This is a genomic window from Vibrio sp. 14G-20, from assembly GCF_026241515.1.
Classification (GTDB): domain Bacteria; phylum Pseudomonadota; class Gammaproteobacteria; order Enterobacterales; family Vibrionaceae; genus Vibrio.
Genome location: NZ_JAPHPW010000015.1, coordinates 1 through 57,671, shown reverse-complemented (window position 1 = coordinate 57,671; position 57,671 = coordinate 1). Strand labels below are relative to the sequence as shown.

The 57,671-nt window shown below is 45.5% G+C and carries 47 protein-coding genes (1 of these 47 running past the window's edge); 33 read left to right on the top strand and 14 right to left on the bottom strand.

All coding sequences use genetic code 11. The features are described from left to right. Nucleotides 1-1,650: the 3' portion of a bifunctional aspartate kinase/homoserine dehydrogenase II gene (locus OQJ75_RS14495; protein ID WP_017632081.1), read on the top strand. It extends 762 nt beyond the left edge of the window; 1,650 of the gene's 2,412 nt are visible here — the last part of the coding sequence; its start codon lies off the left edge, out of view; its stop codon occupies nucleotides 1,648-1,650. Nucleotides 1,651-1,926: 276 nt separating this feature from the next. Next, nucleotides 1,927-2,826 (top strand): methylenetetrahydrofolate reductase, encoded by a 900-nt coding sequence (metF, locus tag OQJ75_RS14490; protein WP_004729683.1) that lies wholly within the window; start codon nucleotides 1,927-1,929, stop codon nucleotides 2,824-2,826. 123 nt (nucleotides 2,827-2,949) lie between these two features. On the opposite strand, the gene OQJ75_RS14485 is transcribed toward metF, so the two are convergent. From OQJ75_RS14485 to argE, 3 genes are all read right to left on the bottom strand, one after another. Continuing rightward, complete coding sequence (locus OQJ75_RS14485; RefSeq protein WP_017061141.1) at nucleotides 2,950-3,489, bottom strand: PadR family transcriptional regulator; 540 nt, start codon at nucleotides 3,487-3,489, stop codon at nucleotides 2,950-2,952. Nucleotides 3,490-3,838: 349 nt separating this feature from the next. Continuing rightward, nucleotides 3,839-6,475 (bottom strand): phosphoenolpyruvate carboxylase, encoded by a 2,637-nt coding sequence (gene ppc, locus OQJ75_RS14480; RefSeq protein ID WP_265973888.1) that lies wholly within the window; start codon nucleotides 6,473-6,475, stop codon nucleotides 3,839-3,841. Between the two features lie 239 nt (nucleotides 6,476-6,714). Further along, nucleotides 6,715-7,851: an acetylornithine deacetylase gene (gene argE, locus OQJ75_RS14475; RefSeq protein WP_265973889.1), complete on the bottom strand. Its 1,137-nt coding sequence runs from the start codon at nucleotides 7,849-7,851 to the stop codon at nucleotides 6,715-6,717. Between the two features lie 153 nt (nucleotides 7,852-8,004). On the opposite strand from argE, the gene argC reads away from it, so the two are divergent. From argC to argH, 4 genes are all read left to right on the top strand, one after another. After that, nucleotides 8,005-9,009, top strand: coding sequence for an N-acetyl-gamma-glutamyl-phosphate reductase (gene argC, locus OQJ75_RS14470; protein ID WP_017063685.1), 1,005 nt, complete (start codon nucleotides 8,005-8,007; stop codon nucleotides 9,007-9,009). Between the two features lie 12 nt (nucleotides 9,010-9,021). After that, complete coding sequence (gene argB, locus OQJ75_RS14465) at nucleotides 9,022-9,810, top strand: acetylglutamate kinase (protein WP_248388976.1); 789 nt, start codon at nucleotides 9,022-9,024, stop codon at nucleotides 9,808-9,810. Nucleotides 9,811-9,923: 113 nt separating this feature from the next. Beyond that, nucleotides 9,924-11,135 (top strand): argininosuccinate synthase, encoded by a 1,212-nt coding sequence (locus OQJ75_RS14460; RefSeq protein ID WP_192889519.1) that lies wholly within the window; start codon nucleotides 9,924-9,926, stop codon nucleotides 11,133-11,135. Between the two features lie 347 nt (nucleotides 11,136-11,482). Continuing rightward, nucleotides 11,483-13,357, top strand: a complete 1,875-nt coding sequence (gene argH, locus OQJ75_RS14455; RefSeq protein ID WP_248397964.1) for an argininosuccinate lyase — start codon at nucleotides 11,483-11,485, stop codon at nucleotides 13,355-13,357. A 254-nt stretch (nucleotides 13,358-13,611) separates the two neighbouring features. On the opposite strand, the gene OQJ75_RS14450 is transcribed toward argH, so the two are convergent. After that, nucleotides 13,612-13,860, bottom strand: a complete 249-nt coding sequence (locus OQJ75_RS14450; protein ID WP_265973890.1) for a DUF3624 domain-containing protein — start codon at nucleotides 13,858-13,860, stop codon at nucleotides 13,612-13,614. A gap of 87 nt (nucleotides 13,861-13,947) precedes the next feature. Between OQJ75_RS14450 and OQJ75_RS14445 the strand changes: the two genes are divergently transcribed. Beyond that, nucleotides 13,948-14,295 carry a RidA family protein gene (locus OQJ75_RS14445; RefSeq protein ID WP_102370802.1) on the top strand — a complete coding sequence of 116 codons (348 nt, stop codon included), beginning with the start codon at nucleotides 13,948-13,950 and terminating at the stop codon, nucleotides 14,293-14,295. Nucleotides 14,296-14,531: 236 nt separating this feature from the next. Here OQJ75_RS14445 and OQJ75_RS14440 read toward each other — a convergent pair whose 3' ends face one another. The 3 genes from OQJ75_RS14440 to OQJ75_RS14430 all read right to left on the bottom strand — a co-directional run bounded on the left by OQJ75_RS14440 (nucleotide 14,532) and on the right by OQJ75_RS14430 (nucleotide 17,240). Further along, nucleotides 14,532-15,998: a dihydrolipoyl dehydrogenase gene (locus OQJ75_RS14440; RefSeq protein ID WP_265973891.1), complete on the bottom strand. Its 1,467-nt coding sequence runs from the start codon at nucleotides 15,996-15,998 to the stop codon at nucleotides 14,532-14,534. 289 nt (nucleotides 15,999-16,287) lie between these two features. Further along, entirely contained in the window at nucleotides 16,288-17,016 is a 729-nt protein-coding gene (locus tag OQJ75_RS14435) for a glutathione peroxidase (RefSeq protein WP_048659171.1), read from the bottom strand. Between the two features lie 44 nt (nucleotides 17,017-17,060). Beyond that, on the bottom strand, nucleotides 17,061-17,240 hold the full coding sequence (locus tag OQJ75_RS14430; protein WP_265973892.1) for a hypothetical protein: 180 nt from the start codon (nucleotides 17,238-17,240) through the stop codon (nucleotides 17,061-17,063). On the opposite strand from OQJ75_RS14430, the gene oxyR reads away from it, so the two are divergent. Continuing rightward, the gene (gene oxyR / locus OQJ75_RS14425; RefSeq protein ID WP_248373123.1) at nucleotides 17,239-18,132 is read left to right on the top strand and encodes a DNA-binding transcriptional regulator OxyR; all 894 of its coding nucleotides are present in this window, start codon (nucleotides 17,239-17,241) and stop codon (nucleotides 18,130-18,132) included. The two genes, OQJ75_RS14430 and oxyR, sit on opposite strands and share 2 nt — an antisense overlap. Nucleotides 18,133-18,242: 110 nt before the next feature. Here oxyR and OQJ75_RS14420 read toward each other — a convergent pair whose 3' ends face one another. Then, nucleotides 18,243-20,804 carry a penicillin-binding protein 1A gene (locus tag OQJ75_RS14420; protein ID WP_265973893.1) on the bottom strand — a complete coding sequence of 854 codons (2,562 nt, stop codon included), beginning with the start codon at nucleotides 20,802-20,804 and terminating at the stop codon, nucleotides 18,243-18,245. Between the two features lie 151 nt (nucleotides 20,805-20,955). Here OQJ75_RS14420 and pilM point away from each other — a divergent pair, with 151 nt between their 5' ends. The 21 genes from pilM to OQJ75_RS14315 all read left to right on the top strand — a co-directional run bounded on the left by pilM (nucleotide 20,956) and on the right by OQJ75_RS14315 (nucleotide 48,018). Continuing rightward, a complete protein-coding gene (pilM, locus tag OQJ75_RS14415; RefSeq protein ID WP_265973894.1) occupies nucleotides 20,956-21,981 on the top strand; it encodes a type IV pilus assembly protein PilM in 1,026 nt (341 codons plus the stop codon). After that, a complete protein-coding gene (locus OQJ75_RS14410) occupies nucleotides 21,965-22,579 on the top strand; it encodes a PilN domain-containing protein (RefSeq protein WP_265973895.1) in 615 nt (204 codons plus the stop codon). Before pilM ends, OQJ75_RS14410 begins: the two co-directional genes overlap by 17 nt. Beyond that, a complete protein-coding gene (locus tag OQJ75_RS14405) occupies nucleotides 22,572-23,201 on the top strand; it encodes a type 4a pilus biogenesis protein PilO (RefSeq protein ID WP_248388986.1) in 630 nt (209 codons plus the stop codon). The genes OQJ75_RS14410 and OQJ75_RS14405 overlap by 8 nt, the downstream gene beginning before the upstream one ends. Further along, nucleotides 23,188-23,706: a pilus assembly protein PilP gene (locus tag OQJ75_RS14400; protein WP_265973911.1), complete on the top strand. Its 519-nt coding sequence runs from the start codon at nucleotides 23,188-23,190 to the stop codon at nucleotides 23,704-23,706. The genes OQJ75_RS14405 and OQJ75_RS14400 overlap by 14 nt, the downstream gene beginning before the upstream one ends. Before the next feature lie 59 nt (nucleotides 23,707-23,765). Continuing rightward, nucleotides 23,766-25,460 carry a type IV pilus secretin PilQ gene (locus OQJ75_RS14395; protein ID WP_416340679.1) on the top strand — a complete coding sequence of 565 codons (1,695 nt, stop codon included), beginning with the start codon at nucleotides 23,766-23,768 and terminating at the stop codon, nucleotides 25,458-25,460. 176 nt (nucleotides 25,461-25,636) lie between these two features. After that, entirely contained in the window at nucleotides 25,637-26,155 is a 519-nt protein-coding gene (gene aroK, locus OQJ75_RS14390; protein ID WP_009848907.1) for a shikimate kinase AroK, read from the top strand. 24 nt (nucleotides 26,156-26,179) lie between these two features. Beyond that, nucleotides 26,180-27,268 (top strand): 3-dehydroquinate synthase, encoded by a 1,089-nt coding sequence (gene aroB, locus OQJ75_RS14385; protein WP_248373112.1) that lies wholly within the window; start codon nucleotides 26,180-26,182, stop codon nucleotides 27,266-27,268. A 79-nt stretch (nucleotides 27,269-27,347) separates the two neighbouring features. After that, a complete protein-coding gene (locus OQJ75_RS14380; protein WP_265973897.1) occupies nucleotides 27,348-28,865 on the top strand; it encodes an SPOR domain-containing protein in 1,518 nt (505 codons plus the stop codon). A 69-nt stretch (nucleotides 28,866-28,934) separates the two neighbouring features. Continuing rightward, a complete protein-coding gene (locus tag OQJ75_RS14375; RefSeq protein ID WP_265973898.1) occupies nucleotides 28,935-29,783 on the top strand; it encodes a Dam family site-specific DNA-(adenine-N6)-methyltransferase in 849 nt (282 codons plus the stop codon). Nucleotides 29,784-29,983: 200 nt separating this feature from the next. Continuing rightward, nucleotides 29,984-30,658: a ribulose-phosphate 3-epimerase gene (gene rpe / locus OQJ75_RS14370; protein WP_010435263.1), complete on the top strand. Its 675-nt coding sequence runs from the start codon at nucleotides 29,984-29,986 to the stop codon at nucleotides 30,656-30,658. Nucleotides 30,659-30,776: 118 nt separating this feature from the next. After that, complete coding sequence (locus OQJ75_RS14365; protein ID WP_061033626.1) at nucleotides 30,777-31,463, top strand: phosphoglycolate phosphatase; 687 nt, start codon at nucleotides 30,777-30,779, stop codon at nucleotides 31,461-31,463. A 151-nt stretch (nucleotides 31,464-31,614) separates the two neighbouring features. Next, nucleotides 31,615-32,631, top strand: a complete 1,017-nt coding sequence (gene trpS / locus OQJ75_RS14360; RefSeq protein ID WP_017103608.1) for a tryptophan--tRNA ligase — start codon at nucleotides 31,615-31,617, stop codon at nucleotides 32,629-32,631. Nucleotides 32,632-33,231: 600 nt separating this feature from the next. Beyond that, nucleotides 33,232-34,335, top strand: a complete 1,104-nt coding sequence (locus tag OQJ75_RS14355) for a porin (protein ID WP_265973899.1) — start codon at nucleotides 33,232-33,234, stop codon at nucleotides 34,333-34,335. 22 nt (nucleotides 34,336-34,357) lie between these two features. Further along, nucleotides 34,358-37,555: an ExeM/NucH family extracellular endonuclease gene (locus OQJ75_RS14350; protein ID WP_265973900.1), complete on the top strand. Its 3,198-nt coding sequence runs from the start codon at nucleotides 34,358-34,360 to the stop codon at nucleotides 37,553-37,555. A gap of 114 nt (nucleotides 37,556-37,669) precedes the next feature. Further along, nucleotides 37,670-41,047: an ExeM/NucH family extracellular endonuclease gene (locus OQJ75_RS14345; RefSeq protein WP_265973901.1), complete on the top strand. Its 3,378-nt coding sequence runs from the start codon at nucleotides 37,670-37,672 to the stop codon at nucleotides 41,045-41,047. Nucleotides 41,048-41,094: 47 nt separating this feature from the next. Next, nucleotides 41,095-41,988 (top strand): endonuclease I family protein, encoded by an 894-nt coding sequence (locus OQJ75_RS14340; protein WP_265973902.1) that lies wholly within the window; start codon nucleotides 41,095-41,097, stop codon nucleotides 41,986-41,988. 146 nt (nucleotides 41,989-42,134) lie between these two features. Further along, the gene (locus OQJ75_RS14335) at nucleotides 42,135-42,713 is read left to right on the top strand and encodes an aminodeoxychorismate/anthranilate synthase component II (protein ID WP_265973903.1); all 579 of its coding nucleotides are present in this window, start codon (nucleotides 42,135-42,137) and stop codon (nucleotides 42,711-42,713) included. A 464-nt stretch (nucleotides 42,714-43,177) separates the two neighbouring features. After that, complete coding sequence (locus tag OQJ75_RS14330; protein ID WP_265973904.1) at nucleotides 43,178-44,389, top strand: aspartate aminotransferase family protein; 1,212 nt, start codon at nucleotides 43,178-43,180, stop codon at nucleotides 44,387-44,389. Between the two features lie 107 nt (nucleotides 44,390-44,496). After that, the gene (gene astA / locus OQJ75_RS14325) at nucleotides 44,497-45,516 is read left to right on the top strand and encodes an arginine N-succinyltransferase (protein ID WP_265973905.1); all 1,020 of its coding nucleotides are present in this window, start codon (nucleotides 44,497-44,499) and stop codon (nucleotides 45,514-45,516) included. 39 nt (nucleotides 45,517-45,555) lie between these two features. Then, nucleotides 45,556-47,013 (top strand): succinylglutamate-semialdehyde dehydrogenase, encoded by a 1,458-nt coding sequence (gene astD, locus OQJ75_RS14320; RefSeq protein WP_265973906.1) that lies wholly within the window; start codon nucleotides 45,556-45,558, stop codon nucleotides 47,011-47,013. A gap of 213 nt (nucleotides 47,014-47,226) precedes the next feature. Continuing rightward, nucleotides 47,227-48,018 (top strand): DUF1338 domain-containing protein, encoded by a 792-nt coding sequence (locus OQJ75_RS14315; protein WP_248389000.1) that lies wholly within the window; start codon nucleotides 47,227-47,229, stop codon nucleotides 48,016-48,018. 184 nt (nucleotides 48,019-48,202) lie between these two features. Here OQJ75_RS14315 and crp read toward each other — a convergent pair whose 3' ends face one another. The 6 genes from crp to OQJ75_RS14285 all read right to left on the bottom strand — a co-directional run bounded on the left by crp (nucleotide 48,203) and on the right by OQJ75_RS14285 (nucleotide 53,984). After that, entirely contained in the window at nucleotides 48,203-48,835 is a 633-nt protein-coding gene (gene crp, locus OQJ75_RS14310) for a cAMP-activated global transcriptional regulator CRP (RefSeq protein WP_004729651.1), read from the bottom strand. A gap of 239 nt (nucleotides 48,836-49,074) precedes the next feature. Further along, entirely contained in the window at nucleotides 49,075-49,944 is an 870-nt protein-coding gene (locus OQJ75_RS14305) for a phosphoribulokinase (protein ID WP_010435210.1), read from the bottom strand. A gap of 77 nt (nucleotides 49,945-50,021) precedes the next feature. Then, entirely contained in the window at nucleotides 50,022-50,234 is a 213-nt protein-coding gene (locus OQJ75_RS14300) for a YheU family protein (protein WP_010435208.1), read from the bottom strand. A gap of 95 nt (nucleotides 50,235-50,329) precedes the next feature. Then, nucleotides 50,330-51,322 carry a hydrolase gene (locus tag OQJ75_RS14295; RefSeq protein ID WP_265973908.1) on the bottom strand — a complete coding sequence of 331 codons (993 nt, stop codon included), beginning with the start codon at nucleotides 51,320-51,322 and terminating at the stop codon, nucleotides 50,330-50,332. 272 nt (nucleotides 51,323-51,594) lie between these two features. Beyond that, entirely contained in the window at nucleotides 51,595-52,065 is a 471-nt protein-coding gene (locus OQJ75_RS14290) for a TIGR02444 family protein (RefSeq protein ID WP_248373079.1), read from the bottom strand. Next, complete coding sequence (locus OQJ75_RS14285; RefSeq protein ID WP_265973909.1) at nucleotides 52,062-53,984, bottom strand: ABC transporter ATP-binding protein; 1,923 nt, start codon at nucleotides 53,982-53,984, stop codon at nucleotides 52,062-52,064. Before OQJ75_RS14285 ends, OQJ75_RS14290 begins: the two co-directional genes overlap by 4 nt. A gap of 174 nt (nucleotides 53,985-54,158) precedes the next feature. On the opposite strand from OQJ75_RS14285, the gene kefG reads away from it, so the two are divergent. The 4 genes from kefG to slyD all read left to right on the top strand — a co-directional run bounded on the left by kefG (nucleotide 54,159) and on the right by slyD (nucleotide 57,567). Further along, a complete protein-coding gene (gene kefG, locus OQJ75_RS14280) occupies nucleotides 54,159-54,743 on the top strand; it encodes a glutathione-regulated potassium-efflux system ancillary protein KefG (RefSeq protein WP_248389004.1) in 585 nt (194 codons plus the stop codon). Next, nucleotides 54,730-56,526, top strand: a complete 1,797-nt coding sequence (kefB, locus tag OQJ75_RS14275) for a glutathione-regulated potassium-efflux system protein KefB (protein WP_248373068.1) — start codon at nucleotides 54,730-54,732, stop codon at nucleotides 56,524-56,526. Before kefG ends, kefB begins: the two co-directional genes overlap by 14 nt. A gap of 155 nt (nucleotides 56,527-56,681) precedes the next feature. Further along, entirely contained in the window at nucleotides 56,682-56,882 is a 201-nt protein-coding gene (locus OQJ75_RS14270) for a YheV family putative zinc ribbon protein (RefSeq protein ID WP_010435190.1), read from the top strand. 94 nt (nucleotides 56,883-56,976) lie between these two features. Beyond that, nucleotides 56,977-57,567: a peptidylprolyl isomerase gene (gene slyD / locus OQJ75_RS14265; protein ID WP_265973910.1), complete on the top strand. Its 591-nt coding sequence runs from the start codon at nucleotides 56,977-56,979 to the stop codon at nucleotides 57,565-57,567. Nucleotides 57,568-57,671 lie beyond the last annotated feature (104 nt).

Sequence of the window (57,671 nt, the reverse complement as noted above, 5' to 3'; positions counted from 1 at the left end):
CTAGCGGCTCCAGTGCTTCATAGCCGAACGCTACAGCCTGTGGCTCAAAGTGCTATGGACTTAAGCTTACGCTGTAGCTATCAGCCAGAGGCGGGCTCTACACAGATAGAACGTGTACTGGCATCGGGTCGCGGCGCAAAAATCATTACTTCTTTAGATGAAGTGCTTATCGTGCAGCTTACATTTGGTCACGGACATGATTTCGACCGTCTAGAGAGCGAAGTGCTTGAAGGGCTTAAGCGCGCTCAACTTGAGCCTCTGGCTTATGAGCTTGAACCGGATCAGCACTGTTTGCGTCTTGCTTACACAGAAGAGATCGCTGGTGGCGCTTTAGAATATCTACAAGATCATGCGATTGAAGCTGAAATTAAGCTTAAAGAGGGTTTCTCTTTGATTGCTGCCGTGGGTGCTGGCGTAACTAAGAACCCGAACCATTGTTACGGTTTCTACCAGCAGCTTAAGAGCTCGCCAGTTGAGTTCATCTCAGAAGCCAACTCTGGCTTGAGCTTAGTGGCAGTGATTCGTAAGAGTGAAACCTCAAGCCTAGTGAAAGGTATTCACTCCCAACTATTCCAAGCGCAGAAGCGTGTTGCGATTGCTTTATGTGGTAAGGGCAACATTGGCTCAAGCTGGTTAAGCCTGTTTGCTGAGCAAAAGGCGGAGCTTGAAAAGCGTCGTGGAATGAACTTTGAATTGGTTGCGGTGGTTGATAGCCAAACTTATTGGTTCGATGACCAAGGCATTGATGCGACTTCGGTAGGTAAGCGCTTTGACGACGAAGCGATTGCTAACAACGGAAACGACTGGTTAGAGCGTTTGGGTTCTATTCAAGGTTATGACGAAGCAGTGGTTCTGGATGTGACTGCGAGCCCAGTGCTTGCAGCAAAATACCTGCAAATCGCACAACAAGGTATTCACCTTATCTCGGCGAACAAGGTGGCCGGTTCTGCATCAAGCGAGTACTACCATCAGGTACAAGATGCCTTCGCGAAGATCAGCCGTCATTGGTTGTACAACGCGACAGTGGGTGCAGGTCTGCCGATTAACCACACGGTACGTGACTTGCGTGAAAGTGGCGATGACATCATTGCGTTGTCTGGTATTTTTTCGGGCACATTATCTTGGTTGTTCCAACAGTTCGATGGCACGGTGCCGTTCAGCGAGTTGGTTGATCTAGCATGGCAACAAGGCCTGACTGAACCAGACCCACGTGCTGACCTCGATGGTTCAGACGTAATGCGTAAGCTGGTGATTCTGGCTCGTGAATCGGGCTTAGACATCGAGCCTGAAAACGTAAAAGTGGAATCACTGGTACCTGAAGAGCTACAAGATCTATCAGTGGATGACTTCTTCGACAAAGCTTCTGTTCTAAGCGAAGAGCTGGCTGAGCGTTTAGAGAAAGCGCACTCTCAACAAAAGGTTCTGCGTTACGTAGCGCGTTTAGAGAAGAATGGTAAGGCAACCGTAGGCGTTGAAGCCCTATCTAAAGAACACGCCCTAGCGAACTTGCTGCCTTGCGATAATATCTTTGCGATTGAGAGCAAATGGTACAAAGATAATCCATTGGTTATTCGTGGCCCGGGTGCCGGTCGTGAAGTAACGGCAGGTGCAATTCAGTCGGACCTAAACAGAATGTCTAGTCTGTTCTGATACTCAGATCAATTGTTTTAGTACGTAAATAGCATACTATTCACTAAGATAAATAAGGCTGAAAGCACGATGTGTTTTTCAGCCTTTTTTCTACATTATTTCTGCTTTGCGAGCCATCTAACTACTTGAGTTTTACTCACGATCTACTTGAGAAAAATTCATAATGGATCTGTTGACATTAAATCGTATTCAATACATTCTACAGACATATAGACGTCTAAACGTCGTTTAAGGATTTGAGATTTTAGTGGTCGCTTTTGCCACAGGGAGAGTAAGATGGGATACACACACGCTAGTCATATCGACGCTTTAAATCAGAATATCGCTGAGCTTTCTGACAACATCAATGTGTCATTTGAGTTTTTTCCACCAAGCAGTGAGAAGATGGAAGAGACCCTGTGGAATTCTGTTCACCGTCTTAAAACACTTCAGCCAAAATTTGTATCAGTAACCTACGGTGCAAACTCGGGTGAACGTGATCGTACCCACTCAATCATTAAAGAAATCAAAAACCAAACAGGTCTAGTAGCAGCGCCACACCTAACGTGTATTGATGCTAGCCGCGAGGAGCTGATTCAAATCGCCGACGATTACTGGGCTAATGGTATTGAAAGTATTGTGGCGCTGCGTGGTGATATTCCTGCTGGCGGTGGAGCTCCAGAGATGTATGCCTCTGACCTAGTTGAACTGCTTAAATCGCGCCATGATTTTGATATCTCGGTTGCTGCATTCCCTGAGGTTCACCCTGAAGCGAAGAGCGCTCAATCTGACCTTATCAACCTAAAACGCAAAGTGGATGCGGGCGCAAACCGTGCTATTACGCAATTCTTCTTCGATGTTGAAAGCTACCTACGTTTCCGTGACCGTTGTGTAGCGGCTGGCGTTGATGTTGAGATTGTACCGGGTATCTTGCCAGTTTCTAACTTCAAGCAAGCGTCTCGCTTTGCAGCAATGAACAACGTAAAAGTACCAGGCTGGATGGCGAAGCAGTTTGAAGGTTTGGATGATGATCCAACAACTCGTCAGTTAGTAGGTGCTAGCCAAGCCATTGATATGGTTCGTACGCTGAGCCGTGAAGGTGTGAAAGATTTCCACTTCTACACGCTAAACCGTGCAGAAATGACTTATGCACTTTGTCATACGCTAGGTGTTCGTCCACAAGTCGCTGCGCTTTAAGCAAAGTCTAAGAAGTAAAGCCTAAGCGCTTGTGAAAAGCCTTTGGCTGTAAATTTCAAATCCTATAGATACAAAAAAGGCTTGGACTCTAAGAGTTCAAGCCTTTTGCTTTTCTAGCTTAACTTAAGCAAGAGCACCAAGTTCAAGCAGTACTTCTTCAGCCCATACAATCCATGCTTCACGGATAAGTAGGTTACGACGAAGAGTAAGACGCTCAAGGCGTGCTTGCTTGTCTAGTGTTGATGGCGTTGCGTAGTAAGCCGCTTCGATTTCACGGTAGTGAGAAACCAGTTTGCGAGACTCTTCTACTAGCTCTGCAAGTTGTACACGGTAAGCGTCAGAAGGCTGTACAGCACAAGCCATTAGTTTAGCTGAGAACTCGTCACGAACGGTTGGGTGTGCAGTCGGTTGTTCAAACCATTCACCTAGCGCGCCACGGCCAGCATCAGTGATAGAGTAAACTTTACGATCAGGTTTGCCTTCTTGAGGCTCAAGCACGCAAGTTACCTGGTCGTTCTGAGCCATTTTATTTAGCTCGCGGTAAACTTGTTGATGGCTAGCTTTCCAGAAGTAACCAATGCTTGCGGAGAATTCTTTTGTGATATCGTAACCAGTAGCATCGCGTGTACTTAAAACGGTTAGAATTACGTGTGGTAATGACATGTCTGAAATCCAAATGGTAAACAGTAAACAAATACTTAAACAACAAGTGTGCTTCTAATGGCACGTTATATTGGTTATGTCTAAGTAGCACCAACTCATCGGTTGGTTATGTCACCTTACAAAGCCGTTTATCACCTAGGTTGACCAGTTTATTGGTCAAATTGCTGCAGATTATTTTTTTGGAGTGTTTCCGCAGCGGAGCAGTAGTATATCTAAATAATAAGCATAAAGTAGAATACATGGACAAAATAACCCAAAAAACTGACAAAATACTCACTAGTGGTTATTATGCAAAATAAAAAGGTCGCACGTGGCGACCTTTTGTTCTTTTTGTAGTAGGAATCACTAATTAACCAGTGTTTCGCATACCTGCTGCAATGCCTGCAATCGTCACCATTAGCGCTTCTTCTAGCTCTGCTGGTGGTGTTTCACACTTACGAGTACGGTAAAGCAGCTCTGCTTGAAGCATGTTTAGTGGCTCAACGTAGATGTTACGTAGGCGAATTGACTCAAGCCCCCAAGGGTCGCTCTGCATCAAGTTCTCGTTATTTTCTACATTCAGTACTGCTTTGATGTCTTTTTGTAGCTGTTCACGCAGTAACTCACCCAGAGGTAATAGCTCTTCATCAACAAGACGTTGGTCGTAGTACTTGGCGATTTCCATGTTGCACTTTGAGTACACCATTTCCAACATACCCAGGCGAGTTGAGAAGAATGGCCATTCACGACACATTTCTTCAAGTAGCGCTTGATGGCCTTGGTCTACTGAGTATTGAATGGCTTCACCAGCACCTAACCATGCAGGAAGAACTAAACGGTTTTGGCTCCAAGAGAAGATCCATGGAATCGCACGTAGGCTTTCTACGCCGCCGTTCGGGTTACGTTTTGCAGGGCGAGAACCAAGAGGTAGTTTGCCTAGCTCCAGTTCAGGTGTCGCTTGACGGAAGTAAGGAACAAACTTCTCTTCACCACGAACCACGTTACGGTAGGCCTCACAAGACACTTGAGACAGCACTTCCATTAGGTCGCGCCACTCTTGTTTTGGCTCAGGTGGCGGCAGAAGGTTCGCTTCTAGAATCGCACTTGCGTAAAGGTTGAAGCTGTTTACAGCAACATCTGGTAAGCCAAGCTTAAAGCGGATCATCTCGCCTTGTTCTGTTACACGTAAGCCGCCTTTCAAGCTCTTAGGTGGCTGAGAAAGTAGGGCTGCGTGCGCTGGTGCACCACCACGACCAACCGTACCGCCACGGCCGTGGAATAGAGTCAGCTCAATGCCTTCTTCTTCACAAACCTTAACCAGCTTGTCCATCGCGTCGTATTGAGCCCAACCTGCAGACATTACGCCAGCATCTTTCGCTGAGTCAGAATATCCAATCATCACCATTTGGTGGTTCTGGATAAAGCCACGGTACAAGTCGATGCTCATTAGCTGTTTCATTACCGCTTCTGAGTTGTTCAAGTCGTCTAGCGTTTCGAACAGAGGACATACGTCCATGCGGTACGGGCAACCACATTCTTGTAGCAGCAAGTGAACAGCCAGTACATCTGATGCAGTACGAGCCATAGAAATCACGTAAGCACCGAAGGCTTCACGAGGTTGAGCAGCAACTACTTTACAGGTGTCTAAAACCTCTTTGACCTGTTCAGATGGCTCCCAGTCGCGTGGTAGTAGCGGGCGTTTTGAGCTTAATTCATTGGTTAAGAAAGCGACCTTGTCTTGCTCGCTCCACTGGTCGTAATCACCAATGCCTAGGTAGCGAGTCAGTTCAGACAGCACATCTGAGTGACGTGTACTTTCTTGACGAACATCGAGACGAACCAAGTGCACACCGAATGCTTTGAGGCGACGCAGGGTATCAAGTAGAGAACCGTCTGCGATTACGCCCATGCCACATTCGTGCAGCGATTGGTAACACGCGTAAAGCGGAGTCCAAAGTTGGTCGATGTTCTGTAGTGTTTCTTTCTTCGGTACTTCAGCGTCGTGCAGTTTCGCATCAAGCACTTCTAGCGTGTTGTTCAGCAGAGTACGTAGGCTCTTTAGGATTGCACGGTAAGCTTCGTGCTCGTCACCCGCTAGCTCACGAACGGCATCATTACACTTAGTCATCGACAGTTCGGTAATCAGCTCGTTTACGTCACCTAGGTACAGGTCAGCGGCTTTCCAGCGAGATAGGCGCAGCACTTCTTTGGTGATGGTATGCGTTACGAATGGGTTACCATCGCGGTCACCGCCCATCCAAGATGAGAAGTGTACCGGGCGCGCATCAATTGGCAGGCCTTCACCAAGGTAGCCTTTTAGTCGGTCGTCCATTTCACGTAGGAAATCTGGCACAGCCTCCCAAAGCGAGTTCTCAACAACTGCAAAGCCCCATTTAGCTTCATCAAGTGGCGTAGGGCGTTGCTGACGAATCACATCTGAGTGCCAACCTTGAGCGATAAGTTGCTCCAGGCGACGTTCGGTTTTCACACGCTCTTTGTGTGATAGGTCGCTTAATTCTAATTTAGACAGACACTCGTTGATCTTAACCAGCTTGTTGATCATGGTACGACGAGTGATTTCTGTTGGGTGTGCAGTCAGAACGAGTTCAATGTTCAGGTCGCGAACGGCTTGAGCCGCGTCTAGCTTGCTGATGTCATTCTGGTTTAATTTGGAAAATAGAGATTGCAGCACGTCTGGTTCGCAAACATGCTCCTCACAGTGGCGAGAGATGGTGTGGTACTGCTCTGCCATATTGGTGAGGTTGAGAAATTGGTTAAATGCACGAGCAACAGGAGTGAGTTGTTCGTTCGGCAGGTTTTTGATTTCTTCAACTAGGCTGTCACGGTCAGCTTTGTTGCCTGCGCGGGCGGATTTGGAAAGTTTACGGATAGTCTCCACTTTCTCTAAGATAACGTCACCATGTGCATCTTGGATTGTGTTACCTAGCAAGCGTCCCAGCATGCTTACGTTACTCTTGAGAGCGGCGTATTTCTCGTTCATTGTCATCCTGCCTCGTAAAAAAATTACATCCATTGTTCCTTGTTAAGTACACAATCTAGCGAAAACTGCTGTATCTAGTCAAATAAAGCATTCTAAGTTTGCAATTATTAGGTTTAAAAATGCGGGAGAAGTAAATTTTTCAAAACTTAGAGAAAAAGTGAAATTTAATTACAAGATTGAGGCTATATCAGGGATAGCAGAATAAAAGCCACTTTTTAGGGTGGCTTTTATGTGAATGTTCGGATTTAGAAACAATATTTACGGATAGATTTACTCAGAACATCAATTGTTGGATCAATAAAATCGAAGCTTAAGAACTCATCCGGTTGGTGAGCTTGGTCGATTGAGCCCGGACCCAGAACTAAGGTTGGGCAAAGTTCTTGAAGGAAAGGAGCTTCCGTACAATAGTTCACGGTTTGTGATTCAGTTTCGCAAACGGATTCCATGCCACCGATAAATGGATGGTCGTGTTGGCACTCGTAACCCGGGATAGGTTCGTGTAGTGGTGTAATCTCAATTCTGCCCGGCCATTTTGCTTCTACTTCTTTCAGTGAGCTACGCAGCATGTTATCCAAGCCATCTAAGCTGATGCCTGGTAAAGGACGAACATCATAGTGCAGTTCACAACAGCCACAGATACGGTTAGCGCTGTCGCCACCATGAATATGGCCAAGGTTTAGAGTCGGGCTAGGAATTGCAAACCCCGGGTGATGGTACTCTTTGACTAACTTGTCACGCAGCTGCATTAATGCAAACAACACTTCATGCATGATCTCGATAGCGTTGACGCCTAATGCAGGATCAGAAGAGTGACCTGATTTACCGGTTACTCGCACTACATTTGCCACGTGACCTTTGTGTCCGCGAATCGGCACTAGGCTAGTCGGCTCTCCAATGATGCAGTAGTCCGGTTTAAACGGTGCATTTTCAGTGAAATGACGAGCACCCAGCATAGTGGTTTCTTCGTCACAGGTTGCTAATACATAAAGCGGCTTGGTTTGCTTGCTCCAATCCATCTTCTTCGCGGCTTCATAAACGAAAGCGAAAAAGCCTTTCATATCGGCGGTGCCCAATCCGTAGAAGCGGTTATTGTGTTCTGTCAGTGCGTGAGGGTCGAAGTTCCAACGTCCTTCATCGAATGGCACGGTATCACTGTGTCCTGCAAGCAATAAGCCCCCTTCACCAGAACCCATCTTTGCGACCATATTATGCTTGCCGGGTTCGACCTCTACCACCTCAACGCTAAAGCCCAAGTCTTTAAACCATTGAGCCATTTTTTCGATCACTTTTTCGTTGCCATGATCCCAGCTTGGATCAGTAGAACTAATAGAGTCGGTGGAAATTAGGCCTTTATAGACCTCAAGAAAACTCGGTAATTGCATAATAACTTCACTTCTACTATTGACAGGAAAACCATAAGTCGGTAAAACACATATTAAATCATATTTAATGCATAAGAAATCAAATAAAGCTAAAAATTAAGTATGAATAGTCAAATTTGAAATGTAACTTACCTCAAGAATGGATGTGTTGAGATGTTGAAAACCACGATTATTGGCGCAAGCGGCTACACCGGAGCAGAACTGGCTCTAATGATAAACAGACACCCTGAGCTCACGCTATCAGGTTTATATGTCTCAGCCAATAGTGTAGACGCAGGTAAACCTATTGCGGCACTGCACGGTAAGTTAGCTGGCTTGATTGATATGCCAGTACAGCCATTAACGAATCCAGAAGAAGTGGCAAAGCAGTCTGATGTGATTTTCTTAGCCACTGCACACGAGGTAAGTCACGACCTGGCGCCAATCTTTCTAGAGAACGATTGCCAAGTGTTCGACCTATCAGGTGCATTCAGAGTTAAAGGCGAAAACTTCTATCAAGAGTTTTACGGTTTTGAACATCAACACGAACAATGGCTAGACAAAGCGGCTTACGGTTTAGCTGAATGGAACGAACAAGAAATTAAAGAAGCTCAGCTTGTTGCAGTCGCGGGTTGTTATCCAACGGCATCACAATTGGCGATTAAGCCTTTAGTTGAAGCAAAGTTACTGGATGAGAATCAATGGCCAGTGATTAACGCAACCAGTGGTGTTACTGGAGCTGGTCGTAAGGCGACTATGGTCAACAGCTTCTGTGAAGTGAGTTTACAAGCTTATGGTGTATTCAATCACCGTCATCAACCTGAAATGGCTGCACATTTAGGATGTGATGTAATTTTTACTCCGCACCTCGGCAACTTTAAGCGCGGTATTTTAGCGACCATCACCATGAAATTGGCTGAAGGCGTGACAGAACAACAGATACAAGATGCCTTTGAGCAAGCTTATCAAGGTAAGCCTGCGGTGAGATTACTCGAAGAGACATTGCCAAGAATTCAAGATGTAGAACAGACACCTTTCTGCGACTTAGGTTGGAAGGTTCAAGGTCAGCACATCATCGTTGTTTCAGCGATTGATAACTTATTAAAGGGTGCATCTAGCCAAGCGATGCAGTGTTTAAATTTACGTTATGGTTTTGCACCATTAACTGCGTTAGTGTAAAGGAATCTAGATATGAGCCTTAATAATCAACCATTAATCATAAAGTTAGGTGGCGCTGCGCTATCTTGTGGTGAAACACTTAGCAAGTTATTTGGTGCTATTTCTGCTTACCAACAACAGGCACAACGACCAATCGTGATTGTGCACGGTGGCGGCTACCTTGTTGATGACTTGATGAAGAATTTAAACCTCGAAACCGTTAAGAAAGAAGGGCTACGTGTTACTCCTTATGATCAGATCCCTGTGATTGCTGGCGCGCTAGCGGGTACAGCCAACAAGTTACTTCAAGGTCAGGCGATTAAAGACGGTATCAATGCCGTTGGTTTGAGCCTAGCAGACGGTGGTTTATGTAAAGTCAGCGAGCTGAACCCTGAATTGGGTGCAGTAGGTAAAGCTGAGCCGGGCGACTCAACCGTCCTGCAAGCGATTCTTAATGCTGGCGCACTGCCAATCATCAGCTCAATTGGTCTAACTGAGCAAGGCCAACTGATGAACGTCAATGCAGACCAAGCGGCTGTTGCTGTTGCTGGCGCACTTGATGCTGAGCTGGTACTACTTTCTGATGTAAGTGGAGTGTTGGATGGCAAAGGCCACCTCATTTCAAGCCTTAATCAACAACAAGCCGATGACCTTATTGCAGGAAAAGTCATTACTGACGGTATGATCGTTAAGGTTCAAGCCGCGCTAGAAGCCGCTAACGACCTCGGACGACCAATCGAAGTTGCTACTTGGCGATACCCAGAAAAGCTAACACAACTGTTTTCAGGTAAAAGCATAGGAACACAGTTTTTACCTCAGTAGTTCTCACAACGAGTCACTACTTAAAGAATTTAGACAAACTAAATAAACATATAATTATGAAGTCATTTCCAACGCTGACCGCCATGTGCAGTATGGAAACTAGGAGAAAGAAAATGAGCAAAGTTAACGTAAAGAAAGTTGTAGTAGCCTACTCTGGCGGTCTAGACACATCAGTAATCATTCCATGGTTGAAAGAGAACTATGACTGCGAAGTTATCGCATTTGTTGCTGATGTAGGCCAAGGTGATGAAGAGCTGATTGGCATTGAAGAGAAAGCAAAAGCTTCTGGTGCTTCTGAGTGTTACATCGCTGACCTTAAAGAAGAGATGGTTGCTGACTACATCTACCCCACGCTGAAAACAGGCGCTTACTACGAAGGTAAATACCTGTTAGGTACTTCAATGGCTCGTCCAATCATTGCGAAAGCTCAGGTTGAAGTTGCACGTAAAGTCGGTGCTGACGCGCTATGCCACGGCTGTACCGGTAAGGGTAATGACCAAGTTCGTTTTGAAGGCGCATTCGCAGCACTAGCACCAGACCTACACGTAATTGCACCATGGCGTGAGTGGGATCTAGTGAGCCGTGAAGAGTGTCTAGATTACCTAGCAGAGCGTAACATCCCTTGTACCGCTTCTCTTACTAAGATTTACTCGCGTGATGCAAACGCATGGCACATCTCTACAGAAGGTGGCGTTCTAGAAAATACATGGAACGCACCAGATGAAGATTGCTGGGCTTGGACTGTAGACCCAGAGCAAGCGCCAAACGAATCTGAAACTGTGACGCTTAAAGTTGAAAAAGGCGAAGTGGTTGCGGTTGATGGCGAAACAATGACGCCATACAACGCACTGGTTTACCTAAACGAGAAGGGTGCTAAGCACGGTGTTGGTCGTATCGATATCGTAGAAAACCGTCTTGTTGGCATGAAGTCTCGTGGTTGTTACGAAACTCCGGGTGGCACGATCATGATGGAAGCACTGCGTGCAGTAGAGCAACTGGTTCTTGATAAAGCGGCATTCGAATTCCGTGAAGAACTAGGTGTTAAGGCTTCTCACCTTGTATACGATGGTCGTTGGTTCACTCCGTTATGTAAGTCAATCCTTGCCGCGACAGAAGAGCTAGCACAAGACGTGAATGGTGAAGTGGTTATCAAACTTTACAAAGGCCATGCAACGGTGACTCAGAAGCGTTCTGACAACAGCCTATACTCAGAAGAGTTTGCTACTTTTGGTGAAGATGAAGTTTACGACCAAAGCCACGCTGAAGGCTTCATCCGCCTTTACTCGCTATCAAGCCGTATCCGTGCTTTGAATAGCCAAAAGTAATCCTAACAATGAGTTAGCGGGCTAGCCTTTAGCGAAAGGTTAAAGGCCAGTAAACCGACATTATTATGCAAAGCCCATTTACTACTAAACAGTGAATGGGCTTTTTGTTTTCTATTCGCTTAATAAATCAGCTTCAGCTTTTACCATTGAATGGCATATAATTCGCGCTCCACGCTGAAAATAATCAATGGAATGATCTTTTGGTGAATAAATATGTGAAAATAATGAATTAATACTTTATTTTCATTTTGAATTGCCGTAAGTTTAAACCATCAGAAAAATACTGAATCTTAATCAGAATTATCATTTGCAAAAACAGTGAGCACTGTGCAATTAGGAGATACACAATGGCATTATGGGGCGGTAGATTTACCCAAGCAGCAGACACGCGGTTCAAAGATTTTAACGATTCTCTTCGTTTTGATTACCGATTGGCTGAGCAAGACATTGTGGGCTCTATTGCCTGGTCAAAAGCTCTACAGTCGGTCAATGTTCTAACAGAAGAAGAGCAGCAAAGACTAGAGCTTGCACTGAACGAGCTAAAACTCGAAGTGATGGAAGATCCTGAACAGATCTTACGTTCTGATGCAGAAGATATTCACAGCTGGGTTGAGCAACAACTTATCGGCAAAGTCGGTGATTTGGGCAAAAAACTTCACACTGGTCGTTCTCGTAACGACCAAGTAGCGACTGACCTGAAACTATGGTGTCGTCAGCAAGGCAACCAACTGCTATTGGCATTGGATCGCCTACAGAGCCAAATGGTGAATGTTGCTGCTCAGCATCAAGAAACCGTGCTTCCTGGCTACACTCACTTACAACGTGCTCAGCCGGTAACTTTTGCTCACTGGTGCTTGGCTTACGTTGAAATGCTTGAACGTGATTATTCTCGTTTGAATGATGCGATTAAGCGTCTAGATACATGTCCGCTGGGTTCTGGTGCCCTTGCAGGAACAGCTTACCCGATGGACCGTGAAGAGTTAGCTCACAACTTAGGTTTCCGTCGTGCAACGCGCAACTCTCTAGATTCAGTCTCTGACCGTGACCATGTGATGGAGCTGATGTCGATCGCTTCTATTTCTATGCTTCACCTTTCGCGTCTTGCAGAAGATATGATTTTCTACAACTCAGGTGAATCAAACTTCATCGAGTTAGCAGATACCGTGACATCAGGTTCATCTCTGATGCCACAAAAGAAAAACCCTGATGCGCTAGAACTTATCCGTGGCAAAACGGGCCGTGTATACGGTTCATTAGCAGCAATGATGATGACAGTAAAAGCTCTGCCTTTGGCGTACAACAAAGACATGCAAGAAGATAAAGAAGGTCTATTCGACGCTTTAGATACTTGGAATGATTGTATGGAAATGGCAGCGCTCTGTTTTGACGGCATTAAAGTGAACGGCGAACGTACACTTGAAGCCGCGAAGCAAGGTTATGCGAACTCAACTGAATTGGCTGATTACCTAGTAGCGAAAGGCATTCCTTTCCGTGAAGCTCACCACATTGTGGGTGTAACAGTAGTGGCGGCGATTGCTAAAGGCTGTGCACTGGAAGAATTAACCATCGCAGAGATGAAAGAGTTCTCTGAGGTGATTGAAGAGGATGTGTATGACATCCTGACCATTGAATCGTGTCTTGAAAAACGTAGCGCGCTGGGTGGTGTATCACCACAACAAGTGGCTTACGCAGTAGACCAAGCTGAGAAACGTTTGGCGCAGCGTGATACTTCTATCGTTAAGGTTCGTCCTGCTCGTTTGACTGACATCGAAGCATTGGAAGGCATGGTAGCTTACTGGGCGAACATGGGTGAAAACCTACCTCGTTCTCGTAATGAACTGGTGCGTGATATTGGTTCGTTTGCGGTCGCAGAACATCATGGTGAGGTGACAGGTTGTGCATCGCTCTATGTGTATGACTCTGGCTTAGCGGAAATACGTTCACTGGGTGTTGAAGCCGGTTGGCAAGGTCAAGGGCAGGGAACCGCGATTGTTCAGCACTTGGTTGAGAAAGCACGCCAAATGGCCATCAAGAAGGTGTTTGTACTGACTCGTACGCCTGAGTTCTTTATGAAGCATGACTTCTTACCAACATCGAAATCTCTGTTACCTGAGAAGGTACTGAAAGATTGCGACCAGTGTCCTCGTCAACATGCGTGTGATGAAGTGGCGTTGGAAGTGAACTTGGTCGAACAGATTATCGCTAAGGTGAATGTTGCATAAGGCATTGATTTTATAGTCCCTAAAAAAAAGATCAAAAATCTGATCTTTTTTGGGAACAAATTAAGAAAAGCCCGGTCTATTAAAGTACCACTGCTTTTTCTTAGAATTTTCTAAGAAAGCCCTAGAATCGATTGGTTCTGGGGCTTTTTTCTATCTGCTATTTGGGAAATGAGGATGGGAAGCTAAATCAAGGCACTATCGGGTCATTGAATCGGACATCTAACCATTATCGTTTATCTGACAAAGCCTCTTTACTAACGCTTCTTTTGCCTTAGAGGCAGCACCAAAAACTTCATTATCCAATGCAGTGACAGCAAACTACTGAATGCCAACGCGGCCATCATCAAGGCGATCGCATTGATGGTTTTCGGGTCTTCTCTGAAAAATAACCACCACGCCCCCCAACTTACTAACGACAACACCATCAGTTGGTTCATACAACGTTGGCAGCGACCGAGTTTGTTACGGATTTTTTCACTTTTATTGCAATGAATGCATGTCATCTTGGGTTTGATTCGCGTTATGCTTGTTGCTCTGATAATAACACGTCACAAGATATTGGATCACGGTGACACAGAGAGAGAAAGTCGATGATTGAGCGCCAAGACACCAAACAACGCATGAGCCGTATTGTGAAACACAACGGCACTATCTACCTATGTGGCCAAGTGTGTGCTGATGCAACCAAAGACATCACTGAGCAAACACAAACGATGCTGGATAAAGTAGAAGCCCTACTTGAGCAAGCAGGCAGCGACAAAGAGCACATGCTGTCAGCAACGATTTACTTGAAAGACATGAAAGACTTCCAAGAAATGAACGCAGTTTGGGATGCATGGGTACCAGAAGGTCACGCTCCAGCTCGCGCATGTGTGACTGGCGATATGGCTCGCGAAGCGCTACTTGTTGAAATCTCTGTGATTGCTGCTGAGAAGTAACTGCTAAGTATTTAGCGACAGGCAATGGCTTCAAGAGATTCCAGATACCTCGTCCCTCGGTTCTGGAATGACGTAGAGGATTTTGTTCCTACCATATTGTGAAAATTATCGTCATTTCTGATAGTGACGAAGGAGCGTAATCGGGAGTCTGTTATTTGCTCGTTGCAAAAAAAGGAAAGCCAGTGGCTTTCCTTTTTAGTATCTAGTGTTTGCTAACTGCTAACGATAGTCTGAGATTAACAGCCCGGTCCGCAATCTAGACAGTGTTTCACCGTCTCTGGACCTAGGTGCAGTTTCGCATTCAAGTCACGTAGTGCTGTCCGTACACCTTCTTCAATCACTGGGTGGTAGAAAGGCATGTCTAGCATTTCCGAAATCGTCATCTTATTCTGATGTGCCCAAGCTAATAGGTGCGCCAAGTGTTCCGCATTTGGTCCCATCATTTCAGCACCAAGGAAACGACCTGTACCTTGTTCGCCGTAAACGTGTAGGATACCTTTGTTGCGTAACATCACTCGTGAACGACCTTGGTTCTCGAAAGACACTTCACCGGTTGCGAAGCAGCCACATGTTCCTAAGCGAGTGGTGATCTCTTTGTACGTTTCACCAACCATCGCGATTTGCGGATCAGAGAATACCGCTGAGATTTTAGAGCGGCGTAGGCCTGCTCGAATCTCAGGGAAGCGACCTGCGTTGTCACCTGCAATGCGTGCTTGGTCAGCTGCTTCATGTAGCAGAGGTAGCTGGTTGCTTGCATCACCTGCAATGAATACTGATGGTAGCGATGTTTGTAGCGTGTAGTGGTCTGCGATTGGAACACCACGTTCATCAAGTTCTAGAGAGGTACTCTCTAAGCCAAGCTTGTCAGTGTTAGGGCGACGACCTGTTGCTGCCAGTACGTATTCAACGACGTTAGTTTCTAGCTCACCTTGCTTATTGATGAACTGGATTTCGACACGTGGTTCACCGGATTCAATGGTAATACGCTTCATGCTTTCAATTTTCACATCGGCATCTAGGTAGAACTCTTCATTGAAGGCTTTGTCTGCGTAAGCCATGATCTCTGGGTCGGTTACTGGGCCAACTTGACCACCCAAACCGAACAGTTTGGTCTTCACACCTAAGCGGTGTAGTGACTGACCAAGCTCAAGGCCAATAACGCCCGGGCCAAATACGGCAACCGATTCTGGTAAATCATCCCAGCTGAACACGTCATCGTTAATGATTAGGCGATCGCCAAGTTCATTCCAAACGGCAGGGTATGCAGGGCGAGAACCAGTTGCGATAACAATTCGTTTAGCGGTGACAACCGTGTGGTCATCAATTTGCAGTGTGTTGTCGTCTAAGAATTTTGCATAGCCAGAGATCTTGTCTTGCTCTGGGATTTCATCAACACCTTCTAAAACAAAACCAACAAAACGGTCACGCTCAAACTTCACTCGGTCCATCACTTCACGGCCGTTAATCACGATATTACCTTGTGGGTGAACGCCAAAAGCCGGAGCTTTCTCGATTTGGTGTACGCTTTCCGCAGCTGCAATAAGCAGTTTCGATGGCATACAACCAACACGAGCACAGGTTGTACCGTAAGGGCCGCCTTCAATCATCACGACACTGTCAGTGTGTGCTTTTGCAGCGCGGTAAGAACCTAGACCTGCCGTACCGCCCCCGATAACTGCTACATCTACATTGACTTGTTTCATAATAATTTTCTCGCAATGGCTGAATTTAGTTTGAACGAACCCCTCCAACTCTGGTGATTTTTTGAGAGTCAGGATAATGGGTCAGTTTTGTGATTCTGTTTTATTAGGTTTAGCTTGTGGTTCTGCTTTTTGTTACTAACTGCTTCTTGTTACTAAATATAGGTTAGTTCAAAGTGGGCGAGCCACAGGCTATATTCTTTTTCCAAAGCTCAGATAAGAGTGGTTTGGAATAGCTAACCCACAAGAGGGTGGGTTAGCTGGTATTACTCAGTTATTAGCAACTAAGTGATTAACCAAGGAAAGCTTCTAGTTCTTCGCTGCCACCGATGTGTTTGCCACCGATGAAGACTTGAGGAACAGTAGTGCGACCAGAGATTGCACGTAGGCTTACTGTTGTTGCATCTTTACCTAGAACCACTTCTTCGTAGTTTAGACCTTTGTCGATTAGGTTCTGTTTCGCTTTCATACAGAAAGGACAGCCTGGCTTAGTGAATACTGTGATTGACTCTTGCTCTTTATGCTCAGGAGCAAGGTAGTTAAGCATAGTATCTGCATCAGAAACCTTGAACGGGTCGCCTGGTACGTCTTCTTCGATGAACATTTTTTCTACCACGCCGTTTTTAACCAGCATGCTGTAGCGCCATGAACGTTTGCCGAAGCCGATGTCGTTTTTCTCAACTAGCATACCCATGCCGTCTGTGAAATCACCGTTACCATCTGGGATGAATGTGATGTTTTCCGCTTCTTGGTCTGCTTTCCATGCGTTCATTACGAACGTGTCGTTTACAGAAACACAAAGGATGTCATCAACACCGTTTTCTTTGAACACTGAATGTAGTTCGTTGTAACGAGGAAGGTGGCTTGAAGAACATGTTGGTGTAAACGCACCTGGTAGGCTGAATACGATAACTGTCTTGTCTTTAAATAGCTCTTCTGTCGTTACGTTAACCCATGCATCGCCTTGGCGAGTTGGGAATGTTACTTGAGGGATTGATTGACCTTCTTTAGATGCAAACATATTGATTTCCTTAAATAGTATTTTTAATTTTGTTCTATTAGAGCTTAACGTTTTTCGTTGCTCTGTTTCGTTTTGTTGAGCCCATTATTAGATAAATTCTTTGATAGCTCTAATCGTTTGATGTTATGGTTTTGATAGGTAAATTCTATCAAGAACATTTTTCTTTTAAATGTTTCGATTAGAACCCTTGTTCTTATTAAAACCTGAGGTAAGAGACTGATCATGAACATTCGTGACTTTGAATACTTGGTGGCGCTCGCAGAGCATAAACACTTCCGAAAAGCGGCAGAAGCGTGCTTTGTCAGTCAGCCGACACTAAGCGGTCAAATACGCAAACTAGAAGATGAAATTGGACTTCAATTAACCGAGCGTAGTCCAAGGAAGGTCATATTTACAGAATCAGGGTTACAACTTGTTGAACAAGCCAAGCGTATCCTCAACGAAGTGAAAACTTTTAAAGATATGGCGAGTGGACATGGTGAAGCGATGACGGGGCCGATGCACATTGGTTTTATTCCGACTGTTGGTCCTTACATCTTGCCTAAAATCATTCCTCACCTGAAAGAGAGCTTCCCAGATCTTGAGCTTTACTTGCATGAAGCCCAGACCCATCAATTAGTGAGCCAACTTGAAGATGGCAAGCTTGATTGCTTGGTACTGGCTGCGGTTGATGAAACGGCGGTGTTTAAAGAAATTGATGTGTATGACGAGCCGTTAAGTGTTGCCGTTCCATGTGACCACGAGTGGGCTCAGCAAGACACTGTCGATATGCTGCAATTAAATGGACAAACTGTACTTGCACTAGGTGATGGTCACTGCTTACGAGACCAAGCCTTGGGCTTCTGTTTTGCTGCGGGTGCAAAAGATGATGAACGTTTTAAAGCGACCAGCTTAGAAACGCTGCGTAATATGGTAGCGGCTGGAGCAGGTATTACTTTGCTACCTCAGCTATCGGTGCCAAAAGAAAAGCAAAAAGATGGTGTGTGTTACGTACCTGCGGTGAATCCAACACCTTCACGTAGAATTGTTGTGGCTTACCGTCCGGGCTCTCCATTGAAAGGTCGCTTTGAGCAACTGGCGGAAACGATTCGCACTCAATTGGAGAAGACGGCTTAGCGCTTGAGTTCAGAGCCTAGTCTGGTCAGATATAGATATAAAAAAGGGTTGATATGAATTCATATCAACCCTTTTTGTTTGTTCATCTTATTAGGTTCAACAAACCCTAGCTAGAACAGTTCTTCTACTGCTTCACCTGATGAGGTTGAGTAGATGTCGTCATTGAAACGTTCAGTGATGTATTCGGTTGGCTCTGTGCCTTTCTCGAAGTACTCGAACATCGATGAGCTATCGAATTTGTTCGTCAATAAGCCAGTTTCACGGTCGATACGAACACGAACGATGTTCTCCGGAATCTCTTTACGTTCAGCAGGCACGCCCGCTAACGCTGTACCCATGAAATCAACCCATGCAGGTTCTGCTGTTTTCGCGCCAGCTTCTGCACCCGTAATCTGATTCTTACCAAGGTTCGAGTTTGCTTTGGTTCTGCCTAGGTTACGGTTGTGGTTATCAAAACCAACCCATACCGTTGCAACCATGCCAGGGCCGTAACCGCTGTACCAAGTATCTTTCGAATCGTTGGTGGTACCCGTTTTGCCGCCAATGTCACGACGCTTCAACGGCTGTGCACGCCAACCAGTACCGTTCCAACCAGTACCTGCGCTCCAATCACCGCCACCCCAGATGTTGCTGTACATCATTTCACGAACAAGGAATGCGTTCTGTTCAGAGATAACTTGAGGTGCGTATTGTACTTTGGCATCCACATCTTGCTCTGCAAACTCGTCCGCCATTGGGTCTGCGGTCATTTGCTGCTGGCAATCGTCTTTACAAACCACTTTCGGTGTCGCTTCAAATTCAGTCTCACCAAATGGTGTCTCAATGCGGCTGATGTAGAAAGGTTCAACGTAGTAACCGCCATTAGCGAATACAGAGTAACCTTGCGCTACCTTCATTGGCGTTAAGCTACCCGCACCCAGAGCAATGGTTTCAGAGCGAGGTACTTCGTCAATATCAAAACCAAAGCGTGTTAGGTAGTTACGAGTATCATCTAGGCCTACTTCGCGCAGTACACGTACCGCCATTACGTTTTTAGACTGAGCTAAGCCAATACGTAGACGAGTTGGACCCACGTAAGTCGGTGGCGAGTTCTTTGGTCGCCATGCTGTACCTTGGCTCTTATCCCATTGGTTAATCGGCGCATCATTGATCAGTGAGGCTAGCGTTAAGCCTTTCTCAATCGCTGCTGAGTAGATAAATGGTTTGATACCAGAACCCACCTGACGAATAGATTGCGTCGCACGGTTGAACTTGTTGTGCACAAAGTTAAAGCCACCGACCATCGACAATACCGCGCCGTTGTTCGGGTTCATTGCCACAAATGCAGTGTTTGCATTTGGCACTTGGCTTAGACGCCATACAACAGGTGTTTCCGATTCTGCTGTCGCTGATTCTTCTGTCGGCTCTTCAGAGACTTCGTCGCCTGTTACGGCTTCATGACGAACCCAAACTTGCTCACCAACAGCAAGAATCTCTTTTGCTTGCGAAGGAGCTGGGCCTTGACTGTCGTCTGTTAGGAACTTACGTGCCCAGTTCATGCCTTGCCATTCAATGGTGCCTTCGCCTTGGTTTTTAACCCAAACCTGAGCGCTTTTCGAATCAACTGAAGTCACAACCGCAGGGACTAGGTCACCATAGGTTGGCTGAGACTTAAGGTGTTTAACGATCTTTTCATGATCCCAAGCTGATTGCTCGGTTTGCCATAAGACTTTTTCAGCACCACGGTAGCCGTGACGCTCATCGTAGCCAAGCAGGTTCTTAATCGCGGCTTGGTTCGCTGCTTTCTGTAGTTTTGAATCAACGGTCGTGTAGACCTTCATGCCTGATGTATAAGCGGCTTCGCCATAGCGTTCCACCATCCAAGCACGTGCAACTTCTGCAACATACGGCGCGCTGAGTTCAATCTCTGCACCGTGATATTTCGAGATCAGCTCTTCACTGCGAGCTTCATCGAACTCTGCTTGAGTGATGTATTTCTCGTCCAACATACGACGTAATACAACGTTACGACGGTTGGTTGCACGTTCAACAGAGTAGATAGGGTTCATTGTCGATGGTGCTTTTGGCATACCCGCAAGCGTAGCTAACTCACTCAGGGTTAGATCCGGAAGATCTTTACCGAAGTAAACACGCGCTGCTGCGCCGAAACCATATGAGCGGTGGCCAAGGAAGATCTTGTTTACGTACAGCTCCATGATCTCTTCTTTGCTAAGCAGTTGCTCAATGTGGATCGCAATGAAGATCTCTTTAATCTTACGCATGATCTTTTTCTCATTGGATAAGAAGAAGTTACGCGCAAGCTGCTGAGTAATGGTACTCGCACCTTGTTTTGCAGAACCCGACATAGCAACCACGATCGCTGCACGAGTAATACCGATTGGGTCAATACCCGGGTGTTCGTAGAAACGGCTATCTTCAGTAGCAATCAAAGCCTCAACTAAGTGGCGAGGGATCTCGTCATAAGTCACTGGAATACGACGTTTTTCACCAAATTGGGAGATCAACTTACCGTCTTGGCTGAAGACCTGCATTGGAGTTTGGAGTTCTACGTCGCGCAAAGTGGCAACATCAGGCAACTCTGGTTTTACGTAGTAATAAAACCCAAAAATTGTACTGACTCCAAGAATCATGCAAATCAATGTAAATATGAATAATCGCTTTATGAACTTCACCGGATAATCCCTGATTAGTTAAGGCTGATAAGCAGCAAACCCTTGTACTCTAGGCTAAAAACTTAGCTTTCGTTTATTAACGCTTATTTAACTAATAATCACAACCCCTAGATAATCAACGAAATGCTTGGCACTTCAGGAGCTAGGTCACATGGGTTCATCATTAATTACAGGTATAGATATAAATCATCACAGCATCAAAGCCGTGGTACTAAAACCCGTGGGGGAGTTGTATGCCCTAGTGGGATACAAAGAGCTGCCGATTTCGGACGACATTTTTACAGCTAACCATACTTTGGAGTATCAGAAAACTGTTAAGAAACTCAAAGAACTTAGGAAAGGACTGCCTTTTGGCTGTCGCAACGTCGCCATTTCGGTACCTGATAACACGGTGATCAGCAAAGTACTGCAAATAGAGAGTGAGTTAGAAGACAGAGAAAAAGAGTTTTCGATCTATCAAACCTTTGCTCACCAGTCTCCCTTTCCTATCGAGGAGCTGAGTTTAGATTTTGTAAAGCTGGAAGACAAACGATTTGGCAAAGGATCGACAAGCAGTTATCAGGTGTATGCAACTCGCAAGGAAGTGGTAGATAGCCGAGCAGATGCACTAACGAAAGCGGGTTTTAAACCTGTGGTCGTGGATACGCAGGCGCATGGGCTACTCAATATCTGGCAATTGGCATCACGCTTGTATCCCGATAAGAAGAACTGGTTGCTGGTGGATGTTGGAATCGACCAAACCTCGCTAGGGGTTATCCCGCAGAGTTCAGCACCTTTCTATAAAGATATCGCGTTTGGTACGCAAGATCTTCGCAGCTCGGATAACCCGAGTGATATAGAAGGCGTGTTCGGCACGGCTGAAGATACCCACCGATTTATTGTCAATTTGATCGAAAAGCTCAAGCGTCAGTTGCAGCTCTATTCTTCAGTCAATGCACTTCAGCCTATTTCAGGGATCTGGCTAATGGGCGAGGGAGCGAGCATCCCGATGGTCACTGAAGAGCTTGAGCGCCATTTTCAGCTGAGCTGTGAGTCGCTTAACCCTTTATCGCTGTTTGAGAACAAGGTGGCGAAGCGACGTCGATTGCCCATGGACTGGCAACACTTTGGCATTGCCGCGGGTATGGCGATGAGTGGACTCAAGTGGCAGGGAGAAAAGCATGTTGCATCAAATTAACCTGCTGCCTTGGCGTGATGAGATTCGTGCTCAGCACAAAAAGCGTTTTGTTCATCTAGTTATTCTAGGTGTCATCATTGCGCTTGGTGGGCAATGGGCGGTCGGTAACTATTTTCATGATCAACAAGCCAAGCAGCAAGCGCGCCTCAACTATCTCAATCAATACATCGCTGATCTCGACCGACAGATTCAGTCTTTAAAAGTCGCCGAACAAGAGCATAAAGCCATTCTCACTCGACTGGATGTGGTGGAGTCTTTGCAGCTTGGCCGCAATAAGACCACCGACTTCATGAACCTGATGCCGGAGCTGATTCCTGAGGGCGTATATGTCGACAAAATAAAGATGAATGGTCAGGAGATTGAAATGTCGGGCATCAGCGACAGTACTGCTCGTCTCGCTACCATGTTGGATAACCTTGAGCGTTCAGATTCTCTTAAAGGGGTCGAGATGCACTCTATCGTTCATAACCGCAAGCGCTTCAATAAGGAGTTCCAGACCTTCAAGGTCTCTTTTGTGTTCAGCCCTGTGTCTTTAGAAAACACCACCTCAGAGAACACAACCGCGAGCAAAAAAGAGAAGGGGGCGCATCATGGCTAACCTTCAAAATAGGATTAGTTGGCAAAACAGGATGAGTTTTCAGGATCTTGATGTTGATGAGATCACCGAATGGCCATTGCTGCCTCAGCTTCTCGTGATCCTGGTGTTGATAGTGTTAATCCAAGGTGTCGGCACTTGGCTTTATGTGCTGCCTCTCGACGATGAACTGCAACAGATGAAGCAACAAGAACAAACCTTAAAGACGACCTTGCGAATAAAGGCTAATAAGGTGGCAGCCTTACCTAAGTTGCAGAGCCAGTTGGATGAGCTAACCAGTCGCTACGATTATCTGTTAGAGCAACTGCCCGTTCAAAAAGAGCTCGCCAGTATGTTGGCGTCTGTGAATGAACTCGGCTTGGATAATTCGCTGACCTTCACTCGAATCGATTGGGGTCAAAAGCAGAATAAGGAGTTTCTCTATCGTTTACCGCTCAATATCGAGCTGACGGGTGACTATCACGAGATCGGCGACTTCTCGGCTGCCATCGCCAAACTGCCGCGCATCATTAGTTTTGATGATGTGAATTGGCAGCGAGTCAGCCAAGAAAGCAGCACGCTGCACTTTAGGGTTCGAGCTTATACCTACCAGTTTAAATCGGAGGTCAATGATGAAACCCAATAGCGCGTTTTACTCACTCGTGTTGCTGCTTGCGCTATCTGGCTGCAAAGCTAATCAAGACTCACTACAAGACTTTGTGACGCAGGTTGAAGCCAAGGCGAGAAAAGACGTTGAGCAGCTTGTCCCAGCAACTGAATTCACGGCGGCGACTTATCAGCGCCGAGCTTTTCGCCCTCCCTTTGAACTTCCTAAAGAAGCCATTGTGCAAAATCAGCCCTTGGTTAAGAAAGACTGCTGGCAACCCAACGCTCGCTCTCGTAACGGAAAGTTAGAGAAGTACCCGCTGAGTAAGCTGCGTTTAAGAGGCGTGATGGGCAGTGGGTCAAGTGTGTTTGGGTTAGTGCAAACACCGAAAGGCAACGTGGTAAACGTCAAGAAAGGCCAGTTTATCGGCCTAAACAATGGCCGAGTTACTAAGGTGACGAGCCAGTACGTTCAGATTAATGAAACTCTTCCAGATGGCTTAGGTTGTTGGCACAAGCGCAACGTTAGGCTGGCTCTGAAGTAAACCAATGTCACATGATGTGGATATGAGATGCAAATATGATTAAAGGAATAAGTAGATTAGTGAGCAAGGCTCTACAAGGTTTTGCTGTGTCTGTGATGTTGGTTTTTAGCGTATTCAGTTATGCAGAGAGCCTACCAAATAAATTAGAGAATATTGATTTTAGGGTTAATAAGGATAAAGACGCCGTCATTATTATTGAGCTAGCCACCACCACTGCGGTGGTCGATGTGCAGCGTGCTCAGGAAGGGTTAAGTATCGAGTTAATCAATACTGAGGTTGATGATGACAAGCTCTACCTACTGGGTGTGAAGGATTTCGCTACCTTGGTTGAAGGGATTGAAGTCTATAAAGAGACACCCAGCACTCGGCTTCTCGCGACGATTAGCAATGACTATCAGTATGAATACAACCTAAAGGGGCGCTTTATTGAGGTGGTGATCAGCAAACCAGTTATCGATGAAGCGACCAAAGAAAAAAGCGTTCTAGAGAAAGAGGGTAAGCTGATATCGATTAACTTCCAAGACATCCCAGTACGAAATGTCCTGCAGTTAATTGCCGACTACAACGACTTCAATCTCGTCGTGTCTGATTCGGTAGCCGGAAACCTGACGTTACGCTTAGATGGCGTACCTTGGCAGCAAGTTCTCGACATTATCTTGCAAGTTAAAGGTTTGGATAAGCGTGTTGATGGCAATGTCATCTTGGTTGCGCCGAAAGCGGAACTCGATCTTCGAGAGCAGCAAGCGCTCGAGAAATCGCGTTTAGAAGAGGAGTTAGGGGAGCTTAAGTCGGAAATCATCAAGATTAACTTTGCAAAAGCCACCGACATTGCTGACATGATTGGCGGGGAAGGGGCGGTGAGTATGCTGTCTGACCGCGGTTCGATTACCATTGATGAGAGAACCAACTCACTGCTCATTCGTGAATTGGAAGAAAACATTGCGGTGATACGAGGCATCATTGAATCGCTAGATATTCCTGTTAAGCAAGTACAGATAGAGGCGCGTATTGTAACCGTCACTGAGGGTAATCTTGATGAGCTTGGCGTTCGCTGGGGCGTTTCCTCAACCAACGGAAGCTTCACCGTTGGCGGTTCAATTGAAGGCAACCACCCATCAGCGATTACGCCGTATGACGACGATAGCGGCAGCAGCGTGATTGATGATTATCTCAACGTCAATTTAGGGGCAACATCGCCTAACGCCTCGAGTATTGCGTTTCAGGTGGCCAAACTGGGCTCAGATACCTTGCTCGATCTGGAACTGTCGGCGCTGCAACAAGAGTCGAAAGCTGAAATCATTTCGAGCCCACGCTTAATCACCACCAATAAAAAGCCCGCTTATATTGAGCAAGGTACTGAAATTCCTTACTTAGAGTCATCTTCAAGTGGCGCTACATCGGTTGCGTTTAAGAAAGCCGTGTTGAGTCTTAAGGTGACACCGCAGATCACACCCGACAATCGTTTGGTATTGGATTTGAGCGTGACTCAAGATAGGCCAGGGCAAGTGGTAAAAACCGGAACTGGTGAGGCGGTTGCAATTGACACGCAAAGAATAGGAACGCAAGTACTTGTTAATAATGGTGAAACTGTCGTGCTTGGTGGGATATTCCAGCACAGCGTGAGCAGTACGGTGGATAAAGTTCCTCTGTTGGGAGACTTGCCAGTTTTGGGTGCATTGTTCCGTCGCAGCTATGAAAATGTGGGTAAAAGTGAACTACTTATTTTTGTCACACCCAAAGTTGTGATTCAGTAATGAACAATTAGATTAAAAATAAAGTTGCATTAGTGGCACCTAACCTTGATAATTTCGGGTCTTATCACGAATTATCTGTGAGGAATCGGTGCCACGGGCCTTTTAATTTCAGTACTTGTACTGACCTACCTTGTGGCGATGTCATTGAATTAACGTTGTAAATTACTGCTAAAAACATGGCTGAGAAACGCAATATTTTTCTTGTTGGCCCAATGGGCGCCGGCAAAAGTACAATTGGTAGACACCTAGCTTCCCAACTTCATATGGAGTTTCTAGACTCTGACACTGTGATCGAAGAGCGCACTGGCGCAGACATCGCATGGGTTTTTGATGTTGAGGGCGAAGATGGTTTCCGTAAGCGCGAAGAATCTGTAATCAACGACCTGACAGAAGAACAAGGTATTGTTCTTGCGACAGGCGGTGGTTCAGTGCTGAGCAAAGAAAACCGTAACCGTCTATCTGCACGAGGCATTGTTGTATACCTAGAGACAACAATTGAAAAGCAACTTGCTCGCACTAACCGCGACAAGAAACGCCCTCTACTTCAAACAGACAACCCGCGTGATGTGCTAGAAGATCTAGCTGTATCTCGCAACGCACTATACGAAGAAGTGGCGGACTACACAGTTCGTACTGACGACCAAAGTGCAAAAGTGGTAGCCAACCAGATCGTAAAAATGCTAGAAGAACGTTAAGTTCATTTTTCGGAGAGCAAACCCATGGAACGGATTACGGTCAATCTAGCTGAGCGTAGCTACCCTATCTCTATTGGCGCCGGGTTATTTGAAGACCCGGCGTACCTTTCTTTTTTGTCAGGTAAACAGAAAGTTGTTGTTATCAGTAATGTGACAGTAGCGCCTCTTTATGCTGATAAAATTTTATCGCTATTGGATCAAGTAGGCTGTCAAACTTCTCTTTTAGAGTTGCCAGACGGTGAGCAATACAAAACACTTGAAACGTTCAACTCAGTGATGAGCTACATGCTTGAAGGAAATTACAGCCGCGATGTGGTGGTAATTGCTTTGGGTGGTGGTGTTATCGGTGATTTGGTCGGTTTTGCTGCTTCTTGTTACCAGCGCGGTATTGATTTCATTCAAATCCCGACGACCCTTCTTTCTCAAGTGGACTCTTCTGTTGGTGGTAAAACTGCAGTAAACCATCCTCTTGGTAAGAATATGATCGGCGCTTTTTACCAACCGAAATCTGTGATCATCGATACCAACTGTTTATCGACGCTTCCAGAGCGTGAGTTTGCAGCAGGCATTGCTGAGGTGATCAAATACGGCATCATTTACGATGAAGCCTTCTTTGATTGGTTGGAACAGAATCTAGATAAACTTTATCAACTTGATGAAGAGGCACTGATTACCGCAATTGCTCGTTGTTGTGCAATTAAGGCTGAAGTGGTTGCTATCGATGAAAAAGAGTCAGGAATCAGAGCGTTATTGAACCTAGGTCATACATTTGGTCATGCGATTGAAGCAGAACTAGGCTATGGTAATTGGCTACATGGTGAAGCTGTGTCGTCAGGCACTGTAATGGCAGCGAAAACAGCTCAATTACAGGGACTGATCTCTCAGCAGCAACTTGAGCGAATTATTTCTATACTCAAGAATGCGAAATTACCAATCCATACGCCAGAAAGCATGTCTTTTGAAGACTTTATGAAGCACATGATGCGCGATAAAAAAGTGCTGTCTGGTCAGTTGCGTTTGGTATTGCCAACAAGTATTGGTACTGCTGAAGTGGTTGCTGATGTGCCTCAAGACATCATTAAACAAGCGATCGATTTCTGCCGTACTCTTTAAATTTGGTTGTGAGGTTGCCTAGCTAAACTCTAGGCAACTGAAGCGTTTTACTGATCGATCTTATCAGTAGGGATCCCCAATGAGTTTGGCTCATGAATTAAGAGTATTAGAGTTAGAATCTCAAGTTGAGCTGCTAGAGCGCTTACAGCTTTTGACTGACTTTGGTTCAAACCTTGTGACGGTGGCTGGCAAAGCTGGCTCTGGCCGATCTTGGTTGGCTCAGCGTTATCTTGAAGCATGGTCGACAGAAAAAAATCAGTGTTTACTGCTTTGTCATCCAAGCCAAGACGATCAACAACGCCGCGCGCTTATTCTTAGCCAAATTGTTTCAGATCCCCTGTTTAATCAACATGATTCTTTATCTGATAGCCTGACAAGGTTACTGGATGGAGAACCGTGTAATGTGGTTATCGTCATTGATGATGCCCAACGACTTTCTGAGCTATTGGTATCCGAATTATGGATGTTGGTACTGGAAGCTCAATCAAACCCTCAATGGACGATCAATATCGTTCTCTTCTCGGAACCTGGTCACTTAGACACGCTATTAACACGTCTTAGTTACGGCCAACAACACAAGCCTATCGATCTCGAGATCGATGACCTTTCGCAACCAGAAGCTGAACATTTCTTCGAATCACTGGTGATTCGATATGTTGATGATGAGTCTGAAACTCGCGTGCGACGTGCGTTTAATAAAGCGCAACCTCTGCCTGGTGAGTTAATGGCTTTAGGAGAATTGAAAGTGGAAAAAAGGATTATTATTCGCTCAATTATTGGTTCACCCATCAATATCGCGATTGTGGTGGCCTTGTTGCTGTTGTTAATTGGTGGTGGTTATTGGTGGATGTTCAGTCAACCAACACCAGACGATAAAGCGCAGTCGCTTATCGCACCGATTGAACAGACGGCTATTCCAACCTTTGAAGTGGAAAGTGGCACTGAAAAAGCTGGCGTTGATGGATCTGTTGATTCTGAAGCTGCAACCGACATGAGTTACCAAGGTGCGGATGATGACAGTTCGTCTCTGCCACCGACTGTCGTTGAAGATACTGCGAGTGTTGGAGAAGTCGAACAAGATCAGCAGCGTGTTGTGATCACCTCTGACGTGGTTGATGCTCTGCTTGATGATAAACCTGAAAGTGCCGATACCAGCGCGATTGACTCGGCTGTTGAGGAAAACACAGGGGCAGCGGTTAGCGCGCAACCTGATTCTGCACAAGCCGAGCCACAACCAACAGTCGATGAAGAATCAGATCTAACTGATTCAACGCCACCGACCAAAAAGATTACCTTCTCATTTGCTCGTGAAGAGTTACAAGCTATCTCTCCACGCGCGTATACTTTGCAGTTGAGTGCGATGACCTCACTGGAAGACGTCCAATCTTTCATTGAAGAGTATGACCTTGAGAACAAGGTTCGTATTTACCCAACACTTCGCAACGACACCAAGTGGTTTATTATCACTTATCAAGATTACCCTACGATTCAAGTGGCGAGAGACGCGGTAAGTGCGTTATCAAAACCACTTCAACAGTTGGAACCTTGGGCAAAATCGATGAATCAAGTACATCGAGAGATAGAACGTGCGAAATAACCCTGAGCTTAGCCTCAAAATATGTTACATTCCGCAGCCTTATTTTTGAGTTGATAGATAGAGCAGTAAATGAAAAAGCAGCGTGCCTTTCTAAAATGGGCTGGTGGTAAATATGGCCTAGTTGAAGACATCCAACGTCACCTGCCACCTGCTCGTAAATTGGTAGAACCGTTTGTCGGTGCCGGCTCAGTATTTTTGAATACTGACTTTGAACAGTACCTGCTTGCAGATATCAATCCCGATCTTATCAACCTGTACAACCTACTTAAAACCGATCCTGAAACTTATATCACGGAAGCGAAGCGCTGGTTCTGTCCCGAGAACAATCGCAAAGAAGCTTTCTTAGATATTCGCGCTGAGTTCAATGGTACAGATAACGTCATGTATCGTTCGTTGGCTTTCTTGTATATGAACCGATTTGGCTTCAATGGCCTATGTCGTTACAACAAGAAGGGCGGTTTTAACGTTCCATTTGGTTCTTATAAAAAACCTTATTTCCCAGAAGCTGAGCTGGAGTTTTTTGCCGAGAAAGCGAAAAAAGCCACCTTTGTCTGTGAGGGGTACCATGAAACCTTTAGCCGCGCGCGCAAAGGCTGTGTGGTTTACTGCGATCCTCCATACGCACCACTGTCGAACACGGCTAACTTTACCTCTTATGCGGGTAATGGCTTCAGCTTAGATGACCAAGCGGCCTTGGCTGATGTTGCAGAAAGAGCGGCAATGGAACGAGGCATCCCTGTCTTGATTTCAAACCATGACACCACCTTAACGCGCCGTTTATACCATGGTGCAGAACTAAACGTGGTCAAGGTTAAGCGCACCATCAGCCGTAACGGCGCTGGCCGTAATAAAGTTGATGAGCTATTGGCGCTTTTCCATAAAGAGAAAAACCAGCAGCACGCTTCAGAAGAATTATAGCGGCCAACATAATCCTCGAACTCATTAAATTGAGTGACCAACGGGTACTTTCATAAACTAATCTTTCGAACTGCTAGGATCTGCTTAGGTGCTTAGGTAGAATTGCACACCAAATAGCCTTGGAATTGAGTCTTGTATTTGTATATGAGATGTCACAAGGCGGTGATATTCTCAATTTACTCACTCTTAAGAGGTTTGGTATGAAAGATTTTCTAATCGCTCCATCGATTTTGTCTGCAGATTTTGCTCGTCTTGGTGAAGACGTAGAAAAAGTACTCGCAGCCGGTGCTGATGTTGTGCACTTCGATGTGATGGACAACCACTACGTACCGAACCTGACTTTTGGCGCACCGATCTGTAAAGCGCTGCGTGACTACGGCATTACTGCTCCTATCGACGTTCACCTAATGGTTAAGCCAGTCGACAGCATTGTGCCTGAGTTTGCGAAAGCGGGCGCATCAATGATTACCTTCCACGTTGAAGCATCAGAACATATCGATCGTACTCTACAGCTAATCAAAGAACACGGCTGTAAAGCAGGCGTAGTATTGAACCCAGCAACGCCACTTTCTTGCCTTGATTACATCCTAGACAAAGTCGACATGATTCTACTGATGTCAGTGAACCCTGGCTTTGGCGGTCAATCTTTCATTCCTCACACACTTGATAAGCTGCGCGCTGTTCGTAAACTTATTGACGAATCTGGCCGTGATATCCGCCTTGAGATTGATGGCGGTGTGAAGGTTGATAACATCCGTGAAATTGCAGAAGCGGGCGCAGATATGTTCGTTGCCGGTTCCGCTATCTTTAATCAACCAGATTACAAAGAAGTGATTGATGAGATGCGTGCAGAGCTTGCAAAAGTTAACGCATAAAAGTAGAACTAAGGTCTGTGGACCTAAAATCAAAACATTTAGATTAAGGGGCTGATGGCCCCTTTTTTACGTCTTATCGCTCAACACATAAGACGTATATAATTAATAGGAAAGTAAGATGTCATTAAGCTCAATAAAACTGATCGCCTTTGATTTGGATGGAACCTTGTTAGACAGCGTGCCTGATTTGGCTGTCGCCGCTGACCAAGCTTGTCAGGAGCTTGGTTTCCCTTCAGTGAGTGAAGAACAAGTTCGCGACTATGTAGGCAATGGTGCTGACGTGCTTATCGGGCGTTCACTCAGCCGCAACTTAACCGTAGACCCAAGCCTAGAGCCTGAGCTGCTGAAGAAAGCACGCATCCTGTTTGATGATTTTTACGAACAGGGCGGCCACAAGCTGAGCCACCTTTACCCATCAGTAAAAGAGACGCTGGCTGAGCTACATAAAGCGGGTTTCACTATGGCGCTTGTGACTAACAAGCCATCGAAGTTTGTACCAGATGTTCTGGCGCAACACGGTATTGATAAGTACTTTGTTGATGTTTTGGGCGGCGACTCTTTCCCAGAGAAAAAACCAAACCCAGTAGCGTTGAATTGGTTGCTAGAAAAGCACAATGTGAAAGCGGAAGAGATGCTGATGGTTGGTGATTCAAGCAACGACATCAAAGCGGCGAAGAATGCGGGTTGCCACTCGTTTGGTCTGACTTACGGCTACAACCACGGCGAGCCAATTTCAGCATCAAACCCTGACTATGTCGCGGATAACGTCGCGCAATTACTAGATGTCGTTCTAGTTTCAGCATAAAGTGGACAAAAGTTAGCTAACCTACTAGCAAAATACTTATCAATGAGTACACTGGATGAGCCGCGCAGAAAGAGCTGTGTGGCTTTTCGATATTTAAGTTAAGAAGCTAAGCGTTCAATAAACTTAGCGAATAAGCAAAGGAATTAAAACCATGAGCAAGCCCATCGTATTGAGTGGTGTTCAACCATCTGGTGAACTAAGTATCGGTAACTACTTGGGTGCTCTACGTCAATGGCAACAGATGCAAGATGATTACGATTGCCAATACTGTGTTGTAGACCTTCACGCAATTACGGTTCGCCAAGACCCGAAAGCACTGCATGAAGCGACTCTAGACGCATTAGCAATCTGTCTTGCTGTCGGTGTTGATCCAAAGAAGAGCACGCTATTTGTTCAGTCACACGTACCAGAGCATGCTCAACTTGGTTGGCTTCTTAACTGTTACACACAAATGGGTGAACTGAGCCGTATGACTCAGTTTAAAGATAAGTCTGCACGTCACTCAAATGACGTAAACGTAGGCCTATACGACTACCCAGTGTTGATGGCTGCAGATATCCTGCTTTACGGTGCTCACCAAGTGCCAGTAGGTAGCGACCAGAAACAACATCTAGAGCTAGCGCGTGATATCGCAAATCGCTTTAACAACATCTACGGCCCTGAAACGCCAATCTTCCAAGTACCAGAACCTTACATTCCAACAGTGAATGCACGTGTGATGAGCCTGCAAGATGCGACTAAGAAGATGTCTAAATCTGATGATAACCGTAAGAACGTGATTACTCTGCTAGAAGAGCCTAAGTCGATCATCAAGAAGATCAACAAAGCGCAGACTGACGCAGAAACACCACCACGTATTGCTCACGATTGGGAAAACAAAGCGGGTATCTCTAACCTAATGGGTCTGTACTCTGCAGCGACGGGTAAAACGTTCGAAGAGATCGAAGCGCAATACCAAGGCGTTGAAATGTACGGTCCATTTAAGAAAGATGTAGGCGCAGCATTGGTTGAGATGCTTGAGCCGATTCAATCTGAATACCACCGTATCCGTGCTGACCGTGCTTATATGGATGCAGTAATGAAAGCGGGTGCTGAAAAAGCCTCTGAGCGCGCAGCCGTGACACTGAAAAAAGCATACGAAGCAGTCGGTTTTGTTACTCGCCCGTAGTTACTAAGAGCTTTACTTCTCCTCTATCTAAGCCTCTATTATGTAGAGGCTTTTTTGATCCACCATCTTTCCTCTGATTCTTTCTATTTAAGTTAAGCGACTAATCAATTATTGGAACATTCTATCTATTATTCTTAATTATAATAATCATGAAAAACTAGTGATTATTAATATCTGAGACCCTAATAGGTAAAATATTAATAAGAAACAGTCATTATTATTGATATTTTTCATATCACTGGTTAGACCATCTTTCTGAGACATTGAGCTTATTTTTCGTATTAATTGAAAATATCATTTCTGATGTTACTTCTTCTGTTGAATTTATAATCAAACTCGTAATATTCATTATATAAATGTGAAATATAACTCATTTATGGTGTTTATTGCTTTATCGAATTACATAAAAGTAAGAGATTACACAGGTTTAATATAACCAGATGAGTTTGGCTATCTCTAGAATCACACTTGTGAATCTGTACTGTTTTACGTGTAAATTTTCACCAAAAAAATATTTATAACATAACAAGGTGTTTTTTTTACGCCAACTAGATTTGGAACGATATTCCATTTCGAATGTTAATTTAAAGGAAATAAGTGATGTTAAAAAGAAATGCAGTGGCACTAGCTATTTCTTCTTTGTTTATGGTACCGGTAGTAAATGCTGTAACCATTTATGAAAATGAAAGAGGTGACTTTGTAAAACTCTATGGAGAAGTTGGTGTTGGTGGGCATATCGGTTCTAATTTTGAATATGATGAGTTTTACGCAGACCAATCCTTCATCGATGATTCTTTCGCAACCATGGGTGTGAAAGGTAAGAACGACAAGATGCATTACCGTTTAGAGCTAGATTATGAACGTGAGAATTGGGCATATGGCTCGGGTGATATGGTTCTGGCGATCGACAAAGTCTTTATTGGATACGATCTTTACAAGAGCAAGAACCAAGAGCACTACGTAGAGGTAGGTCTAACCGATACTGCATTTGATGACTACGACAAGTGGGGTGATTTTACCTTTGATACTACGGTAGAAACGGGTGAAGCAGGTGACCAAGACATGACGGCTAAGTATGAAGGTAAATACTTCGGCGTGATCAAAGTAGGCGCCTCTTACACCAACCGCGCAGAATCTTCTTCTGGCTCTGAGCTTGGCGAAGTCGTTAGTGGTTACATTGGTTACTTTGGCGATCGCTTCTCTGTGGTTGCAGGTGCGGAAGGTCGCGGCGGTTCTGATGGTAAATCGAAATACGGTGAGCAGCGTCTACTAGGTGCTGGTGCGCGCCTTGCGGTGACAGAAACATTTCACCTTGGTGTAAATGCATTCTACGAAGAAGAAGATATTGGCGAATGTACTTTATGGCAAGAGGACGATTTTTCTGGAGAAAGACAGTGTATTGGTGTGTTTAATGAGTACGAAACTCAAGAGAATAAAGGTTACCTTGCGTCTGCGAAATATCAGTTTACCGACAACTGGGAATTCACAGCATCTTACAACTTTGAAGAATATGAAAAGTGGGCGATTGATAACCGTAACGAACAAGCTGCAAGTGGCAACGATGCGCACAGTTGGGGTGATGAGCGGGTATGGGGCACATTCGGTGTTAACTACCGTCCCACGCCTTCTAGCGTGATCGCACTTGAGTGGAATACCGGTGAAGCAGCACAAGATGCGTACGCTTACGCACGCGTTTACTTCTAATTAAATCAGAGAGATATAGAAAATGAATAAGAAAATGACTCTACTTGCTGGTGCGATTAGTAGTGTACTTAGTGGTGCGGCACTGGCTGACATCAATAATATTCTGATTACAGAATATGTAGAATCGAGCGTTGATAGTTACGCAATCAACAGCGCGATTGAGATTACCAATACAGGTACCACGTCGTTCACCTTTACCGAGCATGCTCTGTATTACAGCGGTTACAAAAATAAAGTTTTAAAGCCGGATGATGCAACTCCAGTATTAAAAGGTGTCACCATTGCAGCGGGTGAAAGTATTGTTGTTGTAGGCGATAACGCGACTTCTGATTTGAAAGATGCAGTTGCAGCAAATAGTGCGACGATCGTTTATTCAGGCAGTTACGGCGGCATTGGGCATGACGCACTCAATTTTAACGGGGATGATCCAGTATGGATTGGTGCTGATGACAACCCAGATACCATTCACGACATTATTGGTGTTAGCGGCTCAACTTGGGGTAAAGAGGTTACTTTACGTCGTACTAAAGATGCAACAGCGCCAGATAGTTCGTATGTAGAACTGCATTGGGCTAACGTAGGTACGGATGTTTACGAAGACCTTGGTAAGCTGACGCTTGAAGAGCCACCAACGCCGCCGCCGCCGCCAGTAGAAGTCACAATCGCTGAAGTGCAGGGCACAGGTAAGTTCTCTCCTCTGGTTGAAGCTGAGTTTGGAACGCAATTAAAAGAAGACAAATTCTATGAGACTGAAGCGTCATACAAACTAACAGCGTATGTTGGTTACGTATTGCCAAGTGCTGGTAGTGGTCTTTCTAAAGGTTTCTTCCTTTACGATCACGATGGCAACCCGTTGACTTCAGATGGCCTGTTTGTATTCTCAAGCACTCAACCCGCAGTCGGTACAGAAGTGACTGTGGTTGGTACTGTTCGTGAATATTTTGGCCAAACACAGTTTAATATGTCAGGAAACTGGGTAGAAACTGGCAATAGCGTTACTCCTCCTAGCCCTGTTGAGTTAAAGCGTCTTCCAGAAGATGGTGCTTCCTTTGCAAATACGTTAGAGCGTCATGAGGGTATGCTCGTCAAACTTGTTGAAGATATGGATGACAACAAAGACGGCAACCAAGATATGCGCGTAACTCGTGCATTTGCTTTCGACTTCGAGCTTTACCATAAAGGCCAGTTCCGTAATAACTTGGCTCTAGCGTATGAAACACCGAACTTCCACCCGAACCAAGAGTATGTTGCAGGCAGTTTTGAATCGATCGCTAAGATTGAACAAAACCGCGATGCCACTCTGTTCCTAGACAGTGAAAAAGCCCCAAGTAACGGCAAGATCCCTTACTACGCAAACTTCAGCTACGATAATCCAATTCGTATTAATGATGGCATTAAAAACGTAGAGGGTGTGATTGCCTATACCTACGATGAATATCGCTTAGTAGTCAAGGATCCCGATGCCGGTGGTTATCAGATGACAAGTGCTGATATTACGCCGAATACGCCACGTCCAGTTTCAAGCTCTGGTGAGTACGATATCGTTAATGAAGAGTTCGATGCTGGCTTTACCGTTAAAGTTGCCACGCAAAACGTATTAAACCTGTTTAACTCTCCATACGGCGGTAGCTCAAATCAATTTGGTGATAACCGTGGTGCTGAATCGGAAGAAGAATACGAACTACAGAAAGCAAAAATTGTAGAGGCTATCTACGGTCTAGATGCAGATATTCTTGGTTTGATGGAAATCGAGAACAATGGTTTTGGTGACTTTGGTGCAATCAAGACGCTTCTAGCTTCTGTTAACGCAAAATACAATGAAGAAGATTATTCGAAGCGCGGTGATCAAGACTCGATCCATAATCGTTATGTGTTCGTTGGTTTCGATAAGAATGGCGATACCATTTTGGATCAAAACGACACCATTGGTACAGATGCTATTACGTCGGGTGTGATTTACCGTCCGTCTAAAGTTTCGATTGTGTCAGGTAAAATTATTCAAATGCCTGAGCAGCATGCTCCGCTAGTGGAATACCCTGATGGTGGCGCGATTATTGATGGTGACGGTGCCGTTCGTGAAAGTGGTGACAACTATCAACGTAATACAGTTGCGGCGACCTTCCATGTTCTCAACACTGGTAAACGTCTAACTGTTGCGATTAACCACTTGAAATCAAAAGGCTCTACTTGTCATGAAGATTGGGTTGGTTGGGAAACTTGGGCTGATTTTGATCCAGTAAATGATGACGTTCGCAACGATGACTACCAAGGCTCGTGTGAGAACTTCCGAGTATCGGCTGCATACCAGCTAGGTTCAGAAATGGCAAAGATTGGTGGCGACCAAGTGGTATTGGGTGACATGAACTCATACACCTACGAAGATCCAATGCTTGTTCTTACTGAGAACTCAACTGGCAAAGACATTTACGCATCAAGCTACACCTTTGTTGGTGATGAAGTGTTTGAAAAGAATGGTCAAAAGATCACGACAACATTTGGCTACCTAAATGCGGTTGACTTGAAAACACCGGCTGGCAAAACAGCGTGGAGTTACTCATACAACAACGAGATCGGCTCTCTGGATCACCTTCTAATCACTCCTTCATTGAAAGATCGTTTAGTTGATGCCGCTGACTGGCACATCAATGCGGCTGAATCTTCATTGAATGACTACAGCAACTACAAGAAAGCATCAGACGAAGTTTCTAACCCATTTGCTAGAGAAACACCAATTCGTTCTTCAGACCACGACCCAGCAATGGTATCGCTAGGTTACAAGTATGGTGAAGCGGGTGAGTCGAATGTGAACATTGCAGTGAAGAGTGGCCGTGCTGATATCGCATTCCCGGTTTCGGCTGATGCGAAATCTGGTGATGTAGCTGAAATCTCTATCTCTCCACGTCCACAAAATGTCTCTCTACCGAAAGTGACATTGAGTCAAGATGGCGCACAAACAGTAATGTTTGACGTGGTTGGGCTTGATACAGGTGAATACACGATTTCCATGAAGCTAATGGGGGACCGCGTTGCTGCACAAAGTGCTGGTGCATCTTCTGCTCAAGTTATTGAGTCAATGACAATGACTACCAACATTAGTAAGCAAGACTCAAGCAATGTGTCACCAGTGACTCCTGAATACGATGGTTCAGGCGGTAGCTTTGGCTTCGGTGCTCTGTTGTCACTGATGGGTCTTGGTTTCTTACGCCGTCGCAGTCAGTAATTGATGAAAGGGTTAGTAGTTATCTGCTAGCCCTTTCTTTTGAGTAAAGCTGAGGAAACACAGCGTTAACTTGGCTGATATGGATATAAATCTGTTTACCTTTGAGGTTCAAACATGAAAAAAAGTTTAATAGCGATTGCTGTTGGTGCGGTTATTGCGCCTATGGCAAATGCCAATATCATCATCTCTGAGATCACTGAAGGCTCAGGGAGTAATAAAGCAATTGAAATTGCCAATATCGGCTCTTCTTCTGCTACTTTGGATGGATATACCGTCGATCTTGCACCAAATGGTGGTGATTGGAACAGCAGTCAATCTTTAGATGGTGTGACATTGGCGTCGGGCCAAACTTACGTCATCGTCAACGCAAGCGCTGATGCTGAACTAAAAGGCAAAGGTGACGTTGAATCTACAGTAACTTACTTCAATGGTAATGATGCAGTGGCAGTGCGAAACAATGGCAGTGTTGTTGATATCGTTGGTGCTGGCGATGGCAGTAAGTTCAATGAAAACGTTACTTTACGCCGAACGGATATGTCTCCAAGTACAACTTATGATGCAGATAAGTTTGAAGTTGTAGATATGAATGATTGGAGTGATTTTGGCAAAGTTGAGCTAGGTGGCGGTGGTGCCGGTGAAGTTGTCATTACTGAATACGTAGAAGGTAGCTCAAACAATAAGGCGGTTGAACTCTATAACAATGGTTCTGAAGATATTGATCTAACAGGCTACAAACTTGTTCGTTATAAAGATGGTGATGTAAGCCCATTAGATATGGTGAGTCTTGATGGACAAACATTACCTGCGAATTCGGTATTGGTTGTTCTGCATGATTCTGCAGATATCACGTTAGATGATGGCGTTAGCTCGATTACCGGTGGTTTATACCACAATGGTGGCGACGCAGTCGGTCTGTTCAATGGCGATAGCCTAGTTGATGTAGTCGGTGCGGTTCCTACAGAGAGTGGCTGGGGTAAAGATGTCACTTTGCAAAGAAATGGTACTTCACCTTCAGCGACTTACAATGAATCAGACTGGACAGAGCTAGCGAAAGACACATTTGATGGCCTAGGCAAAGTTAATGGTTCGGTTGACCCAGACCCTGATCCAGATCCGGACCCATCGCCAGATACACTGATCAGTCAGCTTCAGGGTGATTCTTGGGCTTCTCCATACACAGACCCAGCCAACGGTAAGTTCATCTCGGATGAAACCTTCACAGTAGAGGGTGTTATCACTGCGATTCAAAGTGAAGCGCTTGATGGTGATGTTGCGGTCGGTTTCTACATGCAAGATGAAACGCCAGACAGCGATCCAAAAACTTCTGACGGTATCTTTGTTGTTGGTGATCTAACTGGCTTAAGTGTGGGGGATAAGGTTCAGGTAACTGGCCCCGTTGAAGAAAACTTTGGTTGGACTCAAATTCCTGCGACAGCGATTAAAGCAGTAGGCACAGGTTCTGTATCGGCTGTGAACCTTGAGCAAATTGCCTCAGACTCGGAATTCGATTTCACGTTAGAGCGTCATGAAGGCATGCTGGTTAACCTAACTTCTGCGGTTGATATGCGTGTTTCACGTAGCTACAGCTTGGATGAAGGACCTCAGCGTTACAATCTAGTCCTTAGCCAAGGCAAAGCTAGCGTACACCCGAACCAAGTGAACTTCCCTGGTACTGACGAAGCAGCAAAAGCGGCGGACTGTAATGATGATGCACGCCTTGTGGTTGAATCATTTAAGAAAGATACGGTTGGCGCTCCGGCATGGTACCCAGACTTTGCTAAAACCGACATTGACCAAAATGGTTCGACAGAAGACTTTATTCGTGTTGGCGACCGAGCAAGTAACCTTCAGGGTGTGCTTGGGTACTCTTATTCAGACTACCGTTTCTACGTAACAGAAGAGGCGAACAATGATACTTTCATTGCACGTGGTAATAACCGTGACTTAGCACCTAAAGTTGATGCGGGTGATGTTCGTATCGCAACGTTTAACGCCCAAGAGTACTTCAATAGCTTGCAAGGTGGTGGTGAGAGCAATGACTTCTTAGCATTTGATGCAACACCTGGTGCGCAAGATTCTACTCAGTTTGATCATCAAACCGCGAAACTTGTTGCGGCGTTAACTGCGCTTGATGCTGATATTGTTGGTTTGATGGAAGTTGAAAACAACGGCTTTGAAGAAAGCTCAGCGATTTCTTACCTAGTGACTCAACTTAATGCTGATCTTCCAGAGGCTAAGCAGTACAACATTGCTAGCAGTGAAGGACTAACAACGGTAGGTGAGCTAGCGACAGCGAACTTTGTTATTTTCCGTCCGAGCACAGTTGGCTTAGATTCGCTACAAGTGATCCCGATGCCGAAACAAGAAGTTGAAAATGGTGAGTTCACGACTCAACATGCAGCGGTTGTCCCAGTATTCTCGTTCAAAGATCGTGAAGATAAGCTTGTGGTTGCGGTTAACCACTTTGCGGATAAAGACCAAGTTTGTCTAGAAGATACATCGGATGACGACCGCCAAGGCGGTTGTGAGAATTTACGTGTGTCTGCTGCGGATTACCTAGGCAAGAAGTTGGCTGAAATGGAAGGTGAAAAAGTCATTCTTGGTAGCCTGAATACATTCAACAATGAAGATGCAATCACGGTACTGACTGACCGTTCAGGCGCACCTGAAAACTATGAGATCAAGACGGCTGAGAAAACCTTTATCGGTGACGAGTCTCTACACGAAGAAGGTGTGGTTGTTGCCGATAGTTACGGTTTTGAGAACGTAATGGAGATTGTAGATCCAAATAGCTATAACGTAGTCCAAGGAGATGAGAATGGTAGTCTCGACTACATTCTGACTTCTGCAGGACTTAAGTCGAAAGTTATCGGTGCAACTCATTGGAATATCAATGCGGGTGAATCTCAAACATTGGATGCTAAACACGAACTTGGTCAAGCATACTCTGACTCGTTCCGCGCAGCAGGTCATGATCCCGTTGTACTATCGATTGCTTTTGCCGGTAAACCAATTGACCCAGTTGACCCTGTGTTCCCAGACCCTGATCAGCCAGTACAACCCGGTACGCCAGTAGAGCTTCCTGATGAGCCTATTAACGAACCTCGTCCACAGGCTCCTATCGGTGGCGGTACCTTTAATCACTTTGTTGACCTCACTCAGTATTCAGATTCTGCTTACTTAAAAGTGGGAGACGAAGTGTCGGTGAGCTTCAATAATGCAACTCAAGCCTTTGTCGCGACCTCTTCAAATGTTCAAAAAGACGTGCTTGATCAGTTCGAAATTGCGCTGGGTTGGACGGAAGTACCTATCTCAGGTTTAGAGGTTGGTGACTACACGGTAACAACAGCTGTGGAGGGTAAAGTGATTGAAACGAAGCAAGTGTCTATTACTCAAATGAGTGATTCTGGCAGCGATGGTGGTTCATTTGGCCTAGGCGGTCTATTGAGCCTATTAGGACTTGGCTTCCTACGTCGTCGTTTTAACAAGTAACCTCATTGCATTAAGGAGTAGGGGCTTTACTGCCCCTAATTAAAAGTATGAAAAAGACACTACTGATTTTACTTATCCCGTGTACATTCAGTGTTAATGCGGCATATGAACAAGCACATGATCCACATGTTGTCGGCACGCTACCTAAGGTAACTTGTCAAACAACGATTGTTGAGCCACCAGTTCCACCAGGTGAAGTACACAATCCTGATGGCTACTACGACAGCGCATTGAACAAAACAGGCGACGAGCTGAAAGAAGCACTGAACAACATCATCTCCACTGGCGTGACGAAGTTACCATACTCATCAAGCAGCTTTGATGTTTGGGATGCTTTGGATATAACTGATGAAGATCCAAATAACAGCAGCAACGTTATTTTGATGTATACAGGTCGCTCACAAGAGAAAGGCCAGAAAACGGGTCAGGGCAACCTTGGGCAAGACAACTGGAACCGTGAGCATACCTATCCGAAATCCAATGGCGGATTTAATAACTCTAGTGCATCAGCCTACACTGATATTCATCACTTACGTCCGACAGATGAGTCGGTAAACAGTAAGCGTGGTAACTTGGAGTTTGATCAGGGGGGGAATGAAATTACCGAAGCTCCGGGGAACTACAGTGATGGCGATTCGTTTGAGCCGCGCGATGAAGTGAAGGGTGACGTTGCTCGTATGATGTTCTATATGGCAACGCGCTATGAGGGTAAAGATACCAGCGATGTATCTAACCCAGACCTTGAACTTGTGTCGAGCGTAACTAATAACGGCACTGCTTTAGGTAATGTTTGTGTACTTCTAGAATGGAATGAGCAAGACCCAGTTGATCACTTTGAATTTAATCGCAATAGCAAAATTCAAAAGATTCAGGGCAACCGTAACCCATTCGTAGATAACCCTCATTGGGGTGATACTATCTTCGAGAAAGATTGTAAGTAATCATAGTAAAGCGATATGAGGCGCCTAGTGCGCCTCTTCTTTATTGGTCTCGTTTAAATAGTAAATAAGTAGAAAGACTTGCCTTTCTAATCTCTTACTGCACAATACACCCTGTCATTTTTTCAGCACTACTACGATTTCGACCCATGTTACTTATCATCGATAACTACGACTCTTTTACCTATAACTTGTATCAGTATTTCTGTGAGTTAGGGGTCACTGTGAAAGTTGTTCGCAACGATGAGATTGATATTGCGGGCATTGAAGCGCTAAATCCTAGCCATCTTGTTATCTCGCCGGGCCCGTGTACGCCCGATGATGCGGGAATCTCTCTGCAAGTCATTGAACATTTCATGGGTAAGTTGCCTATCTTAGGTGTGTGTCTTGGTCATCAAGCCATTGCTCAAGTCTTTGGTGGTGAAGTGGTTCGAGCCAGACAAGTGATGCACGGTAAAACCTCTCCAATCCGCCACAATGGCAAGAGCGTTTTTCAAGGGCTCAATAACCCTCTAACCGTGACACGTTACCATTCTCTAGTGGTGAAAAATGGCACGCTGCCTGACTGCTTTGAACTGACGTCTTGGACGGAATTTGAAGATGGTAGCATGGATGAGATCATGGGTTATCAACACAAAACCTTGCCGATTGATGCGGTGCAATTTCACCCTGAATCGATTAAAACAGAGCAAGGACACCAGCTTCTCGCTAACTTCCTAGCACGCTAAGTGTTTAAATTTGACCCTTTCCCCGTCTAAATAAGCCAGTTAAACCTGTCAGCCCATTCGTTAAGCGTTTAAATTCGGGCTCTACGCGCCTCCCTCCCTCTGACGCCGATCACTTTTTATAACATTTCTCTCTCGCTTCGCTAAGTTTTTAGCCTATGCAAAATTATTCGCCTTATTTCCTCTCGAACCCTATATACCGCTGTGCCAGTAAGGCTTTGCTATTGCTGGTTATACGTTTAGGTAAAAAAAGCTTCATAAAACAGATTAATTGATGCATAAATAGTCATAGGTAGTGACGTTTAGCTGGTTGTTAGGGATGGCTAAAGAATAATCTACTATTGAAAAGGTTAATTAAATGTAAATATAATGCTGCAGCGGGATTATGGCGAGACAAAATATCTTTGTCTCACTTATGAACCATTACGCTTATTTGCGAAGCTTGCGGTATCGAGAAGGAATGTACGATGACAGTGGAAAATAAAGTAGAACGTAGTCTGTTTAATGAGGTGATGGTGCCTTGTTATAACCCAATGGAAATGATCCCGGTAAAAGGGGAAGGCGCACGCGTTTGGGACCAAAAAGGCCGAGAGTATATCGACTTTGCTGGTGGTATCGCTGTGAGCTGTTTGGGTCACTGTCACCCGGCAATGGTTAACGCAGTTACTGAGCAAGCAAACAAGATTTGGCACCTGAGTAACGTGATGACCAACGAACCAGCACTGCGTCTAGCGAAAAAGCTAACAGACGTATGTTTTGCAGAAAAAGTATTCTTTGCAAACTCTGGCGCGGAAGCGAACGAAGCAGCTCTAAAGCTTGCTCGTCGTTGGGCGGCGGATGTTCACGGTCCTGAGAAATCTGAAATCATTGCATTCAAACAAGGTTTCCACGGTCGTACTTTCTTTACTGTAACGGTTGGTGGTCAAGAAGCTTACTCTGATGGCTTCGGTCCTAAACCGGGCGATGTGACTCACCTGCCTTACAATGATATTGCAGCGCTAGAAGCGCACATCTCTGATCGCACTTGTGCCATCATGATGGAGCCTCTGCAAGGCGAGGGCGGTATCATTTCTCCAACGTCTGAATTCGTGAACACAGTTCGTGAACTGTGTGACAAACACAATGCACTGCTTATCTTTGATGAAGTGCAAACAGGTAATGGCCGTACTGGTAATTTCTATGCTTACCAAGGTCTAGGTGTAACACCAGACATCTTGAGCACAGCAAAATCTCTAGGTGGTGGTTTCCCTATCGGTGCAATGCTCACAACCTCTGAACTTGCGACACATCTAAAAGTCGGCACACACGGCTCTACTTACGGTGGTAACCCACTGGCGTGTGCCGTTGCTGAAGCAGTTGTTGACGTAGTAAGCCAACCTGAAACGTTGGCTGGCGTGAAAGAACGCGAAGCACTATTCCGTGATGGTTTAGCTAAGATTAACGACAAATACCAAATATTCAGTGAAGTTCGCGGTAAAGGTCTATTGTTAGGCGCTGCGCTTAATGAAGCATGGCAAGGTCGTGCTCGTGATGTATTAGTGGCAGCAGGCGAACAAGGCTTGATGGTATTGGTTGCGGGTGCAAACGTGGTTCGTTTCACTCCATCACTGGTTATTACTACACAAGAAATTGAAGAAGGTTTATCAAAACTAGACAAAGCAATCGCTACGCTAGTTTAGCCTGAGCGGCGTCATAGGAATGATCGCCATTAGAGCGATCCCATGACGTACTGCTAAAGGCCCAAGCTTCTGGTTTTGGGCCTGTTTTGCATCTGGAGGGAATATTGATGCTAGTTGTTCGCCCAATAAAATTATCTGATTACGATGCGCTGCATACCTGCGCGGTTGAATCTGGTCACGGATTCACATCTCTTCCGGTTAACGAAGAACTGTTAACCAATCGTATTACTCACTCTGAATACAGCTTTGCTAAACAAGACGTGACTGAACCCGGTGATGAAGGCTACCTAATGGTTGGCTTCGACACTGAAACGGGAGAAGTCGCAGGTACAACAGGTATCGAAGCCTCAATTGGCTGGGATGTTCCGTTTTACTCTTACCACATCAGCAAAGTGGTTCACTCATCGCAGAAGCTTGGCGTGAATAACGTCGTGAAGTTACTGACTTTCGGTAATAACTACACCGGATGCAGTGAGATCTGCACACTGTTCTTGCGCCCAGCTTTCCGTGGTGGATTGAATGGTCGTTTGATGTCGAAGTGTCGCTTCCTGATCATGTCTGAGCACCCAGAGCGTTTCTCGAAAACGATTTTTGCTGAGATGCGTGGTGTATCGGATGCAGAAGGCAATTCTCCTTTCTGGCAATGGCTGCAAGAGCACTTCTTCTCGATTGATTTCACGCTTGCCGATTACCTAACCGGTATTGGCAAAAAAGGCTTCATTGCTGACCTAATGCCAAAGCTACCTATCTACGTGAATCTATTGAGCAAAGAAGCTCAGGCGGTGATTGGAGAGGTACATGATAATACACGTCCAGCACTTAAGTTGTTGGAACGTGAAGGTTTCACCAACCGTGGTTATGTCGACATCTTTGATGCAGGCCCAACGGTTGAGTGTGATCTAAGAAACATTGAATCAGTGCGTCATGCGATTCGAGCTCAGGTTCAAATTGCAGAGCACTCCAGCTCTAAAGACTTCCTAATTGGTAATACCTCGTTTGAGAACTTCCGCGCAGTAGCTGCGAAAGGTGCGTATGACCAAGCAAGCGACACAGTGATTTTATCATCTGAAGTAGCAAGCGCTCTTGAAGTAAAAGAAGGCGAATACGTTCGCATGTTGGCTCAATAAGAGCGGCGATTATCTGTCGAAGATTTTAAGGATAGAAGTATGACTCAGTGGATAGCAGGACAATGGGTGGCAGGTCAAGGTGACGCCATGACATCAGTAAGCCCATACAACAACGAAGTAGTGTGGCAGGGTGATAGTGCAACACCGGCGCAGGTTGAATCTGCAGTAGCAGCGGCGCGTGAAGCGTTTCTAGTTTGGAAAAAACTGAGCTTTGCGGAGCGCGAAGCGGTCGTGTTGAAGTTCGCAGAGAAAGTGAAAGAGAACAGCGAAGAGATCGCGCAAATTATCGCAAAAGAGACGGGCAAACCTATGTGGGAAACTCGCACTGAAGCGGGTGCGATGGCTGGCAAAATTGCTATCTCTATTCGTGCTTACCACGAGCGTACTGGTGAAGCTTCACGTGAAGCGGCAGGCAACCAAATCGTACTTCGTCACCGTCCATTGGGCGTGATGGCGGTATTTGGTCCTTATAACTTCCCAGGTCACCTACCGAACGGTCATATTGTTCCAGCTCTGCTATCGGGTAATACCGTAGTATTCAAACCTTCAGAGCAGACACCTTGGACGGGTGAGTTCGCAATGAAGCTATGGCAAGAAGCGGGTCTTCCTGCTGGCGTAATCAACTTAGTGCAAGGCGCGAAAGAGACTGGTATCGCTTTGGCGGATGCTAAAGGTCTTGATGGCGTGCTATTCACAGGTAGTGCCAATACTGGTCATATCCTTCACCGTCAATTCGCGGGTCAACCGGGTAAGATGCTGGCACTAGAGATGGGCGGTAATAACCCAATGGTGATCAGTGACCAATTTGGTGATGCTGACGCGACGGTTTATACCATTATCCAATCGGCTTTCATCAGTGCAGGTCAACGTTGTACATGTGCACGTCGCTTGTATGTTCCTGTTGGAGAGAAGGGCGATCAACTGCTTGATAAGCTCGTTGCGGCTACCTTGAAGATTCGTGTCGATCAGCCATTCGCTGAGCCAGCACCTTTCATGGGTCCACAGATCTCTGAAGCGGCGGCTAAGTTCATTCTGGACGCGCAAGCTAACTTGCAATCGCTAGGTGGTGTAAGCCTAGTCGAAGCAAAAGCGGGCGAAGCGGCGTTTGTTTCTCCGGGTATTATCGATGCAACCAACATTGCTGAGTTGCCAGATGAAGAGTACTTCGGCCCATTGTTGCAAGTGGTTCGTTACCAATCGTTAGAGCAAGCCGTTGAATTGGCTAATGACACGCGCTTTGGTTTGTCTGCCGGTTTAGTTTCAACCGACGATTCAGAGTGGGAATACTTCGTTGACCATATCCGCGCGGGTATTGTTAACCGTAACCGCCAGCTAACAGGCGCAAGTGGTGATGCACCATTTGGCGGCCCGGGTGCTTCAGGCAACCTACGCCCAAGTGCTTACTACGCGGCGGACTACTGTGCTTACCCAATGGCGTCAATGGAAGGCGGTGAAACTCAACTTCCAGCAACGTTTAGCCCGGGTATTGAGCTTTAAATCTAGACTAATGAGTTTTAGGCTCATGCGTTAAGTTTGAAATAGGAAGTGGTGTTATCGCTTCCTTTTTCCATCACGTCCGACACCTAGATTGGGCGGTAGATAATAATAGAAAAAGTATGTCACAGGCTGATGGCTGCTGACTCTGTGTCTCAGCCTCTCCCTTTCTAATCCAAATTACTAGCTTGCTAGAACCTCTGACAAGGAGTCACCATGACGCCCGATCTACTCTTTAAATCACTATGGGATGATTACATTCATAGGCTTTGTCCATCGGCTGAGAAAGTACACCACTTGCTGAAAGAAGACGAAGCACTGATTAACGATCACATTGCACTGCGTACTTTCAATGTTGCTCCGCTGGGTATTGAAACATTGGCTAAGCCTTTCCTTGAGCTAGGTTATAAAGCGTGTGGCGATTACCTGTTTGAGAGCAAGAAGTTAGTGGCTAAGCACTATGAACACCCAGATCCAAACCAACCAAAAGTGTTCATTAGTGAGTTGAAGGTAGAAGAGTGCTCAGGTGAGTTACAACAGATCGTTGCTAAGTTGGTTGAGCAAGTCGATGCAAGCAAGCTTCAAGGTCATGAATTCCTGTTTGGCGGACGCCTTTGGGATTTAAGCTTCGCGGATTTCCAAGTGCTTGCAAAAGAGAGTGAGTACGCGTCTTGGTTAGCGGCTCATGGTTACGGTGCCAACCACTTTACGGTGAGCGTAAACCAACTCAATGCCTTTGATGAAGTTCAGGCCGTGAATGACTATTTGAGCGAATCAGGCTTTACTATCAATGCATCTGGTGGTGAGGTTAAAGGCTCTCCAGAGGTCTTATTAGAGCAATCATCAACAATGGCAGACAAAGTCCCAGTTTCATTTGTTGAAGGCAATGAGATGATTCCTGGTGGCTTCTATGAGTTCGCTAAGCGTTATGCGATGGCCAGCGGTGAGCTTTACACAGGTTTTGTGGCGGCATCGGCTGATAAAATCTTTGAGAGCACCAACGGTTAAAGAAAGATTGGAGCACGGGATTTGCCCTAGAGATGCGGGTACGCTTTGCTTCGAGAGTGTTTGCGCTTGGACGCGGGAGGTGCTCCATTCGCATCAAGCATCTGCTCTCTAGATCTTTAGAGAACAAAAAAGCCACCAAATTTGCATTTGGTGGCTTTCAAATTTTTGGCTCAGTTAATCGAGATTAACGAGTGCCGTATACCACGATAGTTTTACCGTGTGCAGAAATTAGGTTCTGCTCTTCTAGCATCTTCAAGATACGACCTACTGTCTCACGAGAACAACCAACGATCTGGCCAATCTCTTGACGAGTGATCTTGATTTGCATGCCGTCAGGGTGAGTCATTGCATCTGGCTGTTTCGCTAGGTTTAGTAGCGTTTGAGCGATACGACCTGTTACGTCAAGGAATGCTAAGTCACCAACCTTTTGGCTAGTTACTTGTAGACGGTTTGCCATTTGCGCTGAAAGGCGCATTAGGATATCCGGGTTCACTTGGATAAGTTGACGGAATTTCTTGAAAGAAATCTCAGCTACTTCACAAGGAGATTTAGCACGAACCCAAGCAGTACGCTCTTGGTCTTCTTCGAATAAGCCAAGCTCACCGATGAAGTCGCCTTGGTTTAGGTAAGAAAGAATCATTTCCTTACCTTCTTCGTCTTTGATAAGAACTGCCACAGAACCTTTAACGATGTAGTACAAGGTTTCTGCCTTTTCACCAGCATGAATCAAAGTACTTTTTGAAGGGTACTTATGAATATGACAGTGTGAAAGGAACCACTCTAATGTTGGATCGGTTTGAGGTTTACCTAGAACCATAATATCTCACTTCCTCTGCAGGGTATGCTTGCCGCTTTCCGTGTTTTAGCTAAGCCTGGATTGACTTGTAGGATAAGAGCACTCGTTGAGTGCTGCAAGCTATCTTGTGTTTCGTTTAAGAATAGTATCCTTTTTCAGGTACTATTTCTTGATTTTAATCGTGACCAAGCTACGATTTTTTACGCAAAATTGTGCACATGATCACGGTATGAAAAGTAATCAACCAGAATGTCGTTTTGTTAACCTATTTTTCCGGTTTCGATGAGTTGTTGCAGGATCGGCCTCACAATGAGCTCCATAGCAAAACTCATTTTGCCGCCTGGCACCACGAGCGTGTTATGACGAGACATAAATGATCCATCGATCATAGCCAGAAGGTAGGGGAAATCGACGTTTTTGATGCCACGCAAACGTATAACTACGAAGCTTTCGTCTAAACTTGGAATCCCTTTCGCATTAAGTGGATTCGATGTATCTACGGTTGGAACACGCTGAAAGTTGATGTGAGTACGCGAAAATTGCGGGGTAATATAGTTAAGGTAATCATCCATCGAGCGAACAATAGAGTCCATTACTGCTTCACGAGAATGACCACGATCGCGGGTGTCGCGAACGAATTTCTGGATCCATTCCAAGTTGACGATAGGTACCATGCCGATCAGCAAGTCGACGTGTTGAGAAACGTTAATGTCGCCGTCAACCACACCGCCGTGTAGGCCTTCGTAAAACATCACATCGGAATTTTCAGGGATTTCTTGCCATGGCGTGAAGGTGCCGGGCATTTGATTGTAAGGCACGGCTTCATCGAAGGTGTGCAGGTAGCTTCTTACTTTACCTGTACCTTCGTTACCGTATTTACGGAAGAATTCTTCTAGCGCACCAAAGTCGTTGGCTTGTGGACCAAAGTAGCTGATGTGCTTACCTTGCTCGCGCGCTTTACGGATCTCGACATCCATCTCTGGGCGAGTGAAGCGATGGAAACTATCCCCTTCAACCCAAGCTGCCTTCACGTCCATCATATTGAACATTTTACGGAAGGCTTCTGAGGTGGTGGTGGTGCCGGCTCCAGATGAACCCGTCACCGCAATAATTGGATGTTTAGCGGACATGACAACCCTTGTCTTTTGAGTAACTTACTTGTTAGCAATCGTTTACCACTATAACACGGCTCCTTTATGAGCGCAGCTTAGAAGCGTTTTGTGACTTGAATATCAACGGTTTCATGGAGCTCAGAAAACACGATGCTGACTTCTCCTGAAGCTAATTGATGTTTCACTTGGTCAATCTTGTTTTGCAGTGAAACTTCTACGTCGCCGTAGTCTGTGCCTTCACGCAGCACGAACTCTTTGATGAGGTTTTCCAGTGTCTCTGGCGCAATGTCTTGCCATGGGATGATCATAAATACTTCTCTCTTTTATGTTCATAGATATGTTTATTGATGTAGAAATGCGTGTGCTTAGTAATGTTTTGCTTCTATTTACTAACGCTCGGTCATTATGCCGAACCTTGGATACTTTCATAGTAGGCAGGCAAGGCTTCTTCTAGCCAAAACCTTGGCTTGAGTGTGCTGCCAGTAATAAACCCAACATGCCCACCTTTTTGAAACAGTCGATAATCGATGTTGTCGGGTAGAACGAATTTTGGAATCACATCATCGGTCATGAAAGGGTCGTCTTTGGCATGAATGATCTGAGTTGGCAGTTTGATCTTATTGAGCTTAGGCAACGCAGAACATTGCGCATAATAATCTTGTGCATTTTTGAATCCATGCAGAGGCGCAGTGATTCGTTCATCAAACTCATACAGTTTGGTGATGTTCTTGATGTCTTCAGCGGTGATGCCAAGTTTTTCCTGTAGTAGGTTAACTTTTTTTAGCGCATTCGACTTTAGAGAGTTGAGCAAGTACTTCTTATAGAGCTTGGAGAAACCGCGCTCAATGCGACTAGAGCAACACGCTAAGTCAAAAGGAGCAGATACGATTGTCGCCGCTGACAGTAGGGGGTCGTCTGCGTACTCAGCCAAATAGTTTGCTAGCATGTTTCCCCCTAAGGATATACCAACCGCAACCTTAGGGTTATTCGGAAACTGGGCGTGCAGGTGTCTTAAGAAAAAGCGTGCATCTTCGACTTCACCTGAATGGTAAGCGCGAGCCAAGCGATTCGGTTTTCCGCTGCAACCTCTGAAGTGCATCATCACGGACAACCAACCATCCTTAGCAAACGCGTTCATCAGTCCATTAGCGTATGGGCTCTCAAAGCTACCTTCTAAACCATGGAATAGAACGAATATAGGTTTGTTGCTTCGGTCATCGTTATCTGGGATGTCACCGTCTGGTGATTCGCTCCAAGCAAGATCAAGAAAGTCACCATCGGGTGTTTCTAAGGTTTGCCAGTGAGGATTAAACAGCGCCTGCTTTCTAATAAACCTTGGCACTAAGGTTTGTAAGTGCGGGTTAGAGAGACCAGCGGCTGCGGTAAATATTGTCATAAAAACGATCCATGCTTCTTTTATGGGCTTTGATAACGTGTTGAGCTTGTAACGGAACGCCCACGTTTTATTCGAGCTTGGTTGATTCTCGGCATAAGCGCAAGGCTTTCACTTAACGAGATACAAAACAAGCTAAGGGTAACTGGTTGAGTAATATCAAGGTTAGGAGTGTTAAATACTTCATGGTGCGTATTAGTTAGCAAATGTACATGAAGAGCGAACGCACACCGTTAAGCTTGGATCTTGATTGCATAAAAAGGAAAGAGAACGAGCTAGGGCTGAGGTGCTGGTTCAGAAAAAGCGTTGTAGAGGTTCTCGGCCCCTAATAAACGACAGTATTGAAACGTGAGCGGTGATTGCTGGTTAGCGTACAGTTGTAGGGAGTTTATACAGTCGACAAGATCGGCTTGTTGTTGCTTCTCAAGCTGTAACTCAAACTGCAAGGCTTCACGGTATAGCGAGTCAAGAACGTGTGCTTTGAGGTGTTTACGCAGCTCTCTATAACTATGAAGCAGGGGTTCAGAGCGGCTCAAGCACTGTTGCACCTTGTGCCACTCTTCTTCAGCAAAAGACAATTGATGCTCATCAAGCCATTTGAGAAGCAGCAGTAGATTGACGTTGCCGTGGAACTGGTTTTGCAAAGCTAGGCACGCATCCTTTACACCGCGCACACTGTAATACTGAAGGCTAAATTGCCATAGTCGTTCCAGTGTTAGTGATATTGGGGCGTGCTCTGGGCTCATAAGCTATCCATATCCAGTTCCATCTGCTCAAGCTCTTCTTGAGTGGAGATCCAATCCATTTCAACTTCTTCTAGCTGTGACTTACTGCTCGCTTGTAGAGCGAGTACTTTATTCAGTTTAGCCTTATTTTCAGCTTCATACAGTGAAGTGTCGGATAATTCTTGTTCAGCTTTTTCGAGAGATAGTGTCAGCTTATCCATTTGCTTTTCAAATTGAGTCAGCTTTTTACGCAGTGGTGCCGTCAGTTTACGGAACTCGGCTTCTTTACGTTTCTGCTCTTTTTTCGCGGCTGCACTGTTGGCGCCGTCTTTTGCTGGTGCCAATGCTTGTGCTTCTTTGCGCTCAACTTTCTGTTGTTCGGTTAGCCATTTGTAGTAATCGCTTAGATCACCATCAAACGGTGCTACTTGACGGTCGTGTACCAAATACAAGTCATCGGTAGTTGCACGCAGTAGGTAACGGTCGTGCGATACGATAACCATTGCACCTTCAAATGTCTGCAATGCAAAAGTCAGAGCCTGACGCATGTCGAGATCCAAGTGGTTGGTTGGTTCATCGAGTAGCAATAGGTTCGGTTTTTGCCATACCAGAAGCGCCAGAACTAAACGCGCTTTTTCACCACCTGAGAAGGGGGCCACTTTATCGAGCGCTTTTTCACCTTGGAAACCGAAGCTACCTAGGTAATCACGCAGTTGTTGCTCTGTGTGCTTAGGGGCAATCTGCATCATGTGTTGCAGTGGTGTTTCTTCTGGGTGCAGAGTCTCTAATTGGTGCTGTGCAAAGTAACCAATTTTTACGCCTTGTGAATAGCTCAGCTCACCGCCTTGTTGTTTTAGTTCGCCAGAAAGCAGTTTAATCAACGTTGATTTACCAGCACCATTTCGGCCAAGTAGACCAATGCGACTGCCCGGTACTAGGTTCAGGCGAATCTTCTCTAGAATCAGATTGTCATCATAACCGGCAGAGACCTCGTCCATCATCATGATTGGGTTTGGCAGTGCGTCTGGTTCTCTAAACTCAAAGCTGAATGGGTTATCAAACTGAGCAGGTAGTACTTGTTCCATTTTCTCTAGCGCTTTAATGCGGCTTTGTGCTTGGCGAGCCTTTGAAGCTTTGTAACGGAAACGGTCAATGTAGCTTTGCATGTGAGACATCTGTTTCTGCTGCTTTTGGTACATCGCTTGTTGCAGAATCAGTTTTTGCGCTCGTTGGGTTTCGAACGATGAGTAGTTACCCGTGTACTCATTGAGCTGCTGATTTTCAACATGCACGATGCGGTTGACGATAGGGTCTAAGAAGTCTCTATCGTGCGAGATAAGCACTAGCGTGCCAGGGTAGCTTTGTAACCAACGCTCTAGCCACATTACTGCGTCTAAATCCAAGTGGTTGGTAGGTTCATCGAGTAGCAGTAGGTCACTGCGACACAGTAGGGCTTGCGCTAGGTTCAAACGCATACGCCAACCACCTGAGAATTGAGTCAGGTTCCATGTCATTTGTTCTTGGCTAAAGCCTAGGCCGTCCAGTAACTCGGCAGCGCGCGCCTTGATACTGTAACCACCAATGGTTTCAATCTTGCCGTGGATCTCTGCTACCAATGTGCCGTTGTCGGCTTGTTCCGCTTTCTCTAATTGATCTTCAAGGCCGCGGTATTCTCGGTCGCCATCAATCACATATTCAATGGCTGTTCTTTCTAATGCAGGTGTTTCTTGAGCAACCCAAGCCATTTCCCAATGGGCAGGTTTACTGAATGAGCCTGCATCAATAGACAGTTCGTCCTTAATTAAGGCGAATAGCGTAGATTTACCACAGCCGTTTTTACCAACCAAACCGATCTTGTCGCCAGGGTGAAAAGTCGCAGATGCTTGGTCGAGGAGTGGCTTACCGCCGCGTAGCAATTGAATATCAGAGAAAGTAATCATAATTGAAGTAGCATAGAAATTAGAGGTGAACAGACGCCTGCATAGTAGGCTGAAACCAGATAAAAGTCGATCACAATGCAATTTGCGTTATGATGCCAATAACATATTAATAACTTTTATTTAAATTCTAGTGGCCTTGCCACCGTTTAGCCCTTAAAGGAATGTTTCAAAGGAATGAGTATTACTCCCTCGATAGACAAACCCGTGCCAAAGGTATTAGTGATCTATGCACACCCAGAGCCGCAAACCTCTATCGCTAACCAGATTATGGTTAAAAAGATAGAGTCGCTTGGGAATGTTAAAATTCACGATCTTTATGCCCTCTATCCTGACTTCTTTATTGATGTGCCTTATGAGCATGAACTGCTTCTGCAGTACGATGTGATTGTGTTCCAACATCCTTTGTTTATGTACTCATGCCCTTCGTTATTGAAGGAATGGTTTGACCGAGTATTAGGCAAGGGCTTTGCGTTTGGTGAGCAGAGTGCACTTAAGGGTAAGCATTGGCGCAGTGTTATCACCACGGGTGGTAAAGAAGAGGCGTTTGGTGCTGCAGGCTATAATAAATATCCATTACAAGAGATCTTGCAACCATTCGAGCTCACCGCTTCTTTGTGTCAAATGAATTGGATATCCCCTTTGGTTTTACACTGGGCACGAAATGTCACCGATATGACGCGTTACCAACACGCCGAAGCGTATCGAAACTGGTTGCGAGACCCGCTACAAGATATAGGAGCAGATGATGGCTCTGACTAATGATTTTCTACAAAGTAGCGTTATATTTTTAGCGGCGGCTGTGGTTGCGGTTCCTATCGCGCAGCGAGCAGGCTTAGGTTCAGTATTAGGTTACTTATTAGCGGGTGTTGCTATTGGTCCATGGGGGCTTGGCCTAATTAGTGACGTAGAGGCGATTCTACATTTCTCTGAGTTCGGGGTGGTGCTGCTGCTCTTCCTTATTGGTTTAGAGCTTAATCCCAAAAAACTGTGGCAGATGCGGGCGCCTATTCTCGGCTTAGGTGGTGCGCAAGTGTTGATCACCACTCTGATTATTACCGCCATTGCCTGTCTGTTCGGATTAACTTGGCAAACTAGCCTCGTGATAGGTATGGGGTTAGCCCTATCTTCGACAGCCATCGCCTTGCGCGTTATTGAAGAGCGAGAGCTTGGTGGTAAAGAAGCGGGACAGTCAGGTTTTGCAGTTTTACTTTTTCAAGATATTGCAGTAATCCCTATGTTAGCGGTGTTACCTCTGCTTGCGGGTAATACGGGCGGTAGTTGGGCTGACATGTTGTGGATGCTAGGCGGCGTGATTGGCTTACTTGTTGGTGGTCATTTCTTACTGAGACCACTATTCCGCTATGTAGTCATGAGCGGTGTGCGTGAGTTGTTTACCGTTGCAGCGCTGCTATTGGTGATTGGTATTGCCGTCATCATGCAGCAGATTGGTTTGTCGATGGCGCTGGGTACTTTCTTAGCGGGTGTTCTTCTGGCTGAAAGTGAATACCGACATGAGCTTGAAATTGCGATTGACCCATTCAAAGGGTTATTGCTTGGCCTGTTCTTTATCTCTGTGGGTATGGCAGTGAACTTAGGTTTACTAGCCGAAAGCCCATTCGCGATACTGATTGCAGTTTGTGCGTTGGTCGTGTTGAAAGGTTTGGTACTGTATGCACTTGCCCGTATCTTTGGTACACAGACAAAAGCGCGTAGCCGAATGGCGATGATTCTCAGCCAAGGTGGTGAGTTTGCTTTCGTTATTTTTACCGCAGCAAGTGCGCAGGGCATCTTGAGTGGCGAACAAGTGTCGTTCTTATTGGTCGTGGTGAGTTTATCTATGGTGACTACGCCATTGATGCTTAAGCTGCAAGACCGATTCTTTGCTCGTCAACTTAACCAAATCAGCGAAAGTGCGATGTCTTCGGATGTGGTCGATCGCAGCCCTCGAGTGATCATTGCTGGCTTTGGTCGTTTCGGTCAGATCATAGGTCGTTTGATGTACGCCAATAAGATTCGTATCACCGTCCTTGAAAGTGATGCCAGCCAAATACATATCCTTAGAAAATTCGGCTACAAGGTATTTTATGGTGACTCTACTCACCTAGAGCTATTACGCGCAGCCGGTGCTGATAAAGCAGAAGCGATTGTGTTGTGTACTGACTCCCCTGATGAAATCATGAAAACCGTCGATTTATGTAAGCAGCACTTCCCGCGCTTAAAGATCTTAGCGCGTGCACGAAGCCGTGTTGAAGCGTATCAATTACTTAACCACGGTGTGAGTAACTACTCTCGTGAAACCTTCCTTGGAGCATTGGATTTAGGGCGTCAAACATTGACTGAACTTGGCATGCATCCATATAAAGCGAAGCGAGCCGAAGCACACTTTAGAAAGTTGGATAATGGTATGCTGAAAGAGTTGTTGCCTCAGCATAACGAAGATGCCGAGTTAGCCCAAAGAGCGAAAGAGGCTCGTAAAGAGCTTGAGGAGATCTTTGGACACGAGATGGAAAACGATCACCAATCTCGAAACTATTGGCAGTAGCTTAAAGTGATAACTAGTGCTTGAGCTTAGGAATAGAGCTTGGGCATAGAAGTAATAGATCATAGAACCAATCTAATAATAAACGCGGTCTCTGCTTAACGTCTAATAGAGTGAGTGGGAAGAACCGCGAATCTAGAGTAGTAAAGGATATGAACGTGAAACAGAAAAAACGCTTTATCGCAGGGGCGAACTGCCCAAGTTGCAACACTCAAGACACACTCCGTTGGTGGATTGAAAACAATATCGAGCTGGTGGAATGTGTCGATTGTGACTTCTCAGAACAGCGTAAACCAAAAACTGTAGAGAAATCTGAACACGCGAATCAAGAAATGATCGGTATTTTTAAGCCAGAATGATTGAGTTTCGTTAATTGATCCCCATAATATCCCGGTACAGAATTTTTCCTAAGCTCAACTGTTCGAGCTTAGTCCAAACCTCCTTGGAGCTCTCATGAAAATTGAAAAGAACGTAGTAGTTAGTGTTGCATATCAAGTGAAACTTGAAGATGGCGTAGTAGTTGACCAATCAACTGCAGAAGCTCCACTAGATTACCTTCACGGTCACAACAACCTAATTACAGGTCTTGAAAAAGAGCTTGAAGGCAAAGTAGCTGGCGATAAGTTCTCAGCAACTGTTACTCCAGAAGACGCGTACGGCGATCACAACGATGACCTAGTTCAACGTGTTCCTGCTGACGTGTTCCAAGGTGTTGAGCAAATCGAAGTTGGCATGCGTTTCCTAGCGGATACTGACCAAGGTCCAATCCCAGTTGAAGTGACTGAAGTAGACGGCGACGAAGTTGTTGTTGACGGTAACCACATGCTAGCCGGCCAAACTCTAACGTTTGACGTTGAAGTTGTAGCGGTACGTGAAGCGACTGAAGAAGAAGTTCAACACGGTCACGTTCACCAAGAAGGCGGCTGTGGCAGCCACGGTCACGATCATGACCACGAAGGCGGTTGCTGTGGTGGCGAAGGCCACGACCACAGTGAAGAGAAAAAAGACGGCTGCTGCGGCGGCGGTAGCTGTGGTTCCCACTAATACCGAATTAGCGGTTTAGATTAAGAATCTTGAAAGCCTCCCTTGTGGAGGCTTAATTATATGGTCCGCCTCACTCTCAAGCCATTAAGCTTAGAGTAGGCTCT

What these genes read in the sequence shown, in the direction of transcription:
- metF (WP_004729683.1), top strand. Translation starts at nt 1,927, where the DNA reads ATGGGATACACACACGCTAGTCATATCGACGCTTTAAATCAGAATATC.
- OQJ75_RS14485 (WP_017061141.1), bottom strand. Translation starts at nt 3,489, where the DNA reads ATGTCATTACCACACGTAATTCTAACCGTTTTAAGTACACGCGATGCT.
- ppc (WP_265973888.1), bottom strand. Translation starts at nt 6,475, where the DNA reads ATGACAATGAACGAGAAATACGCCGCTCTCAAGAGTAACGTAAGCATG.
- argE (WP_265973889.1), bottom strand. Translation starts at nt 7,851, where the DNA reads ATGCAATTACCGAGTTTTCTTGAGGTCTATAAAGGCCTAATTTCCACC.
- argC (WP_017063685.1), top strand. Translation starts at nt 8,005, where the DNA reads ATGTTGAAAACCACGATTATTGGCGCAAGCGGCTACACCGGAGCAGAA.
- argB (WP_248388976.1), top strand. Translation starts at nt 9,022, where the DNA reads ATGAGCCTTAATAATCAACCATTAATCATAAAGTTAGGTGGCGCTGCG.
- OQJ75_RS14460 (WP_192889519.1), top strand. Translation starts at nt 9,924, where the DNA reads ATGAGCAAAGTTAACGTAAAGAAAGTTGTAGTAGCCTACTCTGGCGGT.
- argH (WP_248397964.1), top strand. Translation starts at nt 11,483, where the DNA reads ATGGCATTATGGGGCGGTAGATTTACCCAAGCAGCAGACACGCGGTTC.
- OQJ75_RS14450 (WP_265973890.1), bottom strand. Translation starts at nt 13,860, where the DNA reads ATGACATGCATTCATTGCAATAAAAGTGAAAAAATCCGTAACAAACTC.
- OQJ75_RS14445 (WP_102370802.1), top strand. Translation starts at nt 13,948, where the DNA reads ATGATTGAGCGCCAAGACACCAAACAACGCATGAGCCGTATTGTGAAA.
- OQJ75_RS14440 (WP_265973891.1), bottom strand. Translation starts at nt 15,998, where the DNA reads ATGAAACAAGTCAATGTAGATGTAGCAGTTATCGGGGGCGGTACGGCA.
- OQJ75_RS14435 (WP_048659171.1), bottom strand. Translation starts at nt 17,016, where the DNA reads ATGTTTGCATCTAAAGAAGGTCAATCAATCCCTCAAGTAACATTCCCA.
- oxyR (WP_248373123.1), top strand. Translation starts at nt 17,239, where the DNA reads ATGAACATTCGTGACTTTGAATACTTGGTGGCGCTCGCAGAGCATAAA.
- OQJ75_RS14430 (WP_265973892.1), bottom strand. Translation starts at nt 17,240, where the DNA reads ATGATCAGTCTCTTACCTCAGGTTTTAATAAGAACAAGGGTTCTAATC.
- pilM (WP_265973894.1), top strand. Translation starts at nt 20,956, where the DNA reads ATGGGTTCATCATTAATTACAGGTATAGATATAAATCATCACAGCATC.
- OQJ75_RS14410 (WP_265973895.1), top strand. Translation starts at nt 21,965, where the DNA reads ATGTTGCATCAAATTAACCTGCTGCCTTGGCGTGATGAGATTCGTGCT.
- OQJ75_RS14405 (WP_248388986.1), top strand. Translation starts at nt 22,572, where the DNA reads ATGGCTAACCTTCAAAATAGGATTAGTTGGCAAAACAGGATGAGTTTT.
- OQJ75_RS14400 (WP_265973911.1), top strand. Translation starts at nt 23,188, where the DNA reads ATGAAACCCAATAGCGCGTTTTACTCACTCGTGTTGCTGCTTGCGCTA.
- aroK (WP_009848907.1), top strand. Translation starts at nt 25,637, where the DNA reads ATGGCTGAGAAACGCAATATTTTTCTTGTTGGCCCAATGGGCGCCGGC.
- aroB (WP_248373112.1), top strand. Translation starts at nt 26,180, where the DNA reads ATGGAACGGATTACGGTCAATCTAGCTGAGCGTAGCTACCCTATCTCT.
- OQJ75_RS14380 (WP_265973897.1), top strand. Translation starts at nt 27,348, where the DNA reads ATGAGTTTGGCTCATGAATTAAGAGTATTAGAGTTAGAATCTCAAGTT.
- OQJ75_RS14375 (WP_265973898.1), top strand. Translation starts at nt 28,935, where the DNA reads ATGAAAAAGCAGCGTGCCTTTCTAAAATGGGCTGGTGGTAAATATGGC.
- rpe (WP_010435263.1), top strand. Translation starts at nt 29,984, where the DNA reads ATGAAAGATTTTCTAATCGCTCCATCGATTTTGTCTGCAGATTTTGCT.
- OQJ75_RS14365 (WP_061033626.1), top strand. Translation starts at nt 30,777, where the DNA reads ATGTCATTAAGCTCAATAAAACTGATCGCCTTTGATTTGGATGGAACC.
- trpS (WP_017103608.1), top strand. Translation starts at nt 31,615, where the DNA reads ATGAGCAAGCCCATCGTATTGAGTGGTGTTCAACCATCTGGTGAACTA.
- OQJ75_RS14355 (WP_265973899.1), top strand. Translation starts at nt 33,232, where the DNA reads ATGTTAAAAAGAAATGCAGTGGCACTAGCTATTTCTTCTTTGTTTATG.
- OQJ75_RS14350 (WP_265973900.1), top strand. Translation starts at nt 34,358, where the DNA reads ATGAATAAGAAAATGACTCTACTTGCTGGTGCGATTAGTAGTGTACTT.
- OQJ75_RS14345 (WP_265973901.1), top strand. Translation starts at nt 37,670, where the DNA reads ATGAAAAAAAGTTTAATAGCGATTGCTGTTGGTGCGGTTATTGCGCCT.
- OQJ75_RS14340 (WP_265973902.1), top strand. Translation starts at nt 41,095, where the DNA reads ATGAAAAAGACACTACTGATTTTACTTATCCCGTGTACATTCAGTGTT.
- OQJ75_RS14335 (WP_265973903.1), top strand. Translation starts at nt 42,135, where the DNA reads ATGTTACTTATCATCGATAACTACGACTCTTTTACCTATAACTTGTAT.
- OQJ75_RS14330 (WP_265973904.1), top strand. Translation starts at nt 43,178, where the DNA reads ATGACAGTGGAAAATAAAGTAGAACGTAGTCTGTTTAATGAGGTGATG.
- astA (WP_265973905.1), top strand. Translation starts at nt 44,497, where the DNA reads ATGCTAGTTGTTCGCCCAATAAAATTATCTGATTACGATGCGCTGCAT.
- astD (WP_265973906.1), top strand. Translation starts at nt 45,556, where the DNA reads ATGACTCAGTGGATAGCAGGACAATGGGTGGCAGGTCAAGGTGACGCC.
- OQJ75_RS14315 (WP_248389000.1), top strand. Translation starts at nt 47,227, where the DNA reads ATGACGCCCGATCTACTCTTTAAATCACTATGGGATGATTACATTCAT.
- crp (WP_004729651.1), bottom strand. Translation starts at nt 48,835, where the DNA reads ATGGTTCTAGGTAAACCTCAAACCGATCCAACATTAGAGTGGTTCCTT.
- OQJ75_RS14305 (WP_010435210.1), bottom strand. Translation starts at nt 49,944, where the DNA reads ATGTCCGCTAAACATCCAATTATTGCGGTGACGGGTTCATCTGGAGCC.
- OQJ75_RS14300 (WP_010435208.1), bottom strand. Translation starts at nt 50,234, where the DNA reads ATGATCATCCCATGGCAAGACATTGCGCCAGAGACACTGGAAAACCTC.
- OQJ75_RS14295 (WP_265973908.1), bottom strand. Translation starts at nt 51,322, where the DNA reads ATGACAATATTTACCGCAGCCGCTGGTCTCTCTAACCCGCACTTACAA.
- OQJ75_RS14290 (WP_248373079.1), bottom strand. Translation starts at nt 52,065, where the DNA reads ATGAGCCCAGAGCACGCCCCAATATCACTAACACTGGAACGACTATGG.
- OQJ75_RS14285 (WP_265973909.1), bottom strand. Translation starts at nt 53,984, where the DNA reads ATGATTACTTTCTCTGATATTCAATTGCTACGCGGCGGTAAGCCACTC.
- kefG (WP_248389004.1), top strand. Translation starts at nt 54,159, where the DNA reads ATGAGTATTACTCCCTCGATAGACAAACCCGTGCCAAAGGTATTAGTG.
- kefB (WP_248373068.1), top strand. Translation starts at nt 54,730, where the DNA reads ATGGCTCTGACTAATGATTTTCTACAAAGTAGCGTTATATTTTTAGCG.
- slyD (WP_265973910.1), top strand. Translation starts at nt 56,977, where the DNA reads ATGAAAATTGAAAAGAACGTAGTAGTTAGTGTTGCATATCAAGTGAAA.